This window comes from Sinomonas sp. R1AF57 (assembly GCF_002224485.1).
In the GTDB taxonomy this organism is placed as follows: Bacteria; Actinomycetota; Actinomycetes; order Actinomycetales; family Micrococcaceae; genus Sinomonas; species Sinomonas flava.
This window is the reverse complement of the sequence record NZ_CP022463.1, coordinates 452,127-508,797: the sequence shown is the minus strand read 5'-3', so window position 1 is coordinate 508,797 and position 56,671 is coordinate 452,127. Positions and strand designations below refer to the sequence as shown.

Annotated in this window: 52 protein-coding genes and 1 tRNA gene (1 of these 53 running past the window's edge); 17 read left to right on the top strand and 36 right to left on the bottom strand. The window is 71.4% G+C overall.

Going from position 1 to position 56,671, the window contains the following annotated elements; all coding sequences use genetic code 11:
- The 3 genes from glgB to CGQ25_RS02415 all read right to left on the bottom strand — a co-directional run.
- Positions 1-829, bottom strand: partial view of a 1,4-alpha-glucan branching protein GlgB gene (gene glgB, locus CGQ25_RS02425; RefSeq protein ID WP_208711647.1) — the start only. 3,059 nt of this gene lie to the left of the window's left edge; only the first 829 of its 3,888 coding nucleotides appear in the window; the start codon lies at positions 827-829; its stop codon lies off the left edge, out of view.
- Positions 826-2,622, bottom strand: a complete 1,797-nt coding sequence (gene treS, locus CGQ25_RS02420; RefSeq protein WP_208711646.1) for a maltose alpha-D-glucosyltransferase — start codon at positions 2,620-2,622, stop codon at positions 826-828. Before treS ends, glgB begins: the two co-directional genes overlap by 4 nt.
- A gap of 78 nt (positions 2,623-2,700) precedes the next feature.
- Positions 2,701-4,728 (bottom strand): alpha-1,4-glucan--maltose-1-phosphate maltosyltransferase, encoded by a 2,028-nt coding sequence (locus CGQ25_RS02415; protein ID WP_208711645.1) that lies wholly within the window; start codon positions 4,726-4,728, stop codon positions 2,701-2,703.
- 187 nt (positions 4,729-4,915) lie between these two features.
- Between CGQ25_RS02415 and glgP the strand changes: the two genes are divergently transcribed.
- The gene (glgP, locus tag CGQ25_RS02410; protein ID WP_208711644.1) at positions 4,916-7,531 is read left to right on the top strand and encodes an alpha-glucan family phosphorylase; all 2,616 of its coding nucleotides are present in this window, start codon (positions 4,916-4,918) and stop codon (positions 7,529-7,531) included.
- Between the two features lie 49 nt (positions 7,532-7,580).
- Here glgP and CGQ25_RS02405 read toward each other — a convergent pair whose 3' ends face one another.
- The 3 genes from CGQ25_RS02405 to glgX are packed head-to-tail and all read right to left on the bottom strand — an operon-like array spanning position 7,581 to position 10,470.
- Positions 7,581-7,877: a barstar family protein gene (locus CGQ25_RS02405; RefSeq protein WP_208711643.1), complete on the bottom strand. Its 297-nt coding sequence runs from the start codon at positions 7,875-7,877 to the stop codon at positions 7,581-7,583.
- Positions 7,874-8,389 carry a ribonuclease domain-containing protein gene (locus tag CGQ25_RS02400; RefSeq protein ID WP_208711642.1) on the bottom strand — a complete coding sequence of 172 codons (516 nt, stop codon included), beginning with the start codon at positions 8,387-8,389 and terminating at the stop codon, positions 7,874-7,876. The genes CGQ25_RS02405 and CGQ25_RS02400 overlap by 4 nt, the downstream gene beginning before the upstream one ends.
- Entirely contained in the window at positions 8,386-10,470 is a 2,085-nt protein-coding gene (glgX, locus tag CGQ25_RS02395) for a glycogen debranching protein GlgX (RefSeq protein ID WP_208712827.1), read from the bottom strand. The genes CGQ25_RS02400 and glgX overlap by 4 nt, the downstream gene beginning before the upstream one ends.
- A 183-nt stretch (positions 10,471-10,653) precedes the next feature.
- Here glgX and CGQ25_RS02390 point away from each other — a divergent pair, with 183 nt between their 5' ends.
- A complete protein-coding gene (locus CGQ25_RS02390; protein WP_208711641.1) occupies positions 10,654-11,448 on the top strand; it encodes a carbon-nitrogen hydrolase family protein in 795 nt (264 codons plus the stop codon).
- Here CGQ25_RS02390 and rlmB read toward each other — a convergent pair.
- The 6 genes from rlmB to CGQ25_RS02360 form a co-directional block, all read right to left on the bottom strand.
- A complete protein-coding gene (gene rlmB, locus CGQ25_RS02385; RefSeq protein ID WP_208711640.1) occupies positions 11,445-12,446 on the bottom strand; it encodes a 23S rRNA (guanosine(2251)-2'-O)-methyltransferase RlmB in 1,002 nt (333 codons plus the stop codon). The two genes, CGQ25_RS02390 and rlmB, sit on opposite strands and share 4 nt — an antisense overlap.
- Complete coding sequence (gene cysS / locus CGQ25_RS02380; RefSeq protein ID WP_208711639.1) at positions 12,447-13,961, bottom strand: cysteine--tRNA ligase; 1,515 nt, start codon at positions 13,959-13,961, stop codon at positions 12,447-12,449.
- A gap of 65 nt (positions 13,962-14,026) precedes the next feature.
- Positions 14,027-14,359, bottom strand: a complete 333-nt coding sequence (locus CGQ25_RS02375) for a hypothetical protein (RefSeq protein WP_208711638.1) — start codon at positions 14,357-14,359, stop codon at positions 14,027-14,029.
- A gap of 80 nt (positions 14,360-14,439) precedes the next feature.
- Complete coding sequence (gene ispF / locus CGQ25_RS02370) at positions 14,440-14,928, bottom strand: 2-C-methyl-D-erythritol 2,4-cyclodiphosphate synthase (RefSeq protein ID WP_208711637.1); 489 nt, start codon at positions 14,926-14,928, stop codon at positions 14,440-14,442.
- Between the two features lie 58 nt (positions 14,929-14,986).
- The gene (gene ispD / locus CGQ25_RS02365; RefSeq protein ID WP_208711636.1) at positions 14,987-15,754 is read right to left on the bottom strand and encodes a 2-C-methyl-D-erythritol 4-phosphate cytidylyltransferase; all 768 of its coding nucleotides are present in this window, start codon (positions 15,752-15,754) and stop codon (positions 14,987-14,989) included.
- Positions 15,755-15,832: 78 nt separating this feature from the next.
- Positions 15,833-16,315 carry a CarD family transcriptional regulator gene (locus CGQ25_RS02360; RefSeq protein ID WP_208711635.1) on the bottom strand — a complete coding sequence of 161 codons (483 nt, stop codon included), beginning with the start codon at positions 16,313-16,315 and terminating at the stop codon, positions 15,833-15,835.
- 273 nt (positions 16,316-16,588) lie between these two features.
- Here CGQ25_RS02360 and CGQ25_RS02355 point away from each other — a divergent pair, with 273 nt between their 5' ends.
- Positions 16,589-17,218: a hypothetical protein gene (locus CGQ25_RS02355; RefSeq protein ID WP_208711634.1), complete on the top strand. Its 630-nt coding sequence runs from the start codon at positions 16,589-16,591 to the stop codon at positions 17,216-17,218.
- Between the two features lie 167 nt (positions 17,219-17,385).
- On the opposite strand, the gene CGQ25_RS02350 is transcribed toward CGQ25_RS02355, so the two are convergent.
- Both CGQ25_RS02350 and CGQ25_RS02345 read right to left on the bottom strand, forming a co-directional pair.
- Positions 17,386-18,066, bottom strand: a complete 681-nt coding sequence (locus CGQ25_RS02350) for a response regulator transcription factor (RefSeq protein ID WP_208711633.1) — start codon at positions 18,064-18,066, stop codon at positions 17,386-17,388.
- Positions 18,063-19,244 (bottom strand): cell wall metabolism sensor histidine kinase WalK, encoded by a 1,182-nt coding sequence (locus tag CGQ25_RS02345; protein WP_208711632.1) that lies wholly within the window; start codon positions 19,242-19,244, stop codon positions 18,063-18,065. Before CGQ25_RS02345 ends, CGQ25_RS02350 begins: the two co-directional genes overlap by 4 nt.
- 174 nt (positions 19,245-19,418) lie before the next feature.
- Here CGQ25_RS02345 and phoU point away from each other — a divergent pair, with 174 nt between their 5' ends.
- Entirely contained in the window at positions 19,419-20,078 is a 660-nt protein-coding gene (gene phoU / locus CGQ25_RS02340) for a phosphate signaling complex protein PhoU (protein WP_208711631.1), read from the top strand.
- Positions 20,079-20,164: 86 nt separating this feature from the next.
- On the opposite strand, the gene CGQ25_RS02335 is transcribed toward phoU, so the two are convergent.
- The 4 genes from CGQ25_RS02335 to CGQ25_RS02320 all read right to left on the bottom strand — a co-directional run bounded on the left by CGQ25_RS02335 (position 20,165) and on the right by CGQ25_RS02320 (position 23,383).
- Positions 20,165-20,911 carry a phosphoglyceromutase gene (locus tag CGQ25_RS02335; RefSeq protein ID WP_208711630.1) on the bottom strand — a complete coding sequence of 249 codons (747 nt, stop codon included), beginning with the start codon at positions 20,909-20,911 and terminating at the stop codon, positions 20,165-20,167.
- A gap of 63 nt (positions 20,912-20,974) precedes the next feature.
- Positions 20,975-21,811: a class I SAM-dependent methyltransferase gene (locus CGQ25_RS02330; protein ID WP_208711629.1), complete on the bottom strand. Its 837-nt coding sequence runs from the start codon at positions 21,809-21,811 to the stop codon at positions 20,975-20,977.
- Positions 21,812-21,883: 72 nt separating this feature from the next.
- Positions 21,884-22,204: a DUF2516 family protein gene (locus CGQ25_RS02325; protein ID WP_208711628.1), complete on the bottom strand. Its 321-nt coding sequence runs from the start codon at positions 22,202-22,204 to the stop codon at positions 21,884-21,886.
- A gap of 9 nt (positions 22,205-22,213) precedes the next feature.
- Entirely contained in the window at positions 22,214-23,383 is a 1,170-nt protein-coding gene (locus CGQ25_RS02320) for a PLP-dependent aspartate aminotransferase family protein (RefSeq protein WP_208711627.1), read from the bottom strand.
- A gap of 138 nt (positions 23,384-23,521) precedes the next feature.
- Between CGQ25_RS02320 and tmk the strand changes: the two genes are divergently transcribed.
- Genes tmk through CGQ25_RS02305 form a run of 3 tightly spaced genes read left to right on the top strand, consistent with a single transcriptional unit; the run spans position 23,522 to position 26,881 of the window.
- A complete protein-coding gene (tmk, locus tag CGQ25_RS02315) occupies positions 23,522-24,178 on the top strand; it encodes a dTMP kinase (RefSeq protein WP_208712826.1) in 657 nt (218 codons plus the stop codon).
- A complete protein-coding gene (locus tag CGQ25_RS02310; RefSeq protein ID WP_208711626.1) occupies positions 24,175-25,317 on the top strand; it encodes a DNA polymerase III subunit delta' in 1,143 nt (380 codons plus the stop codon). Before tmk ends, CGQ25_RS02310 begins: the two co-directional genes overlap by 4 nt.
- Before the next feature lie 7 nt (positions 25,318-25,324).
- Entirely contained in the window at positions 25,325-26,881 is a 1,557-nt protein-coding gene (locus tag CGQ25_RS02305; RefSeq protein ID WP_255405516.1) for an alpha/beta hydrolase, read from the top strand.
- Between the two features lie 7 nt (positions 26,882-26,888).
- Here CGQ25_RS02305 and CGQ25_RS02300 read toward each other — a convergent pair whose 3' ends face one another.
- A complete protein-coding gene (locus CGQ25_RS02300) occupies positions 26,889-27,611 on the bottom strand; it encodes an HAD-IA family hydrolase (RefSeq protein ID WP_255405515.1) in 723 nt (240 codons plus the stop codon).
- Between the two features lie 201 nt (positions 27,612-27,812).
- Between CGQ25_RS02300 and CGQ25_RS02295 the strand changes: the two genes are divergently transcribed.
- From CGQ25_RS02295 to CGQ25_RS02280, 4 genes are all read left to right on the top strand, one after another.
- Positions 27,813-27,885, top strand: a tRNA-Thr gene (locus CGQ25_RS02295).
- A 111-nt stretch (positions 27,886-27,996) separates the two neighbouring features.
- A complete protein-coding gene (locus CGQ25_RS02290; RefSeq protein ID WP_208711625.1) occupies positions 27,997-29,109 on the top strand; it encodes an FAD-dependent monooxygenase in 1,113 nt (370 codons plus the stop codon).
- Between the two features lie 215 nt (positions 29,110-29,324).
- Positions 29,325-30,722, top strand: coding sequence for an APC family permease (locus CGQ25_RS02285; protein WP_208711624.1), 1,398 nt, complete (start codon positions 29,325-29,327; stop codon positions 30,720-30,722).
- A gap of 59 nt (positions 30,723-30,781) precedes the next feature.
- Positions 30,782-32,188, top strand: a complete 1,407-nt coding sequence (locus tag CGQ25_RS02280; protein WP_208711623.1) for a TrkH family potassium uptake protein — start codon at positions 30,782-30,784, stop codon at positions 32,186-32,188.
- 209 nt (positions 32,189-32,397) lie between these two features.
- Here the strand turns inward: CGQ25_RS02280 and CGQ25_RS02275 are convergent, their stop codons facing one another.
- On the bottom strand, positions 32,398-33,735 hold the full coding sequence (locus tag CGQ25_RS02275; RefSeq protein WP_255405514.1) for an AarF/ABC1/UbiB kinase family protein: 1,338 nt from the start codon (positions 33,733-33,735) through the stop codon (positions 32,398-32,400).
- Between the two features lie 580 nt (positions 33,736-34,315).
- Here CGQ25_RS02275 and CGQ25_RS02270 point away from each other — a divergent pair.
- Positions 34,316-34,558 (top strand): hypothetical protein, encoded by a 243-nt coding sequence (locus tag CGQ25_RS02270; protein WP_208711622.1) that lies wholly within the window; start codon positions 34,316-34,318, stop codon positions 34,556-34,558.
- A gap of 130 nt (positions 34,559-34,688) precedes the next feature.
- Positions 34,689-36,617, top strand: coding sequence for an alpha-amylase family protein (locus CGQ25_RS02265; RefSeq protein ID WP_369802276.1), 1,929 nt, complete (start codon positions 34,689-34,691; stop codon positions 36,615-36,617).
- 78 nt (positions 36,618-36,695) lie between these two features.
- Here the strand turns inward: CGQ25_RS02265 and CGQ25_RS02260 are convergent, their stop codons facing one another.
- From CGQ25_RS02260 to CGQ25_RS02230, 7 genes are all read right to left on the bottom strand, one after another.
- A complete protein-coding gene (locus CGQ25_RS02260; protein ID WP_208711621.1) occupies positions 36,696-37,055 on the bottom strand; it encodes an SPW repeat protein in 360 nt (119 codons plus the stop codon).
- A gap of 166 nt (positions 37,056-37,221) precedes the next feature.
- Positions 37,222-37,716, bottom strand: a complete 495-nt coding sequence (locus tag CGQ25_RS02255; protein WP_208711620.1) for a universal stress protein — start codon at positions 37,714-37,716, stop codon at positions 37,222-37,224.
- Between the two features lie 59 nt (positions 37,717-37,775).
- Positions 37,776-38,549, bottom strand: coding sequence for an ANTAR domain-containing protein (locus CGQ25_RS02250; RefSeq protein ID WP_208711619.1), 774 nt, complete (start codon positions 38,547-38,549; stop codon positions 37,776-37,778).
- A 9-nt stretch (positions 38,550-38,558) separates the two neighbouring features.
- Positions 38,559-39,206 (bottom strand): DUF6328 family protein, encoded by a 648-nt coding sequence (locus CGQ25_RS02245; protein WP_208711618.1) that lies wholly within the window; start codon positions 39,204-39,206, stop codon positions 38,559-38,561.
- Positions 39,207-39,278: 72 nt separating this feature from the next.
- A complete protein-coding gene (locus tag CGQ25_RS02240; protein ID WP_208711617.1) occupies positions 39,279-40,157 on the bottom strand; it encodes a glycosyltransferase family 2 protein in 879 nt (292 codons plus the stop codon).
- Complete coding sequence (locus CGQ25_RS02235) at positions 40,154-41,653, bottom strand: PfkB family carbohydrate kinase (RefSeq protein WP_208711616.1); 1,500 nt, start codon at positions 41,651-41,653, stop codon at positions 40,154-40,156. Before CGQ25_RS02235 ends, CGQ25_RS02240 begins: the two co-directional genes overlap by 4 nt.
- Positions 41,654-41,656: 3 nt before the next feature.
- Entirely contained in the window at positions 41,657-43,138 is a 1,482-nt protein-coding gene (locus CGQ25_RS02230; RefSeq protein ID WP_255405710.1) for an aldehyde dehydrogenase family protein, read from the bottom strand.
- Positions 43,139-43,347: 209 nt separating this feature from the next.
- Between CGQ25_RS02230 and CGQ25_RS02225 the strand changes: the two genes are divergently transcribed.
- Positions 43,348-44,478 (top strand): glycosyltransferase family 9 protein, encoded by a 1,131-nt coding sequence (locus CGQ25_RS02225; RefSeq protein ID WP_208711614.1) that lies wholly within the window; start codon positions 43,348-43,350, stop codon positions 44,476-44,478.
- Between the two features lie 25 nt (positions 44,479-44,503).
- Here CGQ25_RS02225 and CGQ25_RS02220 read toward each other — a convergent pair whose 3' ends face one another.
- From CGQ25_RS02220 to CGQ25_RS02190, 7 genes are all read right to left on the bottom strand, one after another.
- A complete protein-coding gene (locus CGQ25_RS02220) occupies positions 44,504-45,202 on the bottom strand; it encodes an SDR family oxidoreductase (RefSeq protein ID WP_369802314.1) in 699 nt (232 codons plus the stop codon).
- A gap of 141 nt (positions 45,203-45,343) precedes the next feature.
- A complete protein-coding gene (gene rfaE2, locus CGQ25_RS02215; RefSeq protein WP_208711612.1) occupies positions 45,344-46,729 on the bottom strand; it encodes a D-glycero-beta-D-manno-heptose 1-phosphate adenylyltransferase in 1,386 nt (461 codons plus the stop codon).
- Entirely contained in the window at positions 46,726-47,460 is a 735-nt protein-coding gene (locus tag CGQ25_RS02210) for an SIS domain-containing protein (protein ID WP_255405513.1), read from the bottom strand. The genes rfaE2 and CGQ25_RS02210 overlap by 4 nt, the downstream gene beginning before the upstream one ends.
- Before the next feature lie 44 nt (positions 47,461-47,504).
- Positions 47,505-48,791: a glycosyltransferase gene (locus tag CGQ25_RS02205; protein WP_208711610.1), complete on the bottom strand. Its 1,287-nt coding sequence runs from the start codon at positions 48,789-48,791 to the stop codon at positions 47,505-47,507.
- The gene (locus tag CGQ25_RS02200) at positions 48,788-49,843 is read right to left on the bottom strand and encodes a glycosyltransferase (protein ID WP_208711609.1); all 1,056 of its coding nucleotides are present in this window, start codon (positions 49,841-49,843) and stop codon (positions 48,788-48,790) included. The genes CGQ25_RS02205 and CGQ25_RS02200 overlap by 4 nt, the downstream gene beginning before the upstream one ends.
- A complete protein-coding gene (locus CGQ25_RS02195) occupies positions 49,843-50,868 on the bottom strand; it encodes a glycosyltransferase family 9 protein (protein ID WP_208711608.1) in 1,026 nt (341 codons plus the stop codon). The genes CGQ25_RS02200 and CGQ25_RS02195 overlap by 1 nt, the downstream gene beginning before the upstream one ends.
- On the bottom strand, positions 50,865-51,491 hold the full coding sequence (locus tag CGQ25_RS02190; RefSeq protein WP_208711607.1) for an HAD-IIIA family hydrolase: 627 nt from the start codon (positions 51,489-51,491) through the stop codon (positions 50,865-50,867). Before CGQ25_RS02190 ends, CGQ25_RS02195 begins: the two co-directional genes overlap by 4 nt.
- Positions 51,492-51,593: 102 nt before the next feature.
- Between CGQ25_RS02190 and CGQ25_RS02185 the strand changes: the two genes are divergently transcribed.
- Complete coding sequence (locus CGQ25_RS02185; protein WP_208711606.1) at positions 51,594-52,559, top strand: glycosyltransferase family 9 protein; 966 nt, start codon at positions 51,594-51,596, stop codon at positions 52,557-52,559.
- Between the two features lie 30 nt (positions 52,560-52,589).
- On the opposite strand, the gene CGQ25_RS02180 is transcribed toward CGQ25_RS02185, so the two are convergent.
- Entirely contained in the window at positions 52,590-53,339 is a 750-nt protein-coding gene (locus CGQ25_RS02180; protein ID WP_208711605.1) for a sigma-70 family RNA polymerase sigma factor, read from the bottom strand.
- A gap of 559 nt (positions 53,340-53,898) precedes the next feature.
- Here CGQ25_RS02180 and CGQ25_RS02175 point away from each other — a divergent pair.
- Positions 53,899-54,309 carry a hypothetical protein gene (locus CGQ25_RS02175; RefSeq protein ID WP_208711604.1) on the top strand — a complete coding sequence of 137 codons (411 nt, stop codon included), beginning with the start codon at positions 53,899-53,901 and terminating at the stop codon, positions 54,307-54,309.
- Positions 54,310-54,371: 62 nt separating this feature from the next.
- Here CGQ25_RS02175 and CGQ25_RS02170 read toward each other — a convergent pair whose 3' ends face one another.
- Positions 54,372-55,337: a DNA topoisomerase IB gene (locus CGQ25_RS02170; RefSeq protein WP_208711603.1), complete on the bottom strand. Its 966-nt coding sequence runs from the start codon at positions 55,335-55,337 to the stop codon at positions 54,372-54,374.
- Between the two features lie 201 nt (positions 55,338-55,538).
- Here CGQ25_RS02170 and CGQ25_RS02165 point away from each other — a divergent pair, with 201 nt between their 5' ends.
- The gene (locus CGQ25_RS02165; protein WP_208711602.1) at positions 55,539-56,438 is read left to right on the top strand and encodes an SDR family oxidoreductase; all 900 of its coding nucleotides are present in this window, start codon (positions 55,539-55,541) and stop codon (positions 56,436-56,438) included.
- Positions 56,439-56,671 lie beyond the last annotated feature (233 nt).

The following is a 56,671-nucleotide window of genomic DNA, read 5'->3' as shown; positions in this document are numbered from 1 at the left end:
GCACGGCGATCCCGAGCGTGTCGGCGAGGGCTTCGTGGACACGGGCCGTGGCAGCGCCGAGGGCACGCGCGTCCTGCGCGATCGAACGCCCCTCGACCGCAGCCTCCAGGGCGAAGGACCATGCGTCCGTCCCGCCCTCGAGGAACTCATGCACGACGGCGAGCTGCCCGCTCGCGCGCTCGCCTCCCCTGAGGCTCCACTCGGCATCGATCCAGCCGAGCGCCGTCGCGACGTCGGTTGCGCCGGCCTTGGCGAGGGCGGCGCCGAGCTCGACCTCCGGGTTGAGGCCCTCGGCGAGCTGGCGGAAGACCTTGACCATCGCGTTGCCGGTCTCGGAGCGCACGATGATGGACGTGTTCGACTGCTCGCCCCGCAGGACGGCAGCCTCGATGGCGCCCGACGGAAGGTTCCCGGCGCCGCTGAGGGGACCCGTCGCCGTCGTGCCCGGGCCCTCGATCTGGCTCCCGTGCTCCATGACATCGAGGAGCGCGGTGACGAAGGCAGGGTCGTGGACCGCGTCGTAGACCCAGACGAGGCCGAGGGAGGGATGGCGTGCCTGGCCGATGAGGGCATGCGCGCCGGAGGCCAGGGCCTGGGTCCGCAGGCTCACGGGGACGTTGAGGACGGTTTCCAGCCGCCCCGCCCGCACCCGGACGAAGTGGATCTCGAGGCCCACGCCGGCAGCGGCGTCGGCCAGGACGATCTCTCCGGCCGGAGCGGCCTCGACCGCACCGCGTCCCTTCGCGGGGAACCAGCGCTGCGCGGGCAGCCACTCGGCCAGGAGTGCGTTCAGTGAGGGTGTCAGGGCGTGTGCGGTGGCCTGAGTCATTCGACAAGCTCCCCAGTGGTCGGCTCGGGGACAATGATGGGCAGAGCCGTGGTCTGCGGGCTCGAGGGGATCGACGCTGCGTTCCGGATCCTCAGCCAGAAGTACCCGTGCGGAGCGAGCGTCACGTGGAAGCGCCCGTCCGGGCCGACCTCGGAGAACGGCTCGCCGCCGAAGACGTCCCGCAGCCCGCGGCCCGCGAACTCCGGCAGGTCGACGGCCGCCGCAACCGGGTGCCCGGCGAGGTTGAACACGCACAGGATCGTCTCGGCGCGCTCCCCGTAGGCCTCCCCCTCCTTGAGCTCGCGGAGGTAGGCGAGCACGTGCTCGTTGTCCGCCGGCACGTTGCGGTATGCGCCCAGTCCGAAGACCGGGTGGGCGCGGCGCACGCCCAGGATGTTGCGCGTCCAGCGCAGGAGCGAGCCGGAGTGCGCCATCTCTGCTTCAACATTGGCCATGGAGTAGTTGTAGACAAGGGACTGGATGGTGGGCAGATACAGCTTTCCCGGATCAGCGACAGAGAAACCGGCGTTGCGGTCAGGGTTCCACTGCATCGGCGTGCGGACGGCGTCGCGGTCCTCGAGCCAGATGTTGTCGCCCATCCCGATCTCGTCCCCGTAGTACAGGAACGGGCTGCCCGGCAGGGACAGGAGGAGGGCGTTGATGAGCTCGATCTCGGCGCGCGAGTTGTCCAGCAGCGGCGCCAGCCTGCGCCGGATGCCGACGTTGGCCCGCATGCGCGGGTCGGAGGCGTACCAGCCGAGCATGGCCTCGCGCTCCTCGACGGTGACCATCTCGAGCGTCAGCTCGTCATGGTTCCGCAGGAACGTCCCCCACTGGGCCCCCGCCGGGATGGCCGGCGTGTCGACCATCGTGTCGATGATCGGCTGGGCCCGCTGATCGCGGAGCGCGTAGTACAGGCGCGGCATGATCGGGAAGTGGAAGGCCATGTGGCACTCCGGCGCCTCCTCGCTCCCGAAGTACTCGACGACCTCGTGCGGCGGCTGGTTGGCCTCCGCGATGATCACCCGGCCGGGGTACTTCTGGTCCATGAACTCGCGCAGCTTGCGGAGGAACTCGTGGGTCGCCGGGAGGTTCTCGCAGTTGGTGCCCTCCTCCTCGAAGAGGTACGGGATGGCATCCGCCCGCAGCCCGTCGACACCCTGGTCCAGCCAGAAGCGCACGACGTCGAAGACCGCTTCGACGACCTTGGGGTTCTCGAAGTTCAGGTCAGGCTGGTGGCTGAAGAAGCGGTGCCAGAAGAACTGGCGCCGGATCGGGTCGAAGGTCCAGTTGGACTCCTCGGTGTCGATGAAGATGATGCGGGCGTCCTGGTACTTCTCGTCCGTGTCGCTCCACACGTAGAAGTCGCCGTAGGGACCGTCCGGGTTGCGCCGCGACTCCTGGAACCAGCGGTGCTGGTCCGACGTGTGGTTCAGCGGCAGGTCGATGATGATCCGCACACCGCGCGCGTGCGCCTCCGCCACGAGCCGCTGGAAGTCGTTGATCGACCCGAACTCCGGCAGGACCGACTCGTAGTCCGCGACGTCGTAGCCGCCGTCGCGCAGGGGCGACTCGAAGAAGGGCGGGAGCCAGAGGCAGTCGATGCCGAGCCACTGGAGGTAGTCCAGCTTGTCGATGAGCCCCTGGATGTCTCCGGACCCGTCCCCGTTGGCGTCGGCGAAGGCCCTCACGAGGACCTCGTAGAACACTGCCTTGCGGTACCAGTGCGGATCATGCTGAAGACCGGGGGCATTGACGTTGAAGTTCGGCTTTGCCTGCTGGCCGATGTTCATGGTCTGGTGGTACTCCTTCGCGGCGAGGTGGCGCGGAATCAGGTCTGTGCAACGTTAGCGCTGCACGTCTGAAGGGTGCTAGCGCCGCACGTGGAGAACGTGCGCAGGCTCCGCGTGGGCGTCGAGGCGCACGTAGTTGTGCTCTCCCCACTGCCACGACTGCCCAGAGAGGAGGTCGTCTACACGGAATCGCCCCTCGTGGTCGAACAGGCCGGGGTCGAGGCTCAGCGACTCGAGGTCGAGCGTCACGGTCGACTCGCGGGTCGAGTGCGGGTCCACGTTCACGACGACGATGATGGTGTCCTTGCCGCCGTCGGGCAGTTCCTTGTGCTTCGAGAACACGACGGTGGCATCGTCGGTGCTCGTGTGCAGCGTCAGGTTCTGCAGGTCCATGAGGGCCGGGTGGGCGCGGCGGATCTCGTTCAGACGCGCGAGGTAGGGCGCGAGCGAGCGGCCGGCAGCCTCCTCCCCCGCCCAGTCGCGCTGCTTGTACTCGTACTTCTCGTTGTCGATGTACTCCTCGGCGCCAGGGCGGGCCACGTGCTCGCACAGCTCGTAGCCGGCGTAGACGCCCCAGGTCGGGCTGGCCATGGAGGCCAGGACGGCGCGGATCTTGAAGGCGGGCCGGCCGCCGAACTGGAGGTACTCCGTGAGGATGTCCGGGGTGTTCACGAACAGGTTGGGGCGGTAGAACGCGGCCCAGTCCTTGGAGATCATCGTGAAGAACTCCTCGAGCTCCTCACGCGTGTTCCGCCAGGTGAAGTAGGTGTAGGACTGCTGGAACCCAGCACGGCCCAGCGCCTTCATCATGGCAGGACGCGTGAACGCCTCGGCGAGGAAGACCACCTCGGGGTTCTTCTTGTTGACCTTGCCGATGAGCCACTCCCAGAACCACACGGGCTTGGTGTGCGGGTTGTCCACGCGGAAGATCTTCACCCCGTGGTCGATCCACAGGTTCACGATCCGCAGGATCTCCTTCGACAGGCCCTCCGGGTCATTGTCGAAGTTGAGCGGGTAGATGTCCTGGTACTTCTTCGGCGGGTTCTCGGCGTAGGCGATGGACCCGTCGACCCGGGTGGTGAACCACTCGGGGTGCTCGGTGACCCACGGGTGGTCCGGCGAGGCCTGGAGGGCCAGATCGATGGCCACCTCGAGGCCGAGCTCGGCGGCGCGGGCGACAAAGGCGTCGAAGTCCTCGAAGGTGCCGAGGTCGGGGTGGATTGCGTCGTGCCCGCCTTCCGGCCCACCGATCGCCCACGGCGAGCCGGGGTCGTTCGGGCCGGCCGTGAGGGTGTTGTTGGGGCCCTTGCGGAACGCCCGGCCGATCGGATGGATCGGCGGGAGGTAGACGACGTCGAATCCCATGGCGGTGACCCCGGGAAGGCGCTCGGCGGCCGTGCGGAAGGTGCCGGACCTCCACTCGCCTGTCTGCAGGTCCCGCTCGGCGCCCTCGGAGCGGGGGAAGAACTCGTACCAGGCGCCACGGCCGGCGCGTTCGCGCTCCACCAGGAGCGGGAAGTGCTCGGTCTCGGTGACGAGCTCGGCAATCGGGAGACGCTCGACGGCGGCGAGCACCTCTGGGCTCTCTCCGGCCGCGAGGCGCTCCTCCACCGAGCGGGACACGTCCGACAGCACGCTGGCAGCCCGACGGAAGGCGAGGCGCCCCTCCTCGTCGCGCGCGTCGTCGTCGGCCGCCTCGCCCAGCAGCGCGGCGCCCTCGGCGAGCATGAGCTCGACGTCCACGCCTGCCCGGATCTTCACGTCAGCGTTGTGGTGCCACGTGCCGTAGCGGTCGTGCCACGCCTCGATGGTGAAGGTCCACTCGCCAGTCTTCGGCGGGGTCAGGACCCCGTGCCAGCGGTCCAGGCCCTTGCCCAGCTCCTCGAGCCGGACGCGCTGCTTCTCCTTTCCGCGCGGCGAGTACAGGACAGCGCTCACGCCGAGCGCGTCATGGCCCTCGCGGAAGGCGGTCGCGCTCACCGCGATGCCCTCCCCTGCCACCGCCTTCGCCGGGAAGGCCCCTCCCTCGACCACGGGAAGCACATCGGTGATGGGGAAGCGACCGAATCGAAGCTTGCTCGGCAGGGTGGGCTCGAGTGAAGGCACGAGGCGTCCTTTCGCGTGGGGGTAGCCCGTCAGGGCCCGTCCATGCGCCACGATAGTCGCGCGCGGAGACGAAAGCGAAGGACGTGACACGGCCCGGCGGGGCTGCCTCCGGTGCGTTGCACGTCATTCACCGTCCCGTAACGCGGCGCTCTTCATCCGCGAACACGGCTGGACTAGGGTGGCGCTCGTGAAGGCCATCCGTAGATTCACCGTCCGCACTGTGCTTCCTGAGCCGATCGCGGCTCTCGACACTCTCGCCACGAACCTGCGCTGGTCCTGGCACCAGCCCACGCGCGACCTCTTCGCGAGCCTCGATCCCGTGCTGTGGGAGGAGAGCCGCCACGATCCGGCCGGCTTCCTGGGCCTCATCACGCGCGAGAAGATGCAGGAGCTCGCGCTGGACACCGCCGTGGTCGCCCGCGTCCGCGCCGCGGAGGAGGACCTGCGCCGCTACCTCGAGGAGCCGCGCTGGTACCAGGGCCTCGGCGAGGACGCGCCGCAGTGCATCGCCTACTTCTCCCCCGAGTTCGGCATCACCGAGGTGCTGCCCCAGTACTCGGGCGGACTCGGCATCCTCGCCGGGGACCATCTCAAGAGCGCCTCCGACCTCGGGGTGCCGCTCATCGGCGTCGGCCTCCTCTACCAGGCCGGCTACTTCAAGCAGTCGCTGTCCCGCGACGCCTGGCAGCAGGAGACCTACCCCGTCATCGACCCGGACGCCCTCCCGCTGACGCTCCTGAAGGAGAACGACGGCACTCCCTGCGTCGTCACGCTTCCCCTGCCCAACGGACGCAAGCTGCACGCCTACATCTGGCGCGCCGACGTGGGCCGCGTGCCGCTGCTGCTCCTCGACTCCAACGTCCCCGCGAACGACGACGGCGCCCGGTCGATCACCGACCGCCTCTACGGCGGCGGCGGCGACCACCGCCTCCAGCAGGAGCTCCTCCTCGGCATGGGAGGCGTCAAGGCACTGCGCATCTACCAGCGCCTCACCGACGGACTCGCGCCCGAGGTCTTCCACACCAACGAGGGCCACGCGGGATTCCTCGGGATCGAGCGCATCCAGGAGCTCATGTCCGCCTCCGAGGCCCTCACGTGGGATGAGGCCCTCGTCGCGGGCCGGGCCTCGACCGTGTTCACGACGCACACCCCCGTGGCTGCCGGAATCGACCGCTTCGACGCAGCGCAGATCAAGTACTTCTTCGACGCCGGCCTCGCCCCGGACGTCCCGACCACGCGCATCCTCGAGCTGGGCCGGGAGAGCTACGACGGCGGCGACCCCGCAGTGTTCAACATGGCCGTCATGGGCCTGCGGCTCGCCCAGCGGGCGAACGGTGTCGCGAAGCTGCACGGCACCGTCTCCCGTGCCATGTTCTCCGGCCTGTGGCCGGGGTTCGACCACTCCGAGGTGCCCATCACGTCGGTGACGAACGGCGTCCACGTCCCCACGTGGGTGGATCCGAAGATCAGCTCCGTGGCGGAGACCTTCGAGCCCGGCTCCGCTGTGGGAGGCCGCTGGGACCTCGTCTTCAACGTCACCGACGAGCAGCTGTGGGAGACGCGCCGCGAGCTCCGCGCCCGCCTGATCGAGGACGTCCGACGCCGGCTGCGCGCCGCGTGGACCAAGCGCGGCGCGGGTGCCGCGGAGCTGACGTGGATCGATTCCGTCCTCGACCCTGACGTGCTGACGATCGGCTTCGCGCGACGCGTCCCGACGTACAAGCGGCTCACCCTCATGCTCCGCGACCCGGCGCGGCTCAAGCGGCTCCTGCTCCACCCGGAGCACCCGATCCAGATCGTCATCGCAGGCAAGTCCCATCCCGCGGACGACGCCGGGAAGAAGATGATCCAGGACCTCGTCCGCTTCACCGACGATCCCGAGGTGCGCCACCGCATCGCGTTCCTGCCCAACTACGACATCGCCATGGCCCGCACGCTCTTCCCCGGCTGCGACGTCTGGCTCAACAACCCGCTCCGCCCGCTCGAGGCGTGCGGCACGTCCGGCATGAAGGCCGCACTCAACGGCTCCCTCAACCTCTCCGTCCTCGACGGGTGGTGGGACGAGATGTACGACGGCTCGAACGGCTGGGCGATCCCGACCGCGAGCGGCAAGGCGAGCCCCCAGGAGCGAGACGACATCGAGGCGGCGGCGCTGTACGAGCTGCTCGAGACCCAGGTGGCCCCGCGCTTCTACGGAGCCTCCGGCTCGGGCGCCGGGGCCGAGTCCGCGGGCGCAGCCGGGCCCTCCACCGAGCCGCCGTCCCGGGTGCCGACCCACTGGATCTCGATGATCAAGCACACCCTGTCGCACCTCGGCCCGCAGGTCTCCGCGGACCGGATGCTCGGCGACTACGTGTCCGAGCTCTACACTCCGGCTGCCGTCGCGGGCCGGCGGGCTGTCGCAGAGGACTTCCGGCACGCCCGCGAGCTCGCGGCCTGGACGAAGCATGTGCGCAGCAACTGGTCGCAGGTCCATGTCGAGCACATCGACTCCGGCGGCCTCTCGGAGGTTCCCCAGATCGGCGACAAGCTGCACGTGAGCGCGTACCTCAACCTCGGGGTGCTCAACCCGGCCGACGTCCTTGTGGAGCTCGCGTACGGGCGCGTCGACGATTCCGACCAGCTCACCGATGTGAGCCTGGCCGAGCTCGAGCCGAACGAGAACCTCGGCAACGGCCGGTACCTCTTCAACGGCGCCGTCATGATCGAGCATTCGGGCGCGTTCGGCTATACGGTCCGGGTGATCCCCCGGCACGAGGGACTCGCGTCGAAGGCCGAGCTCGGGCTCATCGTCAACGCCTGAGCCGTCCGGCGTCCGGGGGTCACCTCCTGAGGGTCACGTGAGGTGACCTTCAGGAGGTGACCTTCAGAGTGAGGGTGCCGCAGCTGGCCTCCACCGCGTCGGCGAGGATCTCGCGCATGGCCACGAACGCGGGGAGTTCCCGGAACGCGGGGTGCACGTGCCACTCGAGCGCGACCGGCTGTCCCTCGTCATTGGCCAGCTCGGATGCCAGGTCCTGCAGGCAGTCGTTGAAGGCGTCGAGGTTGGGCCGGTAGTACGCCGGGAAGCCCAGCGCCTCGCCGAATGCGACAAGCACGTCCCGCTTCGACGCCGCAGCTGGCACGACCACAGTCCGGCGCGCGGTCACCGGTCCTCCAGGATGAACCGGAACGACTCATAGTGGTCGTCGGTGTAGTACGTGTCGCCACCGTCCCCGGCGACGATGCGCCGGGCCCCGCGGTCCGCCTCCCCCGGTGTCGGGACGGTGTACTCGTGGTAGTAGCCCCGCTGGCGCGAGGGCAGGATGCCCTCGAAGTTGCCGAACACCACCCCGTCGCGCTCGTACGGATACGGGCCGCCCTTGGCGATGAGAGCGAGGGTGTCGCGCGCCTCGCGCGGCAGCTGGGACGCCCGCACCTCGGCCAGCCCGCTCGGGTTGGCGACGGCCGAGCGCGCGGCGGCGGGCGGCGTCGTGCGCTGCGGCGTCGGGGAGGAGGGGCGCACCGCGGGGCTCGCGCTTTGGGAGGGTGAGGCGGCGGACGACGGCGCGGCGCCGGCCCCGGCCGTCGTGTCACCGGCGGCGCGGAGCAGGAACGAGGCGGCGACCGCGACCGTGAGGACCGCGGCCGCCACGAGGAGCCGACGGAGGGCAGGGCTCACGACGCCCCGCGGGCCCGGTAGATCGTGACGGAGTAGGGCTCGGAGATGTCGTCCTGGCCGCTCGCGAAGACCGTGCCGATCCGCTGCTCCATGAGGTGGGCTGTCGAGTAGCGCAGCTCGTACGCCATCTCGCGGACGACGGCCCCGTCACGGTACAGGGAGGGGAACTGGACGTCGACCTTGCTGGGGCCGCCGTTGATTACCACGAGCCCGTCCAGGTACCCGTCCTTGGAGCCGAGCAGGAACTGCAGGAGGCGTTCCCGGGGGTTCTGCCAGCGGGCAGGGTCCATGGGGAGCCCGTTCGCTCCGAACCAATGGAAGTAGTTGCTCTCCTCGCGGGTCGGGTAGCTTGCGGGCTGGCGGTGCAGGAAGTCCCGGCGGATGCGGATGAGCCACTTCGTGTGGTCGAGCATCTCGCGGCCCGCGGTGTCGAGGTTCCAGTTGAGCCATGTCAGCTCGTTGTCCTGGCAGTAGGCGTTGTTGTTGCCCTGCTGGGTGCGGCCGAACTCGTCGCCGGCCGTGATCATCGGGATGCCGAGGGACACCATGAGCGTGGCCATGAGGTTCTTCGCGGTCTGCGTCCGCGCGGCGATGATCGACTCGACCTCCGTGGGCCCCTCGAAGCCGTGGTTGTACGAGCGGTTGTGGCTGTGCCCGTCCCGGTTCTGCTCGCCGTTGGCCTCATTGTGCTTGCGGTGGTATGCCGTGAGGTCGGCGAGGGTGAAGCCGTCATGGGCGGCCACGAAGTTGACCGACGCGAGGGCCGTCCTGCCGGAGGCGGCGAACAGGCCGTGCGAGCCGGAGACGGCATCGGCGAGGCGCGCCATCGGCCCGCCCAGCCCGCCGGCGTCGATCGTGCCGCGGTCCGCGAGCCAGAAGTCCCGGACGGTGTCCCGGTAGTGGTCGTTCCAGTCCGACCACCCCTGCGGGAACGCTCCGGTCTGCCAGCCGCCGAACCCCACGTCCCAGGGCTCCGCGATGAGCTTGGTGCGGGACACGACAGGGTCCGCGGCCGCCGCCACGAGGAACGGGTGCGCGGGCGTGAACTCGTGCTGCCCGTCCCGGCACAGCGAGACCGCCAGGTCGAACCGGAAGCCGTCCACCTGGTACTCCTCCGCCCACATCCGCAAAGAGTCGAGCGCGAGCTGCACCACGCGCGGGTTGGAGAAGTCGACAGTGTTCCCGCATCCGGTGGTGTCGATGTAGCGGCCCCCGGCGTCGGTGCGGTAGTACTGCCGGTCCCCCAGCCCCCGGAAGGAGACGACCGGACCGTCGGGGCCCTCCTCGGCTGTGTGGTTGTAGACGACGTCGAGGATCACCTCGATCCCCGCAGCGTGGAGCAGCTTGACCATGCCCTTGAACTCGTCCTGCACGGCCTGCGGGCCGGCCTTGCGGGCGGCGGCGCTCGCGTAGGCGGGATGGGGGGCGAAGAACGCCGCTGTGTTGTACCCCCAGTAGTTGGTCAGCCCGAGGTCCTGCAGGTGCATCTCGTCCAGGTGGAAGTGCACCGGGAGGAGCTCGATGCTCGTGACGCCCAGACGCTGGAAGTGCTCGATCATCACGGGGTGCGCGAGGCCGGCGTAGGTGCCGCGGAGCTCCACCGGGATGTCCGGGTGGAGCATGGTCTGGCCCTTGACGTGGGCCTCGTAGATGATCGTGTCCCGCAGCGGGACGGCCGGCTTGGCGACATCGCCCCAGTCGAAATGCTGGTGGACGTGGACGTTCAGCCACTGGCCCTCAACCCGCTCCACCGCGCGCCCGTAGGGGTCGAGGAGGAAGGCGGCCTCGCCCGGCTCGGGTGCGTCACCGGCGTCGTCCGTCCTCGAGGCGAACGCGTACCTGGTCCCCTCCGGGATCCCTGCGACCAGCCCATGGTGCACGCCGTCCGTGAACTCCGGGAGCGGCTCCTTGTGCCACTCGCCCGCGGCGTCGATGAAGTGGACGTCCACGGCTGCCAGGCCCGGGGCGTAGACGGCCAGATTGACGGTGTGGCTCGCCATCTGCTCGGCGGCGCGCGCAGGCGTGAGCCCGAGCGGAAACGGCTGCGACGGCGTCACCACGAACGCCAGCGGCATCGTCATGTTGCTCATGCTCATTGCACCCTCGTCCCCTGCGCGCAGGCTGTCGGCCCCCGCTCATCCAGCCGGGTCGTGAAGCGGTTGCCCGCGGCACGCCCATCCTAGTATCGGGCACGCGCTCGATTCGACCCGCGACAAGTCGTCCGGTTCGGCCCATGACGGAGTGTTGCGGGCCATACTGGTGCCATGCGGATCGCCCTCGCCCAGCTGACCACGTCCCGCTCCATCGACGACAACCTCTCCCTCGTGCGCTCCACGCTCGCGGACGCCAAGCGCCGGCACGCCGACCTCGTCGTGTTCCCCGAGGCGACCATGCGCGCGTTCGGGAACTCGCTCGTGGATGTCGCCGAGCCTCTCGACGGCCCCTTCGCCGAGGCCGTCCGCGCCGCCGCGGACGAGGCGGGCGTCGCCGTCGTGCTCGGCATGTTCACTCCCGGCGAGGACGGCAAGGTGCGCAACACGCTGCTCGTCCACGGGCGCGGGCTGGACACCCACTACGACAAGATCCACCTCTACGACGCGTTCGGCTTTGCGGAGTCGGACACCGTCACCGCGGGCAAGGAGCCCGTCACGTTCACGCTCGACGGCGTCACGTTCGGCCTCGCCACCTGCTATGACGTGCGCTTCCCCGACCTCTTCACCGCGAACGCGGACGACGGCGCGCAGATCCAGATCGTGTGCGCCTCCTGGGGTGCGGGGCCGGGCAAGGCAGAGCAGTGGGACCTGCTCGTGCGCGCCCGCGCCGTGGACTCGACGAGCTTCGTCGTCGCCGTCGGGCAGTCCGACCCCTCGGCGGCGGGCGTCGAGGCCCGCTACGGAGCGCCGACCGGGATCGGCCGCTCCGCGGTCGTGAGCCCGTACGGCCACCTCATCGAGCGCGCCGGGTCCGGGCCCGAGACCCTGTACGTGGACCTCGACGTGGCGGAAGTGGCCAAGGCGCGCGAGGCGCTGCCCGTCCTGGCGAACCGCGTGCGCCTCTAGCCCTCGGCGGTGGCGCGCCGCGTCGAGACCTCGTAGAGGGAGATCGCCACGGCCATGCCCGCGTTGAGGGACTCCATGTCGGAGTCGATCGGGATCGAGACGATCTGGTCGCACAGCTCGCGGGTCAGACGGGACAGGCCCTTGCCCTCCGAACCGACCACGAGGCACACCGGCTCCGTGGCCAGCGCGAGCCCGGGGAGCGCGACGTCGCCGCCGCCGTCCAGCCCGAGGACGAAGATCCCCATCTCCTTCATCTGCCGCAGCACGGTGTTGAGGTTGGGAGCCTTGGCCACAGGCACGCGCACCGCGGCACCGGCGGACGTCTTCCAAGCGGCCGCCGTGACCCCCACGGAGCGGCGCTCCGGGACGATCACGCCGTGGCCGGAGAACGCCGAGACGGAGCGGATGATCGCGCCGAGGTTGCGGGGGTCTGTGATGCCGTCGAGCGCGACGAACAGCGGCGCGTTCGCGATGTGCCCGCGGCGCCACTTCTCGTGGGTCTGCTCGGCGAGCTCGAACGCGTCCGGGTACTCATACGGAGGCACCTGCAGGACGAGGCCCTGGTGGATCGCGTCGTCAGTCATGCGGTCGAGCTCGGGCTTCTGGGACTCCATGAGCGGGATCCCCGCCTCGGCCGCGAGCTTCATGGCCTCGCGCACGCGGTCGTCCATCTCGATGCGCACCGCGACGTAGAGCGCCTTCGCGGGGACGCCGGCGCGGAGCGCCTCGACCACGGAGTTGCGGCCCGTGACCATCTCCTCGGCGTGCTTCGAGCGGCCCGTCGCACCGCGCCCGGCGGCGAGGCGCCCGGGCTGCCCCGAACGCTTCGCGGCCGAGCGTTCGGCCAGCTGCTTCGCGCGGTACGCCTTGTGGTACACGCGGTCCTCGGCCTTGGGCGTGGGGCCCTTGCCCTCGAGCGCCTTGCGGCCGTGGCCGCCGGTGCCCACGGAGGGCCCCTTCTTGTTCTTAGCGGCTCCCGGGCGTCCCTTGGCGGCCATCTATGCTCCCGTTCGGTTGGTCTGCGCGCTCTCGGCGCGTGATTCAGTCGGTGCGGCGAGGCTCCACGTGGCGCCCTCTGCTGCGTCCTCGACGGCGATGCCCGCCGCCGAGAGGGTGTCCCGGATCGCGTCCGCCGTGGCCCAGTCCTTGGCGGCGCGGGCGTTCGCGCGGGCCGCGAGCTGGGCGTCCACGAGGACGGACAGGGCGCGGTGCGCTGCGTCCTCCGCGGACGACGGCGCGTTGGCGCCGGCGGCGTCGAGCCCGAGGACGGCTGTCATCGCCAGCACCTCGGACAGCGCCACGGCCACCGCGCGGGCGTCACCGTCTGCCAGCGCCGAGTTGCCGCGGCGCACGGTGTCGTGCAGGACGGCGAGGGACTGGGGGATGTTGAGGTCATCGTCCATCGCCACGGCGAACGCCTCGGGGACGGCACCTGCGGACGGCGAGGCCGCGCCGTCGTGCGCGGACTTCTCGGTGAGGGCGCGCGCCTTGGCGATGAACCCGTCGATCCGCTCGACGGCGGCCGCGGCCTCCTGCAGCGAGGTGGGCCGGTAGTCCAGGACCGAGCGGTAGTGCGCCTGGCCGAGGTAGTAGCGGACCACGCGGGGAGGAGCGAGCTCCAGCATCTCCGCGGGCGAGATGACGTTGCCGATCGACTTCGACATCTTCTCGCCCTCGTAGGTGACCATGCCGTTGTGCATCCAGAAGGTCGCGAACCCGTCCCCGGCCGCGGTGGACTGGGCGAGCTCGTTCTCGTGGTGCGGGAAGCGGAGGTCGAGGCCGCCGCCGTGGATGTCGAAGCGCGGGCCGAGGTACTTTGTGGCCATCGCCGAGCACTCGAGGTGCCAGCCCGGCCGGCCGCGGCCCCACGGCGACGGCCACGACGCCGTCTCCGGCTCGCCGTCCTTGTGGCCCTTCCAGAGCGCGAAGTCGCGCGGATCCCGCTTGCCCCGGGGATCAGCGTCCGTCGCCGCCTGCATGTCGTCGATGCTCTGGTGCGTCAGCGAGCCGTACTCGGGCCACGAGCGGACATCGAAGTAGACGTCCCCGGAACCGTCCTCGGCGGGGTACGCGTGGCCGCGGTCGATGAGCCGGGCGATCAGCTCGTGCATCTCGGTGATGTGGCCGGTGGCGCGGGGCTCGTAGGTGGGGCGCTGGACGCCCAGGACCTCGTACGCGGTCTCGAACTCCTGCTCGAACCGGTACGCAAGCGCGAACCACTGCTCGTGCGGGATGTAGGTCCCGTCGGGCACGAAGCCCTCCTCGAAGGACGCCGCGGACTTGGCGAGGATCTTGTCGTCGATGTCCGTGACGTTGCGCACCACAGTGGTCGCGAAGCCGCGGTAGGCCAGCCAGCGGGTGAGCTGGTCGAACACGATGGCCGAGCGCACGTGCCCCACGTGCGGCGAGCCCTGCACCGTGGCGCCGCAGTAGTACACCGAGGCCTTGCCGGGCTCGAGTGGGACGAAGTCACGGACTTCGGCGGTGGCGGAGTCGTAGAAGCGCAGGGTCACTGGATAAGGGTATCTGTCGGGCCGGGCGGCACGGTCAGCGGCCGCCCACGACGGCGCGCGGCCGGCTAGCTGCCGCAGACCTTGCCGATGCTGTTGAGGGCGTCGCTGAACTGCTTCTGCTGGTCCGGGGTCGCGACTCCGGTGCTCGAGCCGGCGACCTTCTTCTGCAGGTCCGCCATGCCCTGGATGAGCGTCCCGATCGAGGGGTCCACCTTCTTGGCCATGTCGGCGTAGTGGTCCGCGACCTGCTTGGCCTGCTGGATCTGGTTGCCCGTCGGCTTGAACTGGTCGTCGTTCAGGAGCTTGCAGCTGTCCTGGACACTGAGACGGCTGTCGCCGCCGCATGCCGTGAGCAGCATCGTGGCCGCGAGGGCGGTGGCGATCAGGCCTCTCTTCATGCGGGATCTCCTGGAACTGGGGGGCAGAACGGGCTGGCCCCGTGTCGGGACCAGCCATCCATTCTAGACGATGGGCCGCCTCACCCCGTCGCCGAATACACGAGCGCTGTCGCGATGGCCGCGGCTCCTTCGCGCCGGCCCGTGAAGCCGAGGTGGTCGGTGGTCGCGGCGGAGACCGAGACGGGGGCGCCGGCGGCCTCCGAGAGCACGGACTCCGACTCCGCCCTGCGCGGGCCGAACTTGGGGCGCTGGGCGACGAGCTGCACGGCCACGTTGCCGATCTCGAACCCCGCCTGACGGACGATGCGGGCGGCCTCGGCCAGGAGCGTGGTCCCCGAGGCCCCGGCGTACTCGGGCCGGTCCGTCCCGAAATGGGTGCCCAGGTCCCCGAGCCCGGCGGCGGAGAAGAGGGCATTCGCGGCCGCGTGGGCCACGGCGTCGGCGTCGGAATGGCCAGCGAGGCCACGCTCGCCCTCCCAGAGCAGGCCGCCCAGCCAGAGCGGGCGGGGGGCGTCGTCGGGCGCGAAGGCGTGGACGTCCACGCCGATCCCGGTGCGCGGGATGATCACGGTCTCCTCCTGGTCGTCGCTGGGCCCTGCGGTGGCCCGGGAAGGGGGTCCCGCGCGGTCACGCGCCGGCGGTGGCCAGCAGCGTCTCGGCGAGGTGCAGGTCCATGGGCGTGGTGATCTTGAGCGAACGCAGGTCGCCCGGGACCACGTAGACGGGTGTTCCCAGGGACTCGACGAGCATCGCGTCGTCGGTGATTCCGGCCGCCTGCTCGGCGGGCCACTGCGCGGCCCGCTCGTGGGCGCCCAGGAGCGTCACGGCGTCGAACCCCTGGGGCGTCTGGACCGCGCGCAGCTGCTCCCGGACCGCGGTGCCGGTGACGATCTCCCCGGCGATGGCCGAGGCTTCGCCCTCGGTCGGCGCGGTGGACTTGATCGTGTCGACCACGGGGACCGCGGGGATGACCGCGCGCGCACCCCTATCGAGCGCCTCGGCGACGCGGGCAAACACGTCCGCGGGCGTGAGCGGCCGCGCGGCGTCGTGCACGAGCACATGGCCCGTGCCGGGCGCGAGGGCCGCCAGTGCCGAGCGGACCGAGTCGGCGCGGGTCGCACCGCCCTCGACGACGGTGATGACCGGCGCGTCGACCCCGAACTCCTCGGCGAACGAGCGGCAGAGCCCGCCGAGCTCGCTGTCCCCGGGGGGCACCGCGACGCAGATCTGCCGGGCAACGCCGGCCCCGACCACGCCGCGGAGCGCGTGCAGGAGGAGGGGCGCCCCGGCGAGGGGCACGAGGGCCTTCGGCATCCCGTAGCCCAGCCTGGTCCCCGATCCCGCGGCGACGATGACGACGGCGGTGGGCGCGCCCGGGTGCGAGGGATCAGTCATGGGATCCAGCGTAGCCCGGACAGCACAGGGCCCCGGCAGCGGTGTGCTGCCGGGGCCCTGCTGGACGTTCTTGTCGCTCTAGGAAGCGAGCACCTCGTCGAGGACGCTTGCCGCCTTCTCCTCGTCCGTCTTCTCGGCCAGGGCAAGCTCCGAGATGAGGATCTGGCGCGCCTTCGCGAGCATGCGCTTCTCGCCCGCCGAGAGGCCGCGGTCCTGATCGCGACGCCACAGGTCGCGGACGACCTCCGCGACCTTGATCACGTCGCCGGAGGCAAGCTTCTCGAGGTTCGCCTTGTAGCGGCGGGACCAGTTGGTCGGCTCCTCGGTGAACTCGGCGCGGAGGACGTCGAACACGTGCTCGAGGCCTTCCTTGCCCACGACATCGCGGACCCCGACAAGGTCCACATTCTCGGCCGGTACTTCAATCGTCAGGTCACCCTGAGCCACTTTGAGCTTGAGATACATCTTCTCTTCGCCCTTGATGGTGCGCATTTTGATCTCTTCAATCTTGGCTGCACCGTGGTGGGGGTAAACAACCGTCTCGCCAACCTCAAAAACCATGTGGACATTCCCCTTTCCCGCCAGCTAGTCTACCACGTCCGGCCCTCCCGGCTGGCGGTGCGACCCCGGATGAAGCCCGGAATCACGCGGAAGTGGGGCCACGTCGGGCGCTCGGAGGGGTTGACCCGGAGCGAAAAAGATGCTTCACGTCCGCCGCGGGGACGGGTCTGCGCGCGCCCTGCGCGGCGGGCGGGGTGCGCCGAATCTACACAACGTCGAAGTTGGCGATACGCTAGGGGCGACCAGACTTCCTTTCCTCATCAGGAGCCAGCTGTGCGTCTCACTGCATCGAAGCCGGCCAAGCGCGTCGCCCTTATCGCCGCGCTGGGCGCCGGTCTGCTGTCGGCCACGGGCTGCGGGTACATCAACGCCCAGCAGACCACCCACCAGTACTCCGCCTCGGACGGCGTACGCGAGGACGTCGGCCCGCTGCAGCTGCGCAACATGATCATCGTCTCCTCCGGAACCACGGGCTCCAGCAGCACGCTCAGCGCCGACGCGCCTGGCCGCCTCACCGGCACGATCTTCAACACCTCGGACAAGTCGGTCCCCCTCACGTTCCGCGATGCGTCCTCGACCGTCCGCCTCGACGTGCCTGCCAAGGGCGAGATCAACCTCGGCGACGAGGCCCACCAGGTCAACCTCGCCAAGACCGGCGCCGTCCCCGGAGCGCTCGCCAAGATCACGTTCTCCGCGGACAGCGCGAGCAAGGACGTGAGCGTTCCCGTCCTCGACGGCACCCTGCCGGAGTACCGCACGCTCATCCCGACCCCCTCGGGTTCCGCCTCGGCGTCGCCGTCCGGCTCGGCCTCGGGTTCCGCCTCGGCAAGCCCGTCGGGCTCGGCGACCCCGTCCGGCTCCGCAAGCGCGTCGGCCACCTCCTCGGCCACCCCGAGCCGCTAGCAGCCACCCGGGCACGACGTCGGCCGCTCACCCCGCGTGGGGTGGGCGGCCGACGTCGTGCGTGGGTGCGTTCTGCGTGCGTCCCCCTCCATCGACTGCTCCGTAAGTGCGGTTCTGGGGCTCCAGAACGACACTTGTGGAGCAGTCGATGGAGGGGGGAGGGCGGATCAGGGCTCGAACTTGTAGCCCAGGCCGCGGACGGTGATGAGGTAGCGGGGGCTTGAGGGGTCGGGCTCGATCTTGGAGCGGAGGCGCTTGACGTGGACGTCGAGCGTCTTGGTGTCGCCCACATAGTCGGAGCCCCACACCCTGTCGATGAGCTGGCCCCGGGTGAGCACGCGCCCGGAGTTTCGCAGAAGCATCTCCAGGAGCTCGAACTCCTTCAGCGGCAGGGCGATCTGCTCGCCGTCGACGCTCACCACGTGCCGCTCGACGTCCATCCGCACCGGTCCCGCCTGGACCGTGGAGGAGATGAGCTCCTCGGGCTCCCCGTGGCGGCGCAGGACGGCGCGGACGCGCGCCACGAGCTCGCGCGAGGAGTACGGCTTGGTCACGTAGTCGTCGGCGCCGAGCTCGAGGCCCACGACCTTGTCGATCTCCGAGTCCTTCGCCGTGAGCATGATGACGGGAACGCTCGAGCGCGCGCGCAGCTGCCGGCAGACCTCGGTGCCGGGCGTGCCCGGGAGCTGGAGGTCGAGGAGGACGAGGTCGGCACCGTTGCGGTCGAATTCGACGAGCGCCTCGCTGCCGTTGTCCACCACCTCGACCTCGTACCCCTCCTTCGCGAGGAGGAAGGACAGGGGGTCGCTGAACGACTCCTCGTCCTCGACGATCAGGATCCTGCTCAAGCGATAACTCCTTGCTCGGGCGGCCGGGCGGCCGCGCTCTCTTCTTCCGGTTCCTTCTCCAGGTCCGGCAGCCTCACGGTGAAGGTCGAACCCTTCCCGGGCTGGGACCACACCGTGACCTCGCCGCCGTGGTTCTCGACCACGTGCTTGACGATGCTCAGGCCGAGCCCCGTTCCCCCGGTCTGCCGCGACCGCGCGGCGTCCACGCGGTAGAACCGCTCGAACACCCGCTCCTGGTCCTCGGGCTTGAGGCCCTCGCCCTGGTCCGTGACGGACACGCTCACAAGGCCGTCCTTGTGGCGGATGCCGACCCCGACCTTCGTGTTCTCGGGCGAGTAGCGGATCGCGTTGTCGATGAGGTTGCGGAAGGCATTGGCGAGCAGGTCTGCGTCGCCGAACACGGGCACGTCCGTGCGCCCGCCCACCCGGACCTCGATGTTCTTGGCCTCGGCGGCGAGCCGGGAGCGGTCGACGGCGTCCGCCACCACGTCGTTGATGTCCACCGGCTTGCCCTGGTGGACGACGTCGGCGCCCTGCAGCCTGGAGAGCTCGATGATGTCCTGGACGAGGGCCGCCAGACGGCTCGCCTCCTTGTGCATGCGCTGCGCGAAGCGGCGCACGGTGTCCTCGTCGTCCGGACTGGTCTCGAGCGCCTCGGCGAGCAGGGAGATCGCGCCCACGGGCGTCTTGAGCTCGTGGGAGACGTTCGCGACGAAGTCGTTGCGGATGCGCTCGGTGCGCGTGATCTCGGTGCGGTCGTCCGCGAGGAGCAGGATGTACTCGTCGCCGAGCACGGCGGCGCGGACACTGACGATGATGGTGCCCTGGCCGAGCGGGCCGCGGGGCAGTTCAAACTGCTTCTCGAGGATGACGCCGTTCCCGCGCACCTTCGCCGTCATCTGCAGCAGCTCCCGGTGCACCACCGTATGGCCGCGCACGAGCCCGTACGCGTACGCCGCAGGGCTCGCTCGGACGACGCCGTCGATCGCGTCCACCACGACGAAGGCCTTGCCGAGCACGGAGAGCACGTCCGCGGCGCCCTCGGGGAATCCAGGCTCCGGGGTGGGGCCCTCCAGGAGCTGGCGCTGGCGCTGGCTGGCCCGGAACGCGAGGACGCCGAAGGCGCCGAATGACAGGCCGAGAAGGCCCGCCACGATGCCGACGACGAGAGGATCCACTCCCCTAGCTTAGGCCCGGCACCACGGGCGTCCGGGCCGGCCAGCTGGCCGCAGACCCCCGGTTCAACTAACGTTCACTTGCAGGCGGGCAACAATTCATCCGCCGCTGACAGTGTGACGGATCGAGCGTCGGGTCGATCGCCCGAATCGGAGCACCCAGTGAAAGGACGTCCTGTGCGCAAGGTATTCCAGGCAGAACTCCAAGAGGTCCGCGAGGAGCTCGCGGAGATCGCCAAGCTTGTCGCGGAAGCACTCAGCAAGGCGGTCACGTCCTTCGAGACGGCGGATGTCGAGCTCGCCCAGGAGGTCATCGCGGCGGACGCGCACATCGACTTCAAGCAGACCGCCCTCGACGAGAAGGCCATCGAGATCCTGGCCCTTCAGGGCCCCGTGGCGTCGGACCTGCGCATCATCGTGGGGTCGCTGCGCATGAGCGCCTCGCTCGAGCGCATGGGCGACCTCGCCCGGCACATCGCGCAGCTGGCCCGACTGCGCTACCCCGAGCACGCGGCCCCCGAGGCGGTGCGCCCGACGTTCAGCCGCATGGCCGAACTCGACCAGCTCATCATCGAGTCGGTCGCCGAGCTCCTCGAGACCCACGACATGAGCCTCGTGGCGAAGATCCAGGGCGCCAATGCCGAGATCGACGAGCTCCACGCGAGCGTCTTCCGCTCGGTCGCCGACCCGTCCTGGTCGGAGAGCGCCAGCACCACCGTCGACGCCGCGCTCGCGAGCCGCTACCTCGAGCGCTTCGCCGACCACGGCGTCTCGGTGGCCCGCAAGGTCTCCTACCTCGTCACCGGCGAATGGGACGGCGACAGCGCGGCCAACTGAGGCCACCACGCACGACGGCGGCCGCACACCTCGCGAGGTGGGCGGCCGCCGTCGTCTGCGCTACCGTCAGGGGAAGGCCGGGGCTGCTACTTGCGGCCCTGGTTCTTGACTGCCTCGATCGAGGCGGCCGCGGCCTCGGGGTCGAGGTAGGTGCCGCCGCGCGTGATGGGCTCGAAGTTCTCGTCGAGCTCGTACACGAGCGGGATGCCGGTGGGGATGTTCAGGCCGGCGATGTCGTCGTCGCTGATGCCGTCGAGGTGCTTGACCAGAGCGCGCAGCGAGTTGCCGTGCGCCGTCACGAGGACCTTCTTGCCGGCGGTGAGGTCCGGCTTGATCTCGGACTCCCAGTACGGCATGAGGCGCGTCAGGACGTCCTTGAGGCACTCGGTGCGGGGCATCTCGTCGCCGAGGTCCGCGTAGCGCGGGTCCCCGACCTGGCTGAACTCCGAGTCGTCCGCGAGGGCGGGCGGCGGGGTGTCGTAGGAGCGGCGCCAGACCATGAACTGCTCCTCGCCGAACTCGGCGAGCGTCTGGGCCTTGTCCTTGCCCTGGAGCGCGCCGTAGTGGCGCTCGTTGAGGCGCCAGGAGCGCTTGACGTCGATCCATCCGCGGTCCGCCGCGTCGAGGGCGATGTTCGCGGTGTTGATCGCGCGCTTGAGCCGCGAGGTGTGCAGGATGTCGGGCAGGTAGCCCTTCTCCACGAGGAGCTCGCCGCCCCGGCGCGCCTCCTCGCGGCCCTGGTCGTTGAGGTCCACGTCCACCCAGCCGGTGAACAGATTCTTGGCGTTCCACTCGCTGTGCCCATGGCGCAGCAGGATGAGCGTGTAGGTCATGGGCTCATGCTATCGGGCGCCGGGGCGGGGTCCGTTTCCGTGACGAACCCGCATCGGACGGCGTCAGTGCAGGCCGTCGGGGGCGACCGCGCCCCACGTCACGGTGATCTCGCCCAGACGCCAGCGGCTCGGGCGGTGCAGGACGGGCCAGCCCGCCGCTTTGACCGTGTGGCACATCGCGACCCAGCGCTGGCGGGCGCCGAACGCCGCGAGCGGGGCGGCGGCCAGCCACGCGGCGTCGAGCGCGGAGAGGAACGCGTGGATGCGCTCGCCGGGGACGTTGCGGTGGATCAGCGCCTTGGGGAGGCGTTCGGCGACGTCGGAGGGCCGCTCGAAGGACCCGAAGCGGACGGCGAGGGACAGCGCGCGGGGGCCGACGGCGTCGAGCGTCACCCAGGCGGCGCGGCGGCCGACCTCGTCGCATGTGCCCTCGACGAAGATCCCCGTGGGGGCGAGCCGGGAGCGCACGAGGTCCCAGACCCCCGGGACGTCGGCCTCCTCATACTGGCGCAGCACGTTGAAGGCCCGCACGAGGACGGGCGGCTGGTCGACGGGCAGCTCGAATCCGCCGACGCGGAAGTCGAGGCCCTCGCGCTCGAGGGGCTTGGCGGCGGACACGCGGGTCGGCTCGATTTCGACGCCCGTGAGGCGCACGTCGGGGCGCAGCGCGCGGAGGCGGAGGAACAGCTCGACCGCGGTGATCGGGGAGGCGCCGTAGCCGAGGTCGACGGCGAGCGGTGCTGGCGGTGGGGCCAGGAGCCGACGCGCTTGGGTGCCGGTGATCCACCGATCGACGCGGCGCATGCGGTTGGGATTGGTGGTGCCGCGGGTGACGTTGCCGACGACGCCGCGCACGCGCTGCCCGGGCGCGGTCCGGATCGGCCTCGCCTTCTGCACCACGCAGGCAAGTCTAGGTGCGGCACGGGGTGACCTCGGCGCCACACGGGGTGACCTCGGCGGGGTGGGGGTGGTTCAGCGGGACATGACCGCGGGGCGCACGTCGGCGAGGTACACCCCGGCCGCCGTGACGGCGGCGATGTTGAACAGGCCGTAGCCACCGAACGCGAAGATGAACCCGCTCCCGGGGAACAGCAGGCCGAGGAGCGTCACGAGCGCCGCTCCGCCGGTGAGCCCCAGCCAGAAGCCCTTGGTGCGCTTGAAGTTCGCCTCGAACGCGGGCCCCCTGCGGATGAGGCAGTCGATGAAGGCCCAGACGGCAATGGCAGCGCAGATGAACCCCGTCACGTAGAACGAGGCGAGAGTGATCAGGTCGATGAGGGCCTTGCCGTCCACAGTCTCAGCCTACAGCCCGGCGTCGAGGGCCTGCTTGAGGTCCGCCCACAGGTCGTCGGCATGTTCGATCCCGACGCTCAGCCGCACGAGCCCCTCGGGCACGCTCAGCGGCTCGGCGGCGTGCCGCCGACGGCGTTCGATCGTGGACTCCACCCCGCCCAGGCTCGTGGCCGGGAGCCAGAGGGCGAGCCGGCCGACGAAGGCGTCGGCGGCCTCGGCCGTGTCCAGCTCGATGCTCACGATCGACCCGAAGCCCTCGAACTGCGCCGCGGCGCGCTCGTGGCCCGGGTCGGCGGGGAGGCCCGGGTAGCGCACACGCGTCACCGCCGGGTGCTCGGCCAGGCGCCGGGCGAGCTCCCCCGCGGTGGCCTGCGACCGCTCGACCCGCAGCGCGAGGGTCCGCAGGCCGCGCAGTCCCAGCCATGCCTCGACCGGCCCGGCGATGGCGCCGTGCAGGGTGCGGTGCTGGTGGAGCCGCGCGCGCAGCGTCTCGTTCCCCGTCACGGCGAGGCCGAGGAGCACGTCCGAGTGGCCCGCGAGGTACTTGGTCGCCGAGTGCACCACGACGTCCGCGCCCACCGCGAGCGGCTTCTGCCCCAGCGGGGTCGAGAAGGTGTTGTCGACGACGACGAGCACCCCGCGGGCCTTCGCGGCGGCGACGAGCGCGGGCAGGTCCGCGACCTCCATCATCGGGTTCGTGGGGCTCTCGACCCACAGGACGTCGGCGCCGTCGAGCGCGGCCACCGTGGCGGCGGTGTCCTCGATGTCGACCTCGAGGAGGTCCAGCTCGCCGCGCTCGGCCTTGAGCTGGGCGAGCCCGAGCGTGCCGGAGTAGGAATGGCGCGGCGCGACGAGCACGCCGCCCACGGGGACGAGGCTCATGGCCGCGGCGACGGCCCCCATGCCGGAGCTGAACAGCAGCGCGGGCAGCGGCGCTCCCTCGAGCTTGCCCACCGCATCCTCGAACGGTTCCCAGGTCGGGTTGGAGAAGCGCGCGTAGCCGCGGGCCGTCTGGTCGATCCCTCCGAGCCCCACGAACGTCGACGAGAGGACGATGCTCGGGTTCACCGGGCTGTCCGGGCCCCGCTCGGGACGGCCCGCGGCGACGGCAAGCGTCTCCGGGGACAGGTCCGCGAGCGCGGCGTCGTCGAGGTGGGGGTACGCGGGATCAGCGGTCATGCCTCCCAATCTAGGCCACGCACTCACGGCGCCTGCAGTGCCGAGTTGTCCACAGGCCGGGGCGCGTCCACCGCACGTCCAGCCTCTCCCGGTACCCTAGGAGAGGTGAGTCCCTCCGTCCTTCCCCCTCTCTCCGCCATGCCCGGCAGCCAAAGCGCCCCGGGCCTCTTCGTTGCGTTCGAGGGCGGGGACGGGGCCGGGAAATCCACCCAGGGCCGCCTCCTGGCCGACTCCCTGCGCGCGCTCGGCCGCGAGGTGCTGCTGACCCGGGAACCGGGGGGGACCGAGATCGGTGAGAAGCTGCGCTCCCTCGTCCTGGACCACGGGCACGGCGAGATCGACGCGCGCACCGAGGCCCTCATCTTCGCCGCCGCCCGGGCCGCCCATGTCGCCCAGGCGATCCGCCCGGCGCTCGCGCGCGGCGCCGTCGTGGTCACGGACCGCTACATCGGCTCGTCGGTGGTGTACCAGGGGGTCGGGCGGCGGCTCGGTCCCGACGACGTGCGGGCCCTCAACGAGTGGGCCACGGACGGGCTCTGGCCAGACCTGACGATCCTGCTCGACGTCGACGAGGGCGAGGGCCGCGCACGGCGCACCGCAGACGAGGCCTCCGAGGACCGCCTCGAGTCGGAGCCGGACGCGTTCCACCGCAGCGTGCGCCGCGCCTTCCTCGACCTCGCGGCCGCGCGCCCCGAGGCGTACCGCGTCATCGACGGTGCGAGGCCGCCCGCCGAGATCGCCCGCGAGGTCCTCGCGGCCGTCGCAGCCGCCCTCGACGAACGGGTCGCCCCATGACCGTGTGGGACGCCCTGCGCGGCCAGGCCCCCGTCGTCGACCAGCTCCGCAGGGCCGCCGCCGGCGATGGGCTCACCCACGCGTGGCTGTTCACCGGTCCCCCCGGCTCGGGCCGCTCGACCGCGGCCAAGGCCTTCGCCGCGGCCCTGAACTGCGACGTCGAGGACGTGATGGCCCGGGGCTGCGGCGAGTGCACGGGCTGCCTGACGGTCCTCGCGGAGTCGCACCCCGACGTCGCGTTCGTCCGGACCGAGAAGGTCACGATCACCATCGACGAGGCGCGCGAGATGGTCGCGAAGGCCGGGGACCGCCCGCAGTCCGGCCGGTACCGCATCATCGTGGTCGAGGACGCCGACCGCATGGCGGAGCGGACCACGAACGTGCTCCTGAAGGCCATCGAGGAGCCGACCCCCAGGACCATCTGGATGCTGTGCGCGCCCTCCCCCGCGGACGTGCTCGTCACCATCCGCTCCCGATGCCGCCCGGTGGGGCTGCGGCTGCCGCCCGTCGCGGACGTCGCTGCCCTCCTCGTCGAGCGCGACGGCGCGGACCCGGCGCTCGCCCTCGAGGCGGCGCGGGCGGCGCAGAGCCACATCGGCATCGCCCGCCGGCTCGCCCACGACGCCGACGCGCGGGAGCGGCGGGCCGAGACAGTCCGTGTCCCGCTGACCCTGAAGACCGTCTCGCAGGCCGTGGCCCTCGCGGACCAGCTCGTGCGCATCGCGACCGAGGAGGCCGCCTCCTCCAACGAGGAGCGCGACGCCGCGGAGCGCGCCAAGCTGCTCGCGACCCTGGGTGTAGGCGAGGGGGACAAGCTCCCGCCGTCCCTGCGTGCCCAGGTCCGGGCACTCGAGGAGGACCAGAAGCGCCGGGCGAAGCGCAGCGTCACGGACTCGCTCGACCGCACCCTCACGGACCTGCTCTCGTTCTACCGGGACGTCCTCATGGTCCAGCTCGACGGAGGCGTGGAGCCCGTGAACGCGCACCTGGCTGAGGAGATCGGCCAGTTCGCGGCGGCCTCCACGCCGGAGACGACCCTTGCCCGCATGGACGCCATCAACCTGACCCGCCAACGCATCACGACAACCAACGTCGCCCCGCTCCTCGCGGTCGAGGCGATGGCCGTTGGCCTGATCTAGGAGACCAGTGACGAACCCCGCTTCCCCGCGCCCGGGGCGCCCGCGCGCCGTCGTGCGCCGGATCCGCACCGCTCTGGTGGCGCTGCTCGCCGCCCTCCTCACGCTCACGGCGTGCGTGCCGTTCGAGAGCAGCCAGCCGAGTGCGGAGGCTGCCGCGACCGAGGGCGCGCCCGTTGGGCTCGAGCGCTTCTACACCCAGGAGGTCTCCTGGTCCAGCTGCGAGGGCAGCTACGAGTGCGCCACCGTCTCGGTGCCCATGGACTACGCGGACCCCTCCGGTGACACCGTCAAGCTGTCGCTCATCCGCCTCAACGGCCGGAACGCGAAGGCGAGCCTCGTGGTGAACCCGGGCGGTCCGGGCGGCTCAGGCGTGGACATGGTCAAGGACTCCGCGAAGTCCATGTTCAGCCAGAAGCTCCTGGACAGCTACTCCGTGATCGGCTTCGACCCGCGCGGCGTCAAGCGCTCAGCCCCTATCACGTGCGTCAACGACGCCGAGCGGGACAGGATGCGCCAGTCGACCGTGGACCCCTCCACCGACGCCGGCCTGCAGCAGGCGTTCACCGAACAGAAGGCGCTCATCGACGCGTGCGCCGCCAACTCGGGGCCCATCCTCGCGCACACGGACACCGTCAGCGCTGCCAAGGACCTCGACATCATCCGCGCCGCCGCCACCCGCCAGGTGCGCCTCGACTACCTCGGGTACTCCTACGGGACCTTCCTCGGCTCGACCTACGCCTCGCTGTTCCCGGACCGTGTGGGCCGGATGGTGCTCGACGGCGCGCTCGACTCGTCCCTGTCGAACCACGAGATCACCGTGGGCCAGGCCCGCGCCTTCGAGAAGGCCGTCCACTCCTACGTCCGTTCGTGCCTGACCCAGTCCGGATGCCCGCTGTCCGGCACCGAAGACGACGCCGTCGCGCAGATCCAGGCCCTCATCGCGCGTGTGAAGGACCAGCCGCTGAATACGAGCAGCGGCCGCAAGGTGACCGCGACGGACTTCGTCAACGGATTCATCCTCCCCCTCTACAACGACCGCAACTGGCCCGCACTCACCCAGGCGCTCGGCCCGGCGCTGCGGGGCGACGGAAGCGGGATGCTCCGGCTCGCGGACCTCGCGGCGGACCGCGAGAGCAACGGGACCTACAGCTCGAACTCGTCGTTCGCGTTCCTCGCATACAACTGCCTCGACTACTCGACCCAGTCCCACCCGGCAGCCATGCGCGCAGAGGCCGCCGAGCTGGCCGAAGTGTCCCCGACCCTCGGGGAGTCCTTCGCCTACGGCGGCGTGAACTGCCGCGACTGGCCTGCCAAACCGGTCCGCACGCCCGCGCCTGCGACGTACTCCGGCGAGAGCACGATCATGGTCCTCGGCACCACCGGCGACCCGGCGACGCCGGTCGAGTGGGCGGGCTCGCTGCGGAAGCAGCTTGGCAACGCCGCGCTCCTGACGTGGAAGGGCGAGGGCCACACCGCCTATGGGCGCGGCTCGTCCTGCGTCGACAAGGCCGTGGACTCCTACCTCGTCGACGGTTCCGCGCCCACCGACGGCGCCCGCTGCTGACGGGCGGCTAGGACTGGCGGAACCCGGCCGGCTCGGGCCACAGGAGCGCCGGCAGGTCCGCGATGGAGCGCACGACGTCGGTCGCCCCCGCCGCGCGCAGCTCAACCTCCGTCTGGGCGCCGGTGAGGACGCCGACCGCCGCGCCCGCACCGGAGCGCAGGCCCGAGGCGATGTCCGCCTCCGTGTCCCCGACGACGACCACGTCGCGCACGTCCTCGATGTCCAGCGCCAGGACGGCGGTGAGCACCATGTCCGGGGACGGCCGGCCCCGGCCGGCGTCCTCGGAGCACAGCGAGAGGTCGGCCAGGCCCATCCAGCCCAAGGCCTCGAGGATGCTGTTCTGGGTGTGCCGGCCGAAGCCCGTCACGAGGCACACCTTGACCCCGCGCTCACGCAGCGCGTGAACGGTCTCCTCGGCACCGGGGACGGGCTCCACAGCTCCCTCGGCAATCATGGCGTCATAGGCCGCAGAGAAGGTGCGGGCGGCTGCGCGGGCCGACTCGCCGTCGTCGGCGAAGACCTGGGCGAAGAGCGCGCTGCGGTCCAGCCCGGCGCTGCGCCTGGACCTCGCGAGGGCGTCGGCGAGCCGATGGCCGGTGACGCCGCAGGAGGCCAGCGCCTGCTCGACCGCCCGCTCGGCGGCGCCGCCGTCCGTCACGGTGGTGCCGTTCATGTCGAGCACGGCCAGACGCATCGCGCGTGTGTGCTCGGCCGCCAGCTGCAGCGTCACAGGTGACCTCGATCCTCTCGTCGGACCCCTCGTGGGCCGGGTTCTGCCGAGCATCCCAGCCCGGGCCATCGCACTCCTGAACTCGCCGCGTACTGCGGGTGAACAGGGGCCGGAAAGAGCCCCTGACGTCGTTTTGACCGGGGCAGCATGGCTCGACTAGAGTATTCACTCGGTGGTTCCGCTTCAGGCGGAGTCCCGGTTGCCTCCTTAGCTCAGACGGTAGAGCGTCTCACTCGTAATGAGAAGGTCAGCAGTTCGATCCTGCTAGGAGGCTCAATAGAACCCCCGAGATTCCGCGGATCTCGGGGGTTCGATGCTCTTCGTGACAATTCTCCTGTGCTGGCCGGGAAACGCTAGCGCGCCTGAGCGCGCCTAGACTGGCCGTGTGCGAGGGCGCGATGTGCTCATCTGTGGCGCGGGCATCGCCGGTCCCACTCTGGCCTACTGGCTGGCCCGCCACGGCTTCCGGCCGACCGTTGTCGAACGCGCCACTGGGGTGCGGTCCAGCGGCAACCCCGTGGACGTGCACGGGCCAGCCACGGAAGCGGCCCGGAGCATGGGGATCCTGGGCCGCCTGCGTGATGCTGCCACCCATGCCCCGGCACTTGCCTTCGTCACACCTTCGGGGGGCCGCATCGGCCCGATGCGCCTGGGACGGCCCCGGGGGGACGATGTCGAGGTGCCCCGGGCAGACCTCGCATCCGTCCTGATCGAGGCCGCACACGACGGTACGGAGTTCCTGTTCGGGGACTCGGTCACCGGCCTGCACGCGGACAGCAGCGGGGTCGATGCTGTCTTCGCCCACGCGGCGCCCCGCCGGTTCGACGTGGTCGTCGGCGCCGACGGGCTGCACTCCACGGTGCGGGCCCTGGCTTTCGGTCCCGAGACCAACTTCGCCAAGCCACTGGGGCTCTACATCGCCACGATGTCGCTCGGCCGGCCTGCGGACGACCCCGGGACCGTGCTCATGTACAACCAGCCCGGCCGCTCGCTCACCGTCCACCCCGTCAGGGGAACCGCGGGCGCCGGATTCATCTTCCGCGGCCCGCCAATGCCCAGCAGCGACTACCGAGGGATTGACGTCCAGCAGCGCATCGTATTGGACGCGTACACCGGGCACCGGTGGGCAGTGCCGGAACTGCCGGACCTTGAAGGGCAGGTGGGGGCAGCTCGGGACCTGTACTTCGACGCCGTCAGCCGGGTCCGCATGCCCTGCTGGTCCCGGGGCCGGATTACGCTTCTGGGCGATGCCGCCTCCTGCGTGTCGCTGTTCGGTGACGGGTCCAGCATGGCCATGCTCGGCGCCGTCACACTCGCCGAGGCCTTGGCCGGCAGCCCCGGTGACCCTGCCGTGGCGCTTCGCCGGTACGAGTCGCGGCACCGCAAGGTCGTCGGCTCCCGCCAGCTGGGCTACCCGCTGGCAGCGGCTCTGCTCGTCCCTTCAACCCGCGCTGGGCTCGCAGGCCGAAACCTCGCCGCCCGGATGTTCCCCCGCTGATCGGTGCGGGGGCACGCGACCGGAGAGCCCATCGCCTGCTCCGGGTCGCGCGTCAAGGTTCCGTAAAGGGACGGCGTCGAGGACGGGCGCCGTTGCTAGCATCGGCCCAGGTGAGCCGGGAAGTCTGGTCGGCAGCGAAACTGCCCTGCCGTGAGACCGGAGGCCACCGTGTACTACCACTTCCCCTGCGCCCTGCCAGTGACGAGGTGGCGCTGATGTCCGGCCAGACGTCGGCCGTCCGCGGACGCCTGCACTCCCGGCCGGCGCTCTTGCTGGCCTTCGCCTTCGCGGTGATGGCGGACCCCGTGTCCTCTGTCGCCTATGCGATCGAGGCGGCGCTGCGGGCCCTGAACGGGGACCTCGCCCTGCTTGCCCCTACCATGGCCCTCGTGGTGGCGATCATCGCCCTCGTGATCCTGAACTACCGCCAGCTCGTGTCCCGATACCCACACGGAGGAGGAGCCTCCGCCGCCGTCGGGGAAGCGTTCGGGGACGGCTGGTCCTTCCTGCCGATCGGGGCGCTCGTGGTGGACTTCGTGCTCACCATAGCCATCAGCGTCTCGGCCGGCGCCTCAGCGGCCATCGCCTATTTCCCGGCGCTTGCCCCCTGGCGGCTGCTGCTCGCCTTGGCCCTCGTTGTGGTCGTCGGTGGCCTCACATGGTTCGGCCATCTGGGGCGGCTGGTCTTTGCCGCCATGACGGTCGCGTTCATCGCAGTGTCCGCCGTCGTGCTGGGCTACGGCCTGTTCGCCCAGCCTCAGGCGGTCGGGACCACGAGCCCCGATCCAGGCCATGCCCCGGTGCTCGCCGTCGTCCTGGCATTCCCCGTGGCCATGGCACTGGCCACGGGCGTCGAGGCGCCGTCGTCGGCGATCGCCCAGCTCGGCCAGCTCGACGACCCCCAGCGCAGCCGCTTCGGCACCCTGACCCTATGGCTCACCCTGGCCATCGTCGGCACCATCACCCTGGGGTTGGCCCTCGAGGCCGCACATCTGGGCGTCGGGATCCCGCCCGAGGAGAGCACCCAGATCGCGGAGCTGGCCCGGCTCGCGGCCCCGCGGCCGGTGTTCGCCGCCTTCCAGCTCGTCACGGCCCTCCTGCTGCTCTCCGCGGCCAGCTCGTCGTTCCAGGCCGGCCCGGGGCTGCTCAAGGCCCTCGCCCGCCACCACACCGCACAGGGGCATAAGGTGGGCATCCTCCCCGGCGGCCTCGGCCGGACCAACGCCCACCACACCCCATACTGGGGACTTGTCGTCTTCGTCCTGCTGGCAGGGGCCGTGACTGCCGCCGCAGGCGGGAACGACCAGGAGCTCGTCCTCTTCTATGCGGTGTCCGTCTTCCTGAGCTTCCTCGCCGGGTTGGTCTCCATGGCGCTTTTCTCCCACCGGGACGGGCGGCGCGGCTACTTCGTGCTGAACGTCGTCGGCGCCGTCGTGGTCGCCTTCACCCTCGTGGCCAACCTCGCCCGTGGGCTGCCTGTGATCAGCCTCGCCGCCGCCGCCCTCATCGGAGCCCTGCTCTACGCAGCCTGGGCCAGGGCCGGCAAGCCGCGCGGGATCCGCAACGCCGCCGCAGAGGCGGAAGCGGACGAAGAGACCCCGGCCGCCCCCTGACACCCCACCTGCGCCGGGGCACCGGCGCGGGTTCCCGAGCGCACTGGAGCAACACGGCAATGGAGAAGAGCATCCCGGCACATCGCCCCCGGCCCCCGGGCGGGAAAGACGACATCCGCCGAACCCGTGATGGAAGGCTCCGACGGCTCCTGCTGCACCCCGTCCGCTCAGTCCCGGTGGCCTTCCTGGGCGTGATCCTGGCGGGGACCGGTCTGCTGCTGCTGCCTCTGGCCAGGACCAACCCCACCGATGGGGCGGTCCTGCCCGCCCTGTTCACCTCGGTCTCGGCCGTCTGCGTCACCGGGCTCGCGACCGTGGACACCCCGGGCTTCTGGACCCCGTTCGGGCACGCCGTGATCATGGCTCTGATCCAGGTGGGCGGTTTGGGCATCATGGCCCTGGCCACCCTCCTCGCACTCATGGTGTGCCGCAACCTGGGGCTGCGCCGCCAGCTGGTCGCCCAGTCCGAGACGCGCACTCTCAACCTCGGCGACGTGCGCACTGTCCTGTTCCGGATCGCCCGGACCACCGCGCTCATCGAGTCCCTGACCGCGGCAGTCCTGGCGGTTCGGCTCTGGGCCGGCTACGGCTACAGCCCAGGCGAGGCGGTCTGGTACGGGGCCTTCCACGCGGTCTCGGCCTTCAACAACGCCGGGTTCGCCCTGTACAGCGACAGCCTGGTCCAGTTCGCCCATGACCCCTACATCATCCTCCCCGTCTGCACCGCGGTCATCGCCGGCGGACTCGGCTTCCCCGTCCTGATCGAACTGGGCCGCCGGACCAGGCCCCGCGCCTGGAGCACCCACACACGCCTGACCGTCTGGGGCTCCCTCACGCTCCTGGTGATCGGGACGGCCGCGTTCGCTGGCCTGGAATGGGACCGCGCCGAGACCCTCGGCGGCATGGACAGCCCGGCGCGGCTGCTGGCCTCGGTCGCCGGCGGCGTCTTCCCGCGCACGGCCGGTTTCAATGCCACCGACTACGCCTCGCTCTCGCCTGAGACGCTGCTGGTGACCGACGTGCTCATGTTCATCGGCGGCGGAAGTGCCGGCACTGCTGGAGGGATCAAGGTCAGCACCTTCCTCGTGCTCGCCTTTGCGATGTGGAACGAGATCCGCGGGCACGAGCAGGTCGCCATCGGCCCCCGCAGCATCAGCTCCCCAGCCCAGCGCCAGGCCCTGACGGTGGCCCTCCTGAGTATCGCCGCGGTCATCCTAGGGACCCTGGTCCTGCTCCGCACCACGGGCCACTCACTCGAACAGGCGCTCTTCGAAGCCGTCTCCGCCTTCGCCACGGTCGGGCTGAGCACCGGCATCACCCCGACGCTCCCACCGCTGGCGCAGGCGACGCTCATCGCACTGATGTTCATCGGACGGCTGGGGCCCATCACGACAGCCACCGCCTTGGCCCTGTCCAGCCGCCCGCGGCTCTACCGACTCCCCGAAGACCGCCCAATCATCGGCTGAACGAGCCGGAAGGACCCCTTGGAACGCGGCCATGGAGACGGACGATACTCGCCGACGAGGCCCGAGCGCGGAGCCCTACCCGGCCGTCCTGATCGTCCCTAGGGATGCGCCGATGGTGCGCTGTCCCGGCGGGCCTTCCACGGACTTGGCGCCCAGCTGACCGGCTTCGCCGGGTACGAGGTCCTCGTGGGTCGGAGGGGGCAGCGGGGTCAAGTCCGCCGACGCCCGGTCCACGCCAGATAGGCCGCCAGCGAGGCAGAGGCGACGATGCCGGCCCCCGTCAGGGCCGTCCGCAGGGCCCGGGGCCGCCCTTGCGGCTGGGAGGCGAGGATCTCCCCGAGACTCCGGATCGAGGCCGCGGCAAGGGTGGCGACCGCCAGCCGCTGGGCCGCCGCATCCAGGTGTGAGAACAGCTCATCGAGCTCGCCGGGGCGGAGGCTGATCTGAGCTCCGCCGCGCTCCAAGGCATCCTCCAGAGCGCGAAGCTGGCGGGGCAGGCGGCCGGCGGCGTCCACCAGCTCGGTTCCGGCCTGGCCGAGGCGGCGGAGGACGGCAAGCGGGGCGAACCGCTCCAGCGCGAGGGATTCGGCCCAGGGTCCGATCACGGCGCCGAACTGGAATCCGGGATCCAGCGTGACCGCCAGGGACTCGACCATCACGAGCATCCGCAGGAGCAAGGCGAGCTCTCGGGGCAGCTGGAGGCGGTAGCGGCGCACGACGACCAGGAGCTCCCGGACGAACGCTCCGAGCGGCACCTCGGACAGCGGCTGCTCGGCGTACAGGCGCATGACCGGGGCCAGGTCCTCACTGAGGCGCCCCAGGTCCGGACGCCTCCTGCCGGTGGAGGCGTCGGAGAGAGCTTGGGCCGCGGCGCGGGGATCCCGGCGCGACACCGCGATCAGCAGACCAGAGAGGTGGTCGCGGAGCTGAGGATCGACAGTGCCGACCATCCCGAAGTCGATCAACCCGATCCGCCCGCCCGGGAGCACGGGGTCGGGCTCGACGAACAGGTTGCCCGGGTGCGGGTCGGCGTGGAAGAAGCAGTCCTCGAAGACCATCTTCGCCACCGCATCCGCGCAGCGGGCCGCCAGGGCCCGGCGGTCGATTCCCGCGGCGTCGAGCCCGGCCAGATCACTGATCTTGATGCCCCGGATCCGCTCGAGGGTCAGGACCCGAGAGGTAGTACAGTCCCAATAGACCCGGGGTACGTGGATCCCAGGATCTGCGGAGAAGCTGGCACGGAATCGCTCCGCGTTGCGGGCCTCCGCCAGGTAGTCCAGCTCGGCCCGCAGCGTCTGGGCGAGCTCCTCGGCGATGCCAGACACGTCGTAGTCCGCCGCGGCATCCCAGTGCCGTGCGGCCTGAGCGGCAAGGTTGGCGATGATCTCCAAGTCGAGCTCGACTTGCTCGACCACCCCGGGCCGACGCACCTTGACCACCACCTCGGTCCCGTCGGCCAGAGTGGCCGCGTGCGCCTGGCCCAGTGAGGCGCTGGCCAACGGGGAGGGGTCGAAGGAGGCGAAGACTTCCTGGGGGGGCTCCCCCAAGCTCGCGTTCTATCGTCTCCACCACGGCGGCCGCCGGGACGGGCGGGGCTTGGTCCTGGAGACGGGCCAGCTCCTGCCGGTAGGGGCCCGGAAGGAGATCCTGCCGGATGGAGAGCGCCTGGCCGAGCTTGATGAATGTCGGGCCAAGCTGTTCCAAGGCCAGCCGCAGGTGCTCGGGGTTGGAGTAAGGCTCCCGACGGGCCGCGTGGCCGAGGAGCCCGCGGTGCAGCGGGACCCACCGCTGTAGGCGGGCCGCCCCGATGGCGAAGCCCAGCCCGTGCCGCGCCAGGGTCTCCGCGATCTGGCGGTAGCGGCCGAGGTGGCTGCCGGTCACCTCCGGGCCTTCGGGCTCGTCTGATCCCACGGCCCCTCCTAAGGACTCTCTCCCGGGTTGCGCGCCCGTTCGCCCTCCTCTGGCTTTGCCGCCCGGAGGGCCTGTGAAGGCACAGTGGGCCGTGCCCCTGGATCCACTCTCGCACTCCCTCAGCCCTTCCCGAAGAGGGCAACTGGGCGAATGTGCTTGAAACAAGCCTGAGCGGTTAGTGACCCGTGAAGGCAATTCCCCCCAGGAGGTCTCACCATGCTCTGGATCGCACTGGTCCTTTTCGTCCTGTGGGTACTCGGCGCCGTCGGAAACGTCGGCGTCGGGATCCACATGCTGCTGCTCGCCGCCCTCGGCTTCCTCATCGTCGGGCTCATGGGCCGCGCGGGCTCGTCCCTTGCCGACGAAGCCGAGCGCACCTCGGTAGAGCGCACCTCGGCGGGGAGGTCGGCCGAAGTCGGGAGGGGCACGACCCGCACGGCGGGCCGTCCCAACCGGTAGGCGTCCTGCACGCCTGCCCGTTAGGCCCGCTCCCGCGCGCACTGCGGACGGTTCCACCGCGCCCTCGCGCGCCGTAACGTAGGTCCATGCGGGCCGGCCGGGCCGCGGTCGCGCGAGCCCAGGAGGAACCGTGTCGGAGAAGGCCCCCGCGCCGGAGCTGGCCACCGCCGGACAGCAGCCCCGCGAGAGGGTGCTCGCCGCGCTCGAGGCGGAGGGCGGCGTCGTCCGCTCAGGACCCGGCTGGGAGTCCTTCCGCCGCCGCTTCGACACCCACTTCCCTGATCTGGAGCGCCTCTTCGAGCAGCTCTACGGGACTCGGGGGGACTGGCTCGACCACCTCGCGCGGCTTGTCGTGGAATGTGCGGCCTCCTGGCAGGACCGGCCCGAAGACCTCAGGTCCCTCGACGCGCGCCGCGAGGCCGAGCCGGACTGGTTCCAGTCCGAGCGCATGCTGGGCGCGGTCTGCTACGTGGACAGGTATGCGGGGACCCTCGAGGGGCTCCGGGAGCGTATTCCGTATTTCAGGGAGCTCGGCCTGACCTATCTGCACCTCATGCCGCTCTTCCTCGCGCCCGAGCCCAATTCCGACGGCGGGTACGCCGTCTCGAGCTACCGCGAGGTGAACCCCAAGCTCGGAACCATGGATCAGCTCCGCGCCCTCGCCGCGGAATTCCGGGCGAACGGGATCAGCCTCGTCGTCGACTTCATCTTCAACCACACCTCCGACGAGCACGAGTGGGCCCGGCGCGCCGCGGCGGGCGAGGCCGAGTTCGAGGACTACTACTGGATCTTCCCCGACCGGGCCATGCCGGACGCCTACGAGCAGACCGTCCGGGAGATCTTCCCCGACGACCATCCGGGGGCCTTCGTCCCCATGCCGGACGGCCGCTGGGTGTGGGCAACCTTCCACACTTTCCAGTGGGACCTCAACTACTCGAATCCGGCGGTCTTCAGGGCCATGGCCGGGGAGATGCTCTTCCTGGCGAACCAGGGCGTGGAGATCCTGCGGATGGACGCGGTGGCCTTCATCTGGAAGCAGCTCGGCACAGCCTGCGAGAGCCTGCCCGAGGCCCACCTGCTCCTGCGCGCCTTCAACGCGGTGTGCCGGCTCGCCGCCCCGTCGCTCGTGTTCAAGTCCGAGGCCATCGTGCACCCGGACGAGGTGGTCAAGTACATCGACCCCGCCGAGTGCCAGATCTCCTACAATCCGCTCGAGATGGCCCTCACGTGGGAGGCGCTGGCCACGCGGGACGTCCGCCTCCTGGCTCAGGCCCTCGAGCGCCGGCACAACCTCCCCGCGGGCACAGCCTGGGTCAACTACGTGCGCAGCCACGACGACATCGGCTGGACGTTCGCGGACGAGGACGCCGCCGAACTGGGCATCAACGGCTTCGAACATCGCCGTTTCCTCAACCGCTTCTACGTCAACCGGTACCCCGGGAGCTTCGCCCGCGGCGTGCCCTTCCAGGACAACCCGAAGACGGGCGACTGCCGCATCTCCGGCACCACGGCGTCCCTGTGCGGACTCGAGGACGGCACGGAGGAGGCCGTCCGGCGCATCCTCCTCGCGCACTCGATCGCGATCAGCACCGGGGGGATTCCCCTGATCTACCTCGGCGACGAGGTGGGGCAGCTCAACGACTACGCCTATGCCGACGAGCCCGGCCACGGCTCCGATTCCCGCTGGGTCCACCGGCCGCACTACCCGGCCGCGCGATATGCGCACCGCAACGACCCGTGGACCATCGAGGGGCAGATCTACGCGGGTCTCAAGAAGATGCTGGCCGTGCGGGCCCGGACGCCGGAAATGGCCGGGAACCGGCTCATCGACTTCGCCACCGGAAGCGATCACGTCCTCGGCTACCAGCGGCCCGCGAACGACGGCGCCGTGGTCGCCTTCGCGAACTTCTCGGACAGGGCCCAGCACATCGCCGCGGGGACGCTGTCCGGATTCGCCCCCGCGGCGGAGGACCTCTTCACCGGCCAGACGGTGCTGCTCCCCGACGGCATCACCCTCCCGGCCCAGGAGTTCGTCTGGCTGCGGGCCCGGCACGCCTGACCGTCGCGTCGGGGGGCAGACGTGAAAGGGCCGCGGCTCCGGTGACGGGGCCGCGGCCGATCGGAAAGGGAGACTCGCTCAGTGCGAGGGCATCACGCGGTGATGGCGCGCGTCCATGGCGGGCTTGATGGCCGCGGCGGTCACGCCAGCGGCGACAATCCCAGCGATCCACGACGTCCACGACGCACCTGTGTGAGAGGTGTACGCGCCCATCCACGGGGACAGGAACAGCAGCACTCCGCAGGCGGCCTGCGCGTACTCGAGCCATGGCGTTCCCGGCATCGCGAGGTTCAGGACGCCCGTGGCAATGAGCAGAACGCCGAAGACGAGCATGAGCGTCGTCGACGAAGCCGTCTGTGACGTCCACATGACGGCGAGCGCCGTGTAGAGACCCGCGGCGATCGCCACGTAGTCCTCCCAGCGCATCCATTTCTTCATGGGTTGCTCCTCCCAACTCGACACCCCCGGTCCCCCCGGGGGATCGGTCAGTGGTGGGTAGGTCGGTGCCTTCGCGCCGGCGCCCGAAGCCGCTGGCCTCTACCAGTACACGCCCGGACCCACGGGCTGTAAAGGGTCCCTGTGCCCCGGTGAGGTCACAGAATGGCTACGCGGGCTGCCCGCCCGACGGCGGTGTCGTGGTCTCCTCCCCGTGGAGCACGAGGACCGGGCATTTCGCATGCTCTGCGCAGGCTCGGCTCACGGAGCCCAGCAGTGTTCCCATGAGGCCGCCGAGGCCGCGGGAGCCCACCACGAGCATTCCGGCGCCCTCGCTCTCCTCGACCAGCACCTGCGATGGCCGGCCTTCGATGGCCTTGGCGATGAGGCCCTCTGGACGGGTGGATCCGAACGCCTCCTCCAGGGCCGCATCGAGGACGCCTGCCGCGTCCTGCTCGGGGTTCCAGTCGATCCCCGGGTACCCCGCGAAGGCGGCACCGGAGGTGGGGATGTGCCAGGCGGACACGGCCGTGATCGGCCCCCCGACGGTCGCCTCCATACGGGCCGCCCACCGCAGTGCCTCGATGGAAAGGGAAGAGCCGTCGACGCCGACGACGATCCCGCGCCGGCCGCTCATCTGGACATTCTGCTCGGTTTCGCTCATGGCCCGAGCCTAGGCGGCGGTTTCCGCGGGGTGCTAGGGAACTTGGGCCCGGGCGACCCTTAATCGGCGAACGACGTCTCGACGGATGCGCTGGTCACACCCGCTACGACGGCGTGCGCGACATCGATGACCTTCTCATTGCGTGCATTCGAGGCGTGGCGCAGCATCGCGAACGCCTCGTCAGGAGTGCAGCGGTTCCGGCCCATGATGACCCCCATCGCCAGATCGATCACCGTGCGTGACTCCATGGCCAGCGCGCGGTGCTGGGCGAGTTCCTCGGCCCGGGTGTGGCGCGCGGCGATCGTCAGCGCCCAGCCCACATCCCGCCGCGCCTCCCCCACATCCCGGAGCGCTCGCCGCCGTGTGCCGCTGGATGCCCCGAGAAGGTGAGGGTCGCTCCCGCGCAGCAGGAGCACCCCCCGTTCCCCGTCTTCCATCGGCAGCGGAAGCGCCATGAGGATCTCAGCGTCCCGGCAGTGTCCGCTCTCGGCTGCGTCGGGACGCACGACTGCCTGTGCGCGCTCGATCGCGGCGGTGACGGGGTTCTCCGCCCGCTGATGGGCCCAGTACGCCATGAGCCTCGAGGTCGACCGGTCGCTGCCCGCCGTCAGGACCGGTCGCTTCGGGCGGGACAGCGCGAGGCCCACGCACGCCCTGTACGCCGTGAGCTGGCGGGCCGCCCACCTGGCCAGTGCGTCCATTGCGTCGGCGACGTCGAGGTGCTCCAGGACGAGCCATTGGAGCGACCGGGCGCGGTGCGCTGCGTCGGCGCGGATGTCCCGGTACCCGCCGGGGGCAAGCGGGCTCTGCGCGCCCGTCCACGAACTGCCCATCGCAAGCGCCTACTTCTCCCGATGCCGCGGGCTGCCCGCTGCGTCGTCCTCCGATGGATCGCCGTCGTCGCGGTCCGACGCGTCAGACTGGGCGGGTCCGTACGGATCGTCTGGGCCGTGCCTGATGATCTCGTCCTCGGGCCGCACCGTGGGCTCCGGGGTGCGCGCCACCACAGAGGGGACGGCCACGAGCATCACGAGGCACATCACCAGTAGGCATCCTGCCACCACCCACGACTGCCAGCGGCCCAGGGCGACGTCGAACATGAGCGAGGTTGTGCCGGTGAGGAGCAGGGCCGCGAGCGCCAGGCCCGCCTTGGCGGCCCAGTCCCCGCTCTGCACGAGCCGGTTCTTGACCTTGCGGCGGAACAGGCGGCGGTGCACGCTCAGCGGCATGAGCACTACGAGGAGCGCCGCGGTCGCGATGACCACGAGGATGAGATAGAGGCCCACGCTGTAGGCGTCGAGGCTGCTGAAGCGGTTCTGGAACGGAAGGGTCAGCAGGAATCCGGCGAGGAGCTGGAGGCCGGTCTGGAGGATGCGCAGCTCCTGCAGGATCTCAGACCAGTTCCGGTCCAGCTTCTCGGCATAGGTTTCGCGCCGGTGGTACATGCCGTACCGGGTCTGCCTCCGGTACTCCGTGGTTTCAGATGGCATCGATCAGCTCGGCCTCCTTCTTCACGGGATACTTCCCGTTCGGGCCTTCTTCACACCGGTTCCGCGGAGCGTTCACCGCCCAGCGAGCCCGAGGGCCTCGGCGGCCTCGACGCTGCGGTCCTCGACCGTCGTGGGGCTCTCGAGATGCACGGCGTGCGAGGGCAGGATGCCTGCGCCGCCGTGCCGCTCCATGACCCTCCACTGCACTACGACGTCCTCCCCCGCGTGGCCCTGAGGGATATCCCTCCAGAAGCCAAAGCCCCCGCACTCTGCGAGCGCGGCACGGCGGAAGAGGACGCAGCCGCCCACCCAGGCCACCCGGTAGGCGGCCCAGGCCCGGTGGTCAAAGGCTCCCTCCTCGAGGAGCCGCGCGGCAAGGTGAGCGGGATTCGCCGCGTTGTGGAGGCGCCAGCGGTCGAATCCCGGACCTCCGCGGCTGAGCATCTCCGGCTCGACCCGGTCCCCCCAGAGGGAGAGTTCCCCATGCTCGTGTGGCCGGACGTCGTCCAGATAGGACAGCCCTTGGACCGCCATGCCGACGAATCCGCAGCCGAGCTCTCCGATGGCCTCGGCCAGGGTCCTCACTGCCTCGGGTCCCAGCCACACGTCGTCGTCCAGGAACAGGACCAGCGGCGCCGCGGACACGCCCAGGAGGAAGTCCCGGTGCTCGGCGAGACCGCGGAGCGGAAGGTGGCGGTGGACGGCGATGCGGCGCCCCTGGGCGTGGAGGACCCGGAGCATGGCTGCCGCGGCGGGGTGTTCCCAGTCGGCGGCGCCCTCGCTCTGGTCGCTGACCACGACCCCGAAGTCCTCGGCATCCTGGGCGGCGAGGCCCGCCAGCGTCGTGGCCAGCTCCGCGGGCCGGTTGCGGGTCGGGATGAGGACCTCGAGCGGCGGCGCTGCCGCGGTGTCGGGCCGGTTCCCCCATTCGTGGGGGCTGCGGCGGCTCATCCTCCGGCCCGCCGCACACGTGGGCGGAGCGCGGGCCGCTCCACGTACCCGAGCGTCTCGAGCCGGCCGCCGACCTCGCGGACCGCCTCGGCCTCCGCGAGCATGCCCGGAAGGTAGTCCCCGCCCTTGACGTAGACGTCGGGCCGTAGCTCCCGGATGAGCGGGACGGCCGTCTCGGAGTCGAAGACGACGGCGTGGTCGACGGCGGCCAGCGCGGCGACCACGGCAGCGCGGTCCTCCTCGCCCACCGTTGGTGGGTCCCCGCGGAGCTGGCGCACGGAGTCGTCCGAGTTCACCCCGACCACGAGGAGCCCGCCCAGGCCGGCAGCCTCCTCGAGGAACGCCGCGTGGCCCCGGTGCAGGCCGTCGAAGACGCCGTTCGTCAGCACGACTGCCCGGCCCTGGCTGCGGGCCGCCTCCGACGCTGCGCGGACGGCCTCCCAGGTCGCCACGCCGCCCCGTTGGCGGTGCACCGTGCGGTCCGCGTCGGCCGGGAGGCTGCCCGGCACCCCGTCCGAGGGGGGGAGCTGGGCCGAGCGGAGGGCGGCGTGGAGGCGGTCTGCGGTGCACGTCGTCGTGCCCGGGACCTGCACGACGACGTCCGCGGCTGCCTGGCCGACGTCGGCGGCGTCGTCGACGGGCAGGCCGGCAGCGAGCGCGAACGCCACCCCTGCAACAAAGGTGTCCCCGGCGCCCACGGCGTTCTGCTCGGGGGCGGGGCGGGCGTGGGTCTCGTGCAGCACCCCGGCCCGGCCGAGCAGGACCGTGCCGTCCCGGTCCAGGGTGACGAGAGTGTGCTCGGCCCCGGTGGCGTTGAGGAGCTCATCCGCGTTCCTGACCGCCCACGAGTGGCGGTCGCCGTGCGGAGGCGCGCCGCCGACGATGCCTGCCGCCTCGGCGGCGTTCGGGGTCACGACGTCAGCATGGAGGTCCCGCCAGGCGGCCGGGGTGTGGGCGTCGACGATGAGCGCCCGGGCGGCTGTGCGCAGCGCGCCCCGGTCGATGCGGGCCAGGGCGCCCAGTCCGTAGTCGCAGAGGACCACTGCGTCCACCCTGCCTGCGAGCTCGAGCGCAGCGGCCGCGACGGCGTGGGCCTCGTCGTCATCCGCGGCCCGGCAGGCATCGACGCGCAGCAGGAGCTGCCCTTGGCCCACCATCCGCGACTTCACCGACGTGCTCCTGCCCCGGCTGCGTACCGGCCCGTGGGAGTCCACACCGGCTTCGGCGAGGCGCGCCGCGAGCGCGTGGCCCGGCTCGTCGTCGCCCGCGACGGCCACCAGATGGACACGGGCCCCGAGAGCGGCGAGGTTGACGGCGGTGTTGCCCGCTCCGCCCGGGGCGTCCTCGACGCGCTCCACGTCGACGACCGGGACGGGCCCCTCTCGGCACAGGCGCTCGGCGCTCCCCTCCCAGCGCCGGTCCAGCACGACGTCGCCGACCACGAGGATCGACGGCCGGTTCCGCTGGAGTGCAGCGAGAATGCGCTCGGCGTCCATGCTTCAGTACCCCCCTCTCCCGCGGGCAGCCACGGGCGGCTCGAGATGGATGACCTTCGGTCGGCTCAGCTCGTCGAGCAGCCGCGGGCCGAATCCCGCCGTGCTGCCCGCCTGGGGAAGGCCCGGCGCGTCCGTGCCGGTCACGCCCACGGCCAGGCCGTTGACGGCGACGTTGGACGCCGGGATCTCGGCGGCCGCCAGCTGCGCATGCCCGATGTCCCGCGTGAGGACGGTTGCCGAGGGGCCGCAGGGCTCCTCCGCCGCTTCCGCGACCGCTTCGTCGAAGGTCTGCACGGACATGACGGCAGCCACCGGGCCGCGGACCTGGTCGCGCATGATGCTCATCGACGGTGCGCACCGTGCGAGGACGGTGGGCGGATAGAAGGATCCGGGTCCTTCGGGCAACTGGCCGCCGACGAGGAGGACTGCGCCGTCGTCGAGCGCCGAGAGCACGGCGCGGTGGATTTCGCCTCGGGCCCACTCGTCGACAACCGGCCCTACCCGCTCCGACCCCGCCCACTGCCGAGCCTGCTCGGCGAGCTCGTCGAGGAAGACCTCTTCGACATCGCGCAGGACGAAGATCCTCCGCGGCGCCGAGAGCAGCTGGCCAGCGTGCCGGAAGGCCGCCTGAGCCGTGCAGGCGGCGGCCCAGCCGAGGTCCACTCCGCGGTCGACGATGAGGGAGCTGCTGCCGCCCCTCCCCCTGACAAGGTGGGCCCCGGTGCGGCACGACGCCGCGACCAGGCTGTCCGCCACCGCGGCGGACCCGACGTGGACGATCGCGTTCACCCTGTCATCGCCCGCGAGCGCGGCGCCCAGTTCGGCGTCGCCCGTGACGGTGCTGAGCACGCCGGGGGGAACGGCCGAGGCGAAGAGCCGCCCCAGCCTCCGGCCGAGGGCGGAGCAGCGTTCGCTGGGCTTGAGCAGCACGACATTCCCCGCCGCGAGGCCTGCGCCGGCTATGCCGCACGCCGTGGCGACGGGGTCATCCCAGGACGTCAGCCCCAGAACGAGGCCGCGTGGCTCGTAGACGGTGAAGTCGAGGCCCGAGAAGGCTCCGGCGAGGGTGGGTCCGGAGCGGAGGAGGCTCAGCTCGGCGTACCGGCGCAGCGATTCGGCCCCGGACCGCACGCCCGCCAGTGCGTCGTCGAAGAGGCGCCCGGTCTCCCGGCTGTTCAGGTCGGCGAGCTCATGGGCGGCGGACTCGACGGCTCCCGCGAGCTCGCGCAGGGTCCCCGAGCGCTGCGCCTGCGGCACACGCCGCCACATCGTCCAGGCGCTGCGGGCCGAGCGGAGGGCCGCGTCCGCCCGCGCCGGGTCTGACTGGACGGGCCGTGCGAGCGGCTGTCCCGTGCGGGGGTCACGCCGGATCTCCGTGACAACGCTCTGCGCTCGGGTCTCAGGGAGTGCTCGCTGGGAGGGTGCCTCCGCGGCTCCCGGTATTGGGTCCTCGTCGGGGCGGACCTCGTGGGGCAGGCCGCTCATCATCGTTCCTCCTGACGCTGGGGCACAGGCTTGTTACCCCTCGCATGTGTGCTCACACAGCGCTCCGTGCACACAGGTGTCCGCGAGCCCCGGGGGCGCGCGGCATACCGGTCGCCGCGGCGCGACGCCGTTTGCCGCGGCGTGCGCACGGGTACGGCGATGACGATGAGGGCCGGCGCAGCGAGGGCCGCGAGGGGTCGGGAGGGACCATGACAGCAGAAGCCAGCACCGTGGGGGCTGCCGCGCAGACCGACGATTCCCCGTTCGAGGGCGTACGCCGGATCGCGGTGCTCCGGGGCGGCGGGATCGGTGACCTGGTCGCGGCGCTTCCCGCGCTCGAGGCCCTCCGGGCGGCCTACCGGGACGCCGAACTCGTCCTCCTCACGACGCCGAAGCTCGCGCCGGTCCTCGAAGGGCGCCCGACGCCCGTGGACCGCGTCGTCCGCGTCCCCTTCTTCCCCGACGCCCCCGACGCAGAGGGCCGCACCTGGCGGGACGACCCTGCCACCCAGGAGGTGGTCGCTGACCTGCGCTCGGAGGGAGTCGGCCTGGCCGTCCAGCTCCATGGCGGCGGCGCGAACTCCAACCCCTTTGTGGCCGCTCTGGGCGCACCGCACACCGTCGGCTGCGCTACCCGGGAGGCCCTCCGGCTCGAGCGCGACATGCCCCACGTGTACTACCAGCGCGAGGTGAGCCGCTGGCTCGAGGTGGCCTCCCTCGCCGGCGCGCCCGCCGTGGTGACCGACCCGCGCCTCGCCGTCGTCCCCGCCGACGCCGCCGCGGCAGCCGACTGGCTGCGCCCCGGGCCGGGACTCGTCGTCGTGCATCCGGGGGCGACCGATCCCCGCAGGCGCTGGCCGGCCGACCGCTTCGCCGCCGTCGCAGCCGAACTCGCCGCGGACGGGTGGCAGGTCCTCGTCGTGGGGGACGACGGCGAGCGCGGGCTCGCGGACGGGATCGCGCACGACGCCGCAGGGCTGGCTCCGAGCGCGGCTGGGCGCATCGCCTCCGCGGCCGGGCGCACGTCCCTCCAGGGGCTCCTGGGCCTCCTCGCGACCGCCCGCCTGGTCGTGGCGAATGACAGCGGACCTCGGCACCTCGCGCAGGCGCTGGGAACGCCAACGGCCTCCGTGTACTGGGGGCCGAACCTCATCAACGCCGGGCCGACGGGCCGCCGCCACCACCGGGTGCAGGTCTCGTGGCGCCAGCTGTGTCCCGTGTGCGGCGCGGACGGCACCGATCCCTTCCTGCAGCCCTGCGATCACGAGGTGCCCTGGGTTGACGGTGTGGTGACGGAGAGGGTGCTCGCGGACGCCCGCGACCTCCTGGCCGGGCGCTGAGCGTGGGCCAGGAGGTCGGACGGGCTCACGGCCAGGAGTCCTCGAGGGACCCCGCGACGAGGAGCTCGCGAACCTCGCATCCCTGCGGCTGGGAGAGGGCGAAGACCACCGACCGCGCCACATCCGACGGGCGGTTGAGCGTGCTGCGGTCATGCGGCTTGTACTGCTCGGGGCGGTCGTCGAAGAAGGCAGTGTCCATGCCGCCCGGGATCAGCGTGGTGACGCCGACCCGCCCCTTGAGCTCCGCCGCGAGCGCACGGCTGAAGCCGATCACCCCGAACTTCGACGCGCAGTAGGCGCTGGCCCCGGCGGCCCCGCGGAGGCCGAGGGTCGAGGCGACGGTGACGACGCGTCCGTGCGAGCGCATGAGGTGCGGGAGCGCGGCACGGACCACCGCCGCTGTGCCGAGGAGGTTCACGCGGATCACCTTCTCCCACTCGTCCGCGGGGACCTCGGCGAGCTCTCCGCAGCGGTCCACGCCTGCGGCGCAGACCACGGCATCCAGTCCGCCCGTCGCCTCCGCCGCACGGGCGACGGCTGACTCGGCAGCCTCGCGCTCGGAGAGGTCCACCGTCCAGCCCGTCAGCGGAGCGGCCACGGGCGCGCGGTCGAGGACGAGCGGGACACCGCCCTCCCCCGAGACCGCCTCTACCACGGCGGCGCCGAGTCCCGAGGCTCCGCCTGTGACGAGGATGCGTGCTCCGCGCAGGGGGCTTCCGGAGATCCTGGTGCGAGAGGCGTCGGTCTGGGTCGTCAGGGTCTCGTTGGTCTGCAGGGCTTCAGTCATGGCGCAGGTTCCTCCTGGTGTCATGTCGGTGGGGTTTCGGTCGGATAGGTCGAAGAGTGGGCTCAGCCTTGGCACACCTCAGCCGAGGGCCGCGATCGCGGAGGCGAGCGACGTCGTCGAGCGCCCGGGCTGGAGGGGGACGGTGACCACTTCGCCGCCCCACCGGCGCAGGAGCGCCGATTCGGGCAGCTGTTCGGCGTCGTAGTCGCTGCCCTTGACCCAGACATCGGGACGCAGCCCGGCGAGGAGCCGCTCCGGGGTGTCCTCGGAGAAGATCTCCACGGCGTCGACGCAGCTCAGGCCGAGGAGCAGGTCGGCCCGGTCGCGCTCGTCCATCACCGGCCTGCTCTCTCCCTTGAGGCGCCGCACCGACGCATCAGAGTTCAGGCAGACGATGAGGCAGTCGCCGAGGCCCCGGGCGGCCTCGAGGAGCCGCAGGTGCCCCGCGTGGAGCAGGTCGAAGCAGCCCCCCGCAGCGACCACGCGTCCGCCCTCGGCCCGGACACGGCGCGCGAGGGCGAACGCCGGGGACTCGTCGCCGCCGGCAGACTCGGCTGGCCCCTTCCCGTTCGAGGGCTGGGGGGTGGGGTCCAGCGCGGCGACGCCGCCGGCAGCGAGGAACCCTACGGAGGTGGCCACGGCCGTCTCGACCGCCTCCTCGAGGGTGCTGCCGCCGGCCAGGGCCGCCGCGAGGGCGGAGGCGAAGCGGTCGCCCGCGCCGCACGCGTCCTCGATGCGCAGCCCGGCGCTCGGGACACCGATGTGGATGGCGCTTCCGTTGTCGCACAGGAGCGCGCCGCGTTCCGCGAGGGTCACGACCACGGACTGCGCATGCCAGCGGTCCCGCAGCCGGCCTGCCGCGGTCGCGATCGCTCCGAGCCCGCTGACATCGCGTCCGGACAGGTCCAGGAGCTCGGACAGGTTCGGCGTGACAGCCGCGGCGCCACCGATCGGCCGGGCACCGTGCGAATGCGGGTCCCACACGACCGGCACGCGACGTGATGCCGTCTCGAGCGCGGCCCGCAGTGGGGGGGCCTCGAGGAGCCTGCGCCCATAGTCGGCGACCACGATGGCCTCCGCGGTCTGGAGCGGGACGAGCATCGACTCGTCGACCAGGGGGAACGGCTTCTGGCCGCAGCCCTCGTCGATCCGGGCGATGCGCTGCCCGTCGGCGGCGAGGCGCATCTTGGTCGGGGTCGGCCCGCCCAGCACGCCCTCATGGACGCGCACCGACTGCAGCAGGGAACGCACGCGGTCGGCGGCGGCGTCGTCGGACAGGGCGGTGACGAGGTCGACGTCGTGCCCGTCCTGGGCGAGCAGGGTCGCCACGAGCCCGGCGCCGCCGGCCCGTTCACGTCGGCTCTGGACGTCGACGACGGGGGCTGGGCCGTCCGGGCAGAGGCGTCCGGCATGTCCCGCGAGGTCGATATCGAGCAGGGTGTCTCCCACGACGACGATCCTCATGGCCGTCCTCCCTTCACTGATGGCTGGTCGATCACTGATTGCTGGTCGAGTCCGAGGGGAGCATCCCGTCCTGCAGGCGTCTCCGTGGCCCTGATGAGTGCGTCGAAGCAGGTGCACAGGGCGTGGATCGCCACGAGCTGGGACTCCTGGACGTGGCAGCCGGGGCCTTCGAGGGTGAGCGCCTCGTCGACGGCGGATTCGAGCGGATTGGGCGCGGGGCCGGTGAGGGCCCACGAAGTGGCCCCGCATTCCCGTGCGGCCTCGGCCGCGCGCAGGAGGTTCTGGCTCGCCCCCGAGGTCGAGAGCAGCAGCACGATGTCGCCCGGCCGCGCGTGGGCGCGGACTTGACGGGCGAAGACCTGCTCGTAGCCGTAATCGTTGCCGATGGCCGTCACAGCGGAGCTGTCGCCGTGCAGGGCGATGGCCGAGAAGGGGCGCCGCTCGCCGTCGTACCGGCCCACGAGCTCGGCGGTGAGGTGCTGGGCCTCCGCCGCCGAACCGCCGTTCCCGGCGACGAGCAGTCTGCCGCCGTCGGCTAGGCGCACCGCGAGGTGCTGCGCCCACCGCGCCAGCAGCGGGGCGTGGTTCTGGAGGCCCTCAAGGGTGCGCGCAGAGCCGCCGAGGTGGTCCGAGATGCGGTCTTCGAGGAACGTGGCACCGTCCACGGGACGGATGGCGCGGCGCCGCCCGCCGATGGCGTGTAGGCCGCCGGAGCGGGAGGTGCCGTTCACGCCGCCGAGTGCGGCCGGTCGGGGAAAAGGGACGCCGTTCATCCTCAGGCCCCCTCCTGCACGCGGCGCAGTCTGCTGCGCGACATCGCGACATCCGCCTCGGGCCGCTCCCAGTGCTCCCGCATGACGCGGTAGATCCGTTCGGTGTCCTCGGCGACCCGGTCCCACGTGTAGCGGTTGCGGGCACGTTCGACGCCGGCCGCCCCCAGGGAGGCGCGCCGCACCGGATCCTCCGCGAGCACCCTGATCGCCTCGGCGAGCGCCTCGGGTGAGCGCGGCGGCACATGGAACCCGGTGATGCCGTCGACGACGGTCTCCGCGAGGCCGCCGACCGCCGCGGCGATGACAGGCACGCCGCTCGCCATCGCCTCCAGGGGCACGATGCCGAACGGCTCGTACCAGGGCGTGCACACGACGACATCGAGGCTGCGCATGAGTGCGGGCATCTCGTCGCGCGGTACCTGACCGGTGAAGATGACCTGATTCCCGACGCCGAGCGAGTCGGCCAGGTCGCGGAGCCGCCGGGCCTCGGGGTCCGCCGCAACGCGGTCCTTGGCACTGGATCCGCCGACGATGAGCAGCTCGACCCCCCGCGTGCCGGCCTTGGCCAGCTGGGCGAGGGCTTCGATCACGATGTCGATTCCCTTGCGCGGCACGAGCCGCCCGATCACCGCGAGCCGCAGGCGCCCCCCGCGCACCCGTGCCGGTCCATCAGGGGTGAAGCGGAGGGTGTCCACCCCGCAGGGCGCGACTGAGATGCGGCGGCGGTTGACGCCGAGGGTGCGCAGCTCGAAGGCCTCGTCGGGGCAGGTGGCGATCACCCGGTCGACGGAGCGGGCGACCCACGGTTCGAGGGCTTCCCGTTCGGGAGGGCTCGTGTCGTCCGCGCCCTGGTGGCGCCGCTTGACGACTCCGAGCGCGTGGAACGTCTCGGCTACGACCGGGGGTGCGATGCCGAGGCTCTCGATCTTCCCGACGCCCTCGATGCATGCGATGCCCGACATCCAGAAGTGCCCGTGGACGATGTCCGGCGTGTCGCCCTGCCAGTACTCCGCGAGCCGCTCGGCGAACTCCGGGATGTGCGGCAGGAGCTTGTCCTTGGGGATCGCGCGGGGCGGCCCGGCGTCGACGTTGACGAGGGTCACCCCGGTGGGGAGCATCTGCTCCCAGTGGAGGCGATGGCTGTCGCGCCGGGTGAACACCGTGACCCCGTGGCCACGGCGCACCAGGGCTGCGGACAGCTCTGCTACGTGGATGTTCTGGCCGCCTGCATCCTCCCCGCCGATAGCGGCGAGAGGACTCGCGTGCTCCGACACCATCGAGATCTTCATTCCTGCTCCTTCCACATCCGGTCCCGGTGGTTCGGGAAAGCTGCCTGTCCGGCGGGGTCCGACCGGCCGCGCTGGTGCGAGAAGAGTCCCCCGGCCGCCTCGTTCAGGACCGCATCCCAGTCGGCCAGGAACCTTGCGAGCCCATAGCGGGCGAGAGCAGCCTCGCGGGCGGCGAGCCCCGCTTCCCGCGCCGCGGACTCGTCGGCGATGAAGCGCCGCGCCGCGGCGACGAGCTCCGAGGGGTTCGAGCTGACGCGGCCGGCCTCTGGCGGAACGGCGCGCCACACCTCGGTCGAGCCGACGGCGAGGATGGGCATACCGGCCTGCATGGCCTCGATGAGTGCGAGTCCGAGCGAGGTCCACCGAAAGGGATGGACGTACGCCCGCCGGCGGCCGAGCTCGGTCTGCAGCCGAGGCGGCGGGACGTCGCCGGCCCATCGCAGCCGGTCGGGGCCCAGCCGGGTAGCGCGCCTCAGGCGGTCGCCGCCCATGCCGTAGACATCCAGCGGTGCCGCGGCGGCGAAGCGCGGGAGGAGGTCGGTGCCCGCGGTGCGGCCGCGGCGCACCGGCTCGTTCACGACGACGCCGAGTCGGGGCAGCTCCCCCGTGTACAGCAGGCCCGGGTCGGCCACGCCGTGCTCGATGACGCGCGTGTGCGCGACGCCGCAGTCCCACATCAGCGCGTTGAAGTGGGTGACGTGCACCACCGGGATCTCGCGCTGTCCTGACAGGTGGTGCCGGGTGTCGGGAACGCGGCCGCGGGGGGTGTTGTGCTCGACATACACGGCGGGCACGTCGATCCCGGCCGTCAGTCCGGTGAGGCTGCGCAGCCGGTCCGCCTCCGCGGGCCGCTGGAGCACGACGGCGTCGATCGTCCCCGCGTCGCGCACGAGCTCGTCCGCGGTTGACTCCGTCGCCGCGGGCCAGTCGCGTCCGCCGCGGCCGAGGCCCCATTCGCTGCGCTCGCCGTCCACGGGGAGGACGTACTCGTGGGCTCCGCGGACGAAGGCGTCGGTCCACCCTCCGTGGACGTGCCAGAGCAGGATCCGCATCAGGCCACCACCCCGCTGTGCTCGGCGAGGAGGCTCTCGACGGCGGCGAGCGCCTCCGCCGGGCCCACTCGGGTCAGGCATGGATGCCCCTCGACCGGGCACGTGCGCGCGCGCGTCGCCGCGCACGGGGCTTCCTGGTCTCCGAGGACGACGACGGGTGCGCCGCGGGGGGCCCACACGCCGGCAGGCACGACCGGTGAGAAGAGGCTCACGACGGGAGTGCCCACGGCAGCGGCGAGGTGCGCCGGCCCGGTGTTGCCCACGACGACGGCCCGCGCTCCCGCGAGCACGTCCACGAGGGCGGGCAGAGGCGTGCGCCCCCCGAGGTCGATTCCGTGGTCCCCTGCAACGCGTGCGGTGAGAGCCCGTTCACCGGGGCCCCCCGTGACGACCGGCTGGAGGCCGCGCGCGGCGAGCAGCTCGACGAGCTGCTCGGCATTGGATGCGGGCCAGGCACGCGCGGGGGCGTCCGCGCCGGGATGCACGACCACGTAGTCCCCGTCCGGCCTCAGGCCCGAGGGCTGCGTCGGCCCGAGTGCCGGCAGGCCGGCGTCGTCAGCCGGAAGGGTGAAGCCTGCGGCGGCGGCGATGGCAAGGGCCCGGTCCGCCTCGTGGACGCTCCAGGGGATATCCCGGCTCGTCACGCGCACGTTGAGGAGGCTGCCTGGGTAGTCCTCCGACAGGCCGGTGATGCGTTGCACGCCGCAGAGGCGCAGCTCGAGCGCGAGGGGCAGCGGCGACTGGTGGAAGGACGTGAGGATGACGGCTTCCTCCACGTGGAGGCCCGCGACAAGCCGCTCGAGGCGGCGCAGGTGGCGGGGGGTGGCCGGGGGCGCGGGGTTGGCAATCCAGGGGCAGTCCCATTCCACGACGCGTTCGACCCCGGGAAGCAGCTTCGCGGCAGCGCTCCCGCGTGGACCCGTCAGGAGCACCGGAAGCGCGCTCGACGCGACGGCCCGCACTGCGGGGCCCGCGAGGACGACGTCTCCCAGGCTGTCGAGGCGAGCGACGAGGACTCGCTTCACTGAGCACCTCCGGTGCCGGTGGCCAGTGGCTCGGAAGCCACTAGCTCCCGGCTGCCGAACGCGAGGATGATTGCGGAAGTGAGGTCCCCGGCCACCGCTGGGGCCTCCAGGACTTCCTGCCGGCGCGTCACGCGCGTGGGCACGAGGACGCCCCGGGCACCTGCGCGCCGCGCGGCCTCCATGTCCTTGCCGATGTCGCCGATGACGAGTGCGTCCGAGGGAGCAACGCCGAGGGCGGCGCAGGCTGCGAGGATCAGGCCCGGCTGGGGCTTGCGGCAGCGGCAGCGCCCGTCTGGTCCGTGCGGGCAGACCTGCCACGTGTCGAAGGGGCCGAGGAGCTCCTCGACGCGCGCATTCACGGCGTCGAGCTCGTCGGGACTGATGATGCCGAGCCCCACGCCGGACTGGTTGGATACGACGCCTGTGGGAATCCCCGCCTCGCGCAGCTCGTCCAGCACCCGCGCCGCATCGGGCATGGGGCGCACGAGGCGCGGATCCCGGTTGTACGGGACGTCGTGGACGAGGGTGCCGTCTCGGTCGAACAGTACGGCACGCGGGATCCAGGGGCGGCGCGGCCCTCTGGTTCGGGCGTGCCCTGCGGTATTCCGGCGGCGGTTCTCCATGAAGGAGCAGTTCCCGCGAGAAGTTACAATAAACCTCTTAAGGGGAAGACCCCCATCGACGCTCAGGCCGCGGGCGCTCCTGGAGAACGACCCGGAGGTCCCATGACCGCTTCAGACGCCAAGCCCGTGCTCCTCGTCCTGCGGGCGCTCAAGCTCGGGGACCTTCTCGTGGCCGTCCCGGCGCTGCGCGGTCTGCGGCGGGCCTTCCCCCAGCACGAGCTCGTGCTCGCGGCGGCCTCCTGGCTCGAGCCCATCGTCCCGCTCATCGGGGGCATCAACAGGCTTCTTCCCACCCCCGGGCTCGACGATCCACTCCCTCCGCTGGGACCCGTGGATGTCGCCGTGAACCTGCACGGCAAGGGGGTCGAGAGCCGGACTCGCCTGGAGGAGCTCCAGCCTGCGCACCGGCTGGGCCATGAGGCGAAGGGGTGGCCGGGCCCCGTCTGGGATGACACGCTCCACGAACGCGAGCGGTGGGTCCGCCTCCTGCGCTGGCACGGCATCGCGGCCGACGCCGACGACTATCGGCTGGGCGAGCCTGAGGCGAGCGCCCCGTCGGTCGGCGCCACGATCGTGCACGTGGGGGCCGCCTACGGGAGCCGGCAGTGGCCCGTCGAGAGATTCGCCGCCGTGGCGTGCCAGCTCGCGTCGGACGGGCACGACGTCGTCGTCACCGGCGGGGCGGCCGACCGTCCGCGTGCGCAGGACGTCACGACGGCAGCGGGCCTTTCCGAGAGCGCCTGCGTGGCCGGGGAGTGGGCGCTCGACGAGTTCGCGGCCGCGGTGCGCGCCGCGCGCGTCGTCATCACGGCGGACACCTCCGCGGCACACCTCGCGAGCGCCTACCGCACTCCGTCGGTCGTCCTGTTCGGCCCTGCCGCCCCTGAGCAGTGGGGGCCTCCCGCCGACGGGCCGCACATCGTCCTCACGGATGCGGCCGTCCGGCGCGGCGACCCGTTCTCCGACGAGCCGGACCCGGCGATCCTGGCCGTCCTGCCGGGACACGTGCTCGACGCCGTCGCCCGCGTGGAAGCGGCCGACGGCGCCGAGCGCCTTCCCGGCCGTTGAGGGCCGAGGGCTGGAGGAGCGACCCGCTTGCTAGGCGGCCATGCGCCTGCGCAGCCGGTCGAGCAGCTTCCGCAGAAGCCGGGAAACCTGCATCTGGCTCACGCCGAGCTCCTCGGCAATCGCGTCCTGGGTCATCTCCTTGACGAAGCGGAGGTAGAGGAGACGCTTGTCCGCCTCCGTCGCGCCTTCGAGTGCACCCGCCAGGGCCTGCATCTGCTCGACTCGTTCGTACCCCGGGTCCTCCGACCCGAAGATGTACGTGACCCGCCTTTCCTCGGGGTCCTCGGACGAGTCGCCGTGCTCGATTGGCTGGCCGACCATCGCGGCCTCTGCGATCTGGGCTTCGGCCACCTCCGCGACCGGAACCCCTGATTCGTCGCTCAGCTCAGCCGTCGTGGGATCGTGGCCGAGACGTTGGGCGAGCCCTGGTCGCACGGAGTTGAGCCTCAGCCGAAGCTCTTGGATGGCCCGGGGCGGGCGGACGACCCAGGACTGGTCACGCAGATAGCGCTTGAGCTCGCCAGTGATGGTCGGCACTGCGTACGGAACGAATCCGTGACCGAGCGCGGCGCGGTACCTCTGGGCGGCCTTCATGAGTCCGAGCCGGGCCACCTGGCGGAGGTCGTCGGCGTCGTGCCCGGGGCAGCGGAATCGGCGGGCGAGGGCGTCAGCGACGCCGAGGTATTCGACGGCGAGGCGGCCGGCGGTGAGTGCCTGGGTGGCCAGCGCGGCCGGTGCCACTGCCCGGACGAGTGGGCCAGGCCGGGTCCTCAGGGCCACGACCCCCTTCGCTGCTGCACGGTCAGGTCGAGTGAATGAAGGAGACGTTGTCCGAGTCCCCTGGTGAATGGTCTTCACGGCGAGTTTTTCCTCCTCGCTGGGGTTGGAGCACTGGCTCTCAGAGCTGGAGTGTTCCTCGGCTCCACCTCGCAGGGGTGGAACCGAGAGGGGCCTGCGCCGAGAACAAGGCTCGAAGAAGGAGTGCACGGCCGATGGCCGCGTGGATGCCGTTGGTGAAGGGGTGGAGAGTCGAGGACATCAGCGCGTTCCGCTGCAGCGGCCGCGCATTCATGATGTACCAAGCTCCACGGTCAGCACCCGCCCTCTTGATGATTTCGGGGCCGGTTGCTTGACTCCATTTCCACAGTCCCACTCTCCTTTGGCCGCCACAACCCTCCAAGGAGAAGCTTCAGCGATTCTCGAGTCCCTAACTTGTGACGCTTCCTGTTGCTCGCGCCAAGCCGCCCGCTGTTCGTTTCGCGCTGGGCTTTCCGGGGAAGGATCTGGGTCGATGCCTACTGCCGCGCTCTGCGACGGCCCAGAGGAGAGGACGCACGCTATGACGAACGCCCGCGATCCACATCTCGACCGCAATTCCGAGCCCCGCGGGGAGGGCGCTCATCGATACGACCCGGCCCGGGACGACATCAGGCTCCGGGAAGATCCGCTGCACGGCACCGCCCACGAGCCGGGAAGGCCGGTCCCCCGCAATCCGCACGACGACGAGGCTGCCCCGGAGGGCACGGACGTGACGCCCTCTTCCAAGGGCCTGGGCGCCGTCTGGGGCGACGCCGAGCGAACGCCGAACCCGGGCCCGGTGAAGCCGCCCAACGAGGTGGACCAGGCCGCGATGGACGCCGTCGAGGCGGAGTACGTCGTCGAGCGCACAGAGGACGGCGAGCGCTACCTCACCCCACGCGACGGGGACACCGAAGGGACCACGACCGACGAATTCCCGGAAAGCCCCTGACGGCTTCGGGCAGATGACTGACGGCGGGACGGAGGCTGGGGCTCCGGCCCGCCGTCCTGGCGTCACGCCGTCTTCGCGTTCTCACCTGTCGCCGACGGCAGGGCTCCCCCGGATGCCTCTTCCAGGAGGTCCGCTACGGCGGCGTCCGAGGGGCCGCGCGCTGTGCGCCCCTCTTCATACGCGACAAGCAGCCGGGGGTCGAGGTACGAGCCACGGGCAACCGTGGGGGTGTTGTTGAGCCACTCTGCGGCCTCGGACACCGCCTTGCGCCACGCGGTCTCCGCGTCGAGGCCGGCGTCGTGGCTCCAGGCGAGGGACGCGCCCGCCACGGCAGTCCCACGCCAGGTCCGCAGGTCCTTGGCGCTCACCCCGAGCCCCGAGATCTGCCGGAGGTAGCCGTTGACGCCGGAGGGGCCGATCGGCTGGAAGCCATGGCCGTCGTCGTAGCCGAGTGCCGCCCGGCGCGAGCGCCCTGCCGTATGCGGGGCAAGGTAGCGGGCCAGGTCGGGGTCGACGAGGTCGACAGTCCACCGGGCCCCCGACTTGCCGGGGAAATCAAGGCTGACCCGCTCACCGTCCACGCTGACATGCGCACGGGTGAGCGTGGTCGCGCCGAACGTGCCGTTCTCGCGTGCGTACCGACGGCTTCCCACGCGCAGACCGGCTTTGTCGACGAGTCGCACGGCGGCAGCAAACGCCTGCTGCCGCGGCCCCCGTTCGCCGCGGAGGTCACGCGTCACGGTCCGGCGCACGGAGGGAAGCCTGCGGGCCAGCTGCAGCGCCCTGGCGAACTTGCGCGCGTCCTGACGCTCGCGCCACGAAGGGTGGTAGAGGTACTGGCGGCGGCCCGCTGCGTCGATTCCGGTCGCCTGGAGCCGCGCTCCCGGCGCGGCGGAGATGGTCACCCGGCGCCACGCAGGCGGAATCGCCAGGGCCTTGATGCGCTCGAGGATCTGAGGGTCGTCGATGCGCGACCCCTCGTCGTCGAGATACACGAAGCCCTTCCCCGCGCGACGGCGGGTCAACACGGCGCCGCGGCGCCTCCTGTTCGCACGCCCCATGACGGCCTCACTACCCTCTTGCGCTCCGCCCAACCCCGCGCCCGCTGCCCGGGGACCCGGCTTCGGCGGGCGCGAGCCGCGTGCGCCTTCCGCCTGGCACCGGTGGCGCGTAGCGTGGGACCCAGGTCAAGCCGAGGCCGTTCAGCGCACACCGACTCAGGAGCAGCAATGACGGAGCAGCTTCCCAGTTCATCACCGAGCCCCGATCCCCGGTCCGAGCACCCTCAGGTGGACGCTCCCCCGCAGGACCAGGAGGCTCCCGGGACCACAGCAGAGACCACGCCGCAGCCCGACCACGGCGAGCAGACCTACGAGGGCCACGGCCGCCTGCGCGGGAAGGCCGCCCTCATCACGGGCGGCGACTCCGGCATCGGCCGGGCTGTGGGGATTGCCTTCGCCCGAGAGGGCGCCGACGTCGCCTTCACGTTCCAGCCCATGGAGAAGGACGATGCCGACGCAACCGTCCGCGAGATCGAGGCGGCTGGCCGCACGGCCGTCGCGATCGAGGGGGACCTCCGGGACGAGGACTTCTCGGCATCGCTCCCGCAGCAGGTGCGCGAGAAGCTCGGACGCCTGGACGTGATCGTCCTCAATGCCGCCTACCAGCAGGCGCGCGACGGCGTGGACACCGTGAGCACCGAGGAATTCGACCGGGTGCTGCGCACGAACCTGTACAGCCAGTTCTGGATCCTGCGGTCGGCGCTGCCCCACCTCGAGTCGGGAGCGTCGATCATCATCACCAGCTCGATCCAGTCGGTGCAGCCCTCGGCGGGGCTGTTCGACTATGCCATGACCAAGGCGGCTCAGGTAGCGCTCGTGAAGGCGTTGGCGCCCCAGCTCGGCCAGCAGGGCATCCGCATCAACGCGGTGGCTCCTGGGCCCGTCTGGACCCCCCTCATCCCGTCCACCGGCTGGCCTGAGCATGTGCCGGAGTTCGGGCAGGACACTCCGCTGGGACGCGCGGCGCAGCCTGCGGAACTCGCGCCGGCGTACGTTCTTCTGGCCTCCGACGAGGGCAGCTACATCTCGGGGGCGGTCGTCCCGGTGACAGGCGGCAAACCGTTCTGAGCCGTGGGTGCACAACAGCGGCGGGGGCGCGGTCCTCGCGGGGGCGCGGCCCCCCCCCCGTGGCCGAAAGGCTCTGTCGCGGGTGGGCAGGCGCGCCTGGTCCGGCGTGCCTGTGGGCGGGCCCCCCGGGCGCCCGGCTGGCCCCGGGCGGCCTCTCGTGTGAACCCTCCGGGGGCCCCTTCTTGGCCCGGGGGGACGTGTCGGTCGCGCTTTTGCTTGGGCGGGGGTGGGGG

What these genes read in the sequence shown, in the direction of transcription:
- treS (WP_208711646.1), bottom strand. Translation starts at nt 2,622, where the DNA reads ATGAACATCGGCCAGCAGGCAAAGCCGAACTTCAACGTCAATGCCCCC.
- glgX (WP_208712827.1), bottom strand. Translation starts at nt 10,470, where the DNA reads ATGACGATGCCGCTGGCGTTCGTGGTGACGCCGTCGCAGCCGTTTCCG.
- CGQ25_RS02390 (WP_208711641.1), top strand. Translation starts at nt 10,654, where the DNA reads ATGCGGATCGCCCTCGCCCAGCTGACCACGTCCCGCTCCATCGACGAC.
- rlmB (WP_208711640.1), bottom strand. Translation starts at nt 12,446, where the DNA reads ATGGCCGCCAAGGGACGCCCGGGAGCCGCTAAGAACAAGAAGGGGCCC.
- CGQ25_RS02375 (WP_208711638.1), bottom strand. Translation starts at nt 14,359, where the DNA reads ATGAAGAGAGGCCTGATCGCCACCGCCCTCGCGGCCACGATGCTGCTC.
- ispD (WP_208711636.1), bottom strand. Translation starts at nt 15,754, where the DNA reads ATGACTGATCCCTCGCACCCGGGCGCGCCCACCGCCGTCGTCATCGTC.
- CGQ25_RS02360 (WP_208711635.1), bottom strand. Translation starts at nt 16,315, where the DNA reads ATGGTTTTTGAGGTTGGCGAGACGGTTGTTTACCCCCACCACGGTGCA.
- CGQ25_RS02335 (WP_208711630.1), bottom strand. Translation starts at nt 20,911, where the DNA reads ATGACCTACACGCTCATCCTGCTGCGCCATGGGCACAGCGAGTGGAAC.
- CGQ25_RS02320 (WP_208711627.1), bottom strand. Translation starts at nt 23,383, where the DNA reads ATGACCGCTGATCCCGCGTACCCCCACCTCGACGACGCCGCGCTCGCG.
- tmk (WP_208712826.1), top strand. Translation starts at nt 23,522, where the DNA reads ATGCCCGGCAGCCAAAGCGCCCCGGGCCTCTTCGTTGCGTTCGAGGGC.
- CGQ25_RS02310 (WP_208711626.1), top strand. Translation starts at nt 24,175, where the DNA reads ATGACCGTGTGGGACGCCCTGCGCGGCCAGGCCCCCGTCGTCGACCAG.
- CGQ25_RS02285 (WP_208711624.1), top strand. Translation starts at nt 29,325, where the DNA reads ATGTCCGGCCAGACGTCGGCCGTCCGCGGACGCCTGCACTCCCGGCCG.
- CGQ25_RS02280 (WP_208711623.1), top strand. Translation starts at nt 30,782, where the DNA reads ATGGAGAAGAGCATCCCGGCACATCGCCCCCGGCCCCCGGGCGGGAAA.
- CGQ25_RS02270 (WP_208711622.1), top strand. Translation starts at nt 34,316, where the DNA reads ATGCTCTGGATCGCACTGGTCCTTTTCGTCCTGTGGGTACTCGGCGCC.
- CGQ25_RS02260 (WP_208711621.1), bottom strand. Translation starts at nt 37,055, where the DNA reads ATGAAGAAATGGATGCGCTGGGAGGACTACGTGGCGATCGCCGCGGGT.
- CGQ25_RS02255 (WP_208711620.1), bottom strand. Translation starts at nt 37,716, where the DNA reads ATGAGCGAAACCGAGCAGAATGTCCAGATGAGCGGCCGGCGCGGGATC.
- CGQ25_RS02250 (WP_208711619.1), bottom strand. Translation starts at nt 38,549, where the DNA reads ATGGGCAGTTCGTGGACGGGCGCGCAGAGCCCGCTTGCCCCCGGCGGG.
- CGQ25_RS02245 (WP_208711618.1), bottom strand. Translation starts at nt 39,206, where the DNA reads ATGCCATCTGAAACCACGGAGTACCGGAGGCAGACCCGGTACGGCATG.
- CGQ25_RS02240 (WP_208711617.1), bottom strand. Translation starts at nt 40,157, where the DNA reads ATGAGCCGCCGCAGCCCCCACGAATGGGGGAACCGGCCCGACACCGCG.
- CGQ25_RS02235 (WP_208711616.1), bottom strand. Translation starts at nt 41,653, where the DNA reads ATGGACGCCGAGCGCATTCTCGCTGCACTCCAGCGGAACCGGCCGTCG.
- CGQ25_RS02230 (WP_255405710.1), bottom strand. Translation starts at nt 43,138, where the DNA reads ATGAGCGGCCTGCCCCACGAGGTCCGCCCCGACGAGGACCCAATACCG.
- CGQ25_RS02225 (WP_208711614.1), top strand. Translation starts at nt 43,348, where the DNA reads ATGACAGCAGAAGCCAGCACCGTGGGGGCTGCCGCGCAGACCGACGAT.
- rfaE2 (WP_208711612.1), bottom strand. Translation starts at nt 46,729, where the DNA reads ATGAGGATCGTCGTCGTGGGAGACACCCTGCTCGATATCGACCTCGCG.
- CGQ25_RS02205 (WP_208711610.1), bottom strand. Translation starts at nt 48,791, where the DNA reads ATGAAGATCTCGATGGTGTCGGAGCACGCGAGTCCTCTCGCCGCTATC.
- CGQ25_RS02200 (WP_208711609.1), bottom strand. Translation starts at nt 49,843, where the DNA reads ATGCGGATCCTGCTCTGGCACGTCCACGGAGGGTGGACCGACGCCTTC.
- CGQ25_RS02190 (WP_208711607.1), bottom strand. Translation starts at nt 51,491, where the DNA reads ATGGAGAACCGCCGCCGGAATACCGCAGGGCACGCCCGAACCAGAGGG.
- CGQ25_RS02185 (WP_208711606.1), top strand. Translation starts at nt 51,594, where the DNA reads ATGACCGCTTCAGACGCCAAGCCCGTGCTCCTCGTCCTGCGGGCGCTC.
- CGQ25_RS02175 (WP_208711604.1), top strand. Translation starts at nt 53,899, where the DNA reads ATGACGAACGCCCGCGATCCACATCTCGACCGCAATTCCGAGCCCCGC.
- CGQ25_RS02165 (WP_208711602.1), top strand. Translation starts at nt 55,539, where the DNA reads ATGACGGAGCAGCTTCCCAGTTCATCACCGAGCCCCGATCCCCGGTCC.